The 57,671-nt window shown below is 45.5% G+C and carries 53 protein-coding genes, 1 tRNA gene and 1 other annotated feature (2 of these 55 running past the window's edge); of the genes, 46 read left to right on the forward strand and 8 right to left on the reverse strand.

Annotated features, from left to right (window positions below; translation table 11 throughout):
- Both AC58QM_RS15685 and AC58QM_RS15690 read left to right on the forward strand, forming a co-directional pair.
- On the forward strand, window positions 1-205 hold the 3' end of the coding sequence (locus AC58QM_RS15685) for a class I SAM-dependent methyltransferase (protein WP_497285482.1). Its footprint begins 527 nt before the window's first position; only the last 205 of its 732 coding nucleotides appear in the window; the start codon falls outside the window, past its left edge; it ends in the stop codon at window positions 203-205.
- Between the two features lie 10 nt (window positions 206-215).
- Window positions 216-1,190 carry an MBL fold metallo-hydrolase gene (locus AC58QM_RS15690; protein WP_497285484.1) on the forward strand — a complete coding sequence of 325 codons (975 nt, stop codon included), beginning with the start codon at window positions 216-218 and terminating at the stop codon, window positions 1,188-1,190.
- A gap of 66 nt (window positions 1,191-1,256) precedes the next feature.
- Here the strand turns inward: AC58QM_RS15690 and AC58QM_RS15695 are convergent, their stop codons facing one another.
- Window positions 1,257-2,219 carry a phosphatidylglycerophosphatase A family protein gene (locus AC58QM_RS15695; protein ID WP_497285485.1) on the reverse strand — a complete coding sequence of 321 codons (963 nt, stop codon included), beginning with the start codon at window positions 2,217-2,219 and terminating at the stop codon, window positions 1,257-1,259.
- Between the two features lie 318 nt (window positions 2,220-2,537).
- On the opposite strand from AC58QM_RS15695, the gene AC58QM_RS15700 reads away from it, so the two are divergent.
- From AC58QM_RS15700 to AC58QM_RS15710, 3 genes are all read left to right on the forward strand, one after another.
- On the forward strand, window positions 2,538-3,584 hold the full coding sequence (locus AC58QM_RS15700; RefSeq protein ID WP_497285486.1) for a GerMN domain-containing protein: 1,047 nt from the start codon (window positions 2,538-2,540) through the stop codon (window positions 3,582-3,584).
- A gap of 182 nt (window positions 3,585-3,766) precedes the next feature.
- Complete coding sequence (gene rph / locus AC58QM_RS15705; protein WP_310501448.1) at window positions 3,767-4,525, forward strand: ribonuclease PH; 759 nt, start codon at window positions 3,767-3,769, stop codon at window positions 4,523-4,525.
- Complete coding sequence (locus AC58QM_RS15710) at window positions 4,509-5,156, forward strand: XTP/dITP diphosphatase (protein ID WP_497285488.1); 648 nt, start codon at window positions 4,509-4,511, stop codon at window positions 5,154-5,156. The genes rph and AC58QM_RS15710 overlap by 17 nt, the downstream gene beginning before the upstream one ends.
- 82 nt (window positions 5,157-5,238) lie before the next feature.
- Here the strand turns inward: AC58QM_RS15710 and asnB are convergent, their stop codons facing one another.
- Window positions 5,239-7,083: an asparagine synthase (glutamine-hydrolyzing) gene (asnB, locus tag AC58QM_RS15715; RefSeq protein WP_497285490.1), complete on the reverse strand. Its 1,845-nt coding sequence runs from the start codon at window positions 7,081-7,083 to the stop codon at window positions 5,239-5,241.
- A 193-nt stretch (window positions 7,084-7,276) separates the two neighbouring features.
- Between asnB and AC58QM_RS15720 the strand changes: the two genes are divergently transcribed.
- The gene (locus AC58QM_RS15720; RefSeq protein WP_082593271.1) at window positions 7,277-7,390 is read left to right on the forward strand and encodes a DUF4023 family protein; all 114 of its coding nucleotides are present in this window, start codon (window positions 7,277-7,279) and stop codon (window positions 7,388-7,390) included.
- A 175-nt stretch (window positions 7,391-7,565) separates the two neighbouring features.
- Window positions 7,566-7,697, forward strand: a complete 132-nt coding sequence (locus tag AC58QM_RS15725; RefSeq protein WP_310501452.1) for a hypothetical protein — start codon at window positions 7,566-7,568, stop codon at window positions 7,695-7,697.
- Between the two features lie 99 nt (window positions 7,698-7,796).
- On the opposite strand, the gene AC58QM_RS15730 is transcribed toward AC58QM_RS15725, so the two are convergent.
- Window positions 7,797-8,651: a methyl-accepting chemotaxis protein gene (locus AC58QM_RS15730; RefSeq protein ID WP_497285492.1), complete on the reverse strand. Its 855-nt coding sequence runs from the start codon at window positions 8,649-8,651 to the stop codon at window positions 7,797-7,799.
- Between the two features lie 200 nt (window positions 8,652-8,851).
- Window positions 8,852-8,925 (reverse strand) — tRNA-Arg (locus AC58QM_RS15735).
- 161 nt (window positions 8,926-9,086) lie between these two features.
- Between AC58QM_RS15735 and AC58QM_RS15740 the strand changes: the two genes are divergently transcribed.
- The 6 genes from AC58QM_RS15740 (at window position 9,087) to AC58QM_RS15765 (ending at window position 15,667) form a co-directional block, all read left to right on the forward strand.
- Complete coding sequence (locus AC58QM_RS15740; protein ID WP_497285494.1) at window positions 9,087-9,998, forward strand: hypothetical protein; 912 nt, start codon at window positions 9,087-9,089, stop codon at window positions 9,996-9,998.
- Between the two features lie 110 nt (window positions 9,999-10,108).
- Complete coding sequence (gene tig / locus AC58QM_RS15745) at window positions 10,109-11,410, forward strand: trigger factor (RefSeq protein ID WP_497285496.1); 1,302 nt, start codon at window positions 10,109-10,111, stop codon at window positions 11,408-11,410.
- A gap of 204 nt (window positions 11,411-11,614) precedes the next feature.
- Window positions 11,615-12,205 (forward strand): ATP-dependent Clp endopeptidase proteolytic subunit ClpP, encoded by a 591-nt coding sequence (gene clpP / locus AC58QM_RS15750; protein WP_065851718.1) that lies wholly within the window; start codon window positions 11,615-11,617, stop codon window positions 12,203-12,205.
- 12 nt (window positions 12,206-12,217) lie between these two features.
- A complete protein-coding gene (gene clpX, locus AC58QM_RS15755; protein ID WP_497285498.1) occupies window positions 12,218-13,486 on the forward strand; it encodes an ATP-dependent protease ATP-binding subunit ClpX in 1,269 nt (422 codons plus the stop codon).
- A gap of 97 nt (window positions 13,487-13,583) precedes the next feature.
- Window positions 13,584-14,684 carry a flavodoxin-dependent (E)-4-hydroxy-3-methylbut-2-enyl-diphosphate synthase gene (gene ispG / locus AC58QM_RS15760; RefSeq protein WP_497269068.1) on the forward strand — a complete coding sequence of 367 codons (1,101 nt, stop codon included), beginning with the start codon at window positions 13,584-13,586 and terminating at the stop codon, window positions 14,682-14,684.
- 179 nt (window positions 14,685-14,863) lie between these two features.
- Window positions 14,864-15,667: a divergent polysaccharide deacetylase family protein gene (locus AC58QM_RS15765; RefSeq protein ID WP_497285500.1), complete on the forward strand. Its 804-nt coding sequence runs from the start codon at window positions 14,864-14,866 to the stop codon at window positions 15,665-15,667.
- Here AC58QM_RS15765 and AC58QM_RS15770 read toward each other — a convergent pair whose 3' ends face one another.
- Window positions 15,668-16,348 (reverse strand): N-acetylmuramoyl-L-alanine amidase family protein, encoded by a 681-nt coding sequence (locus tag AC58QM_RS15770; RefSeq protein WP_497285502.1) that lies wholly within the window; start codon window positions 16,346-16,348, stop codon window positions 15,668-15,670.
- Between the two features lie 194 nt (window positions 16,349-16,542).
- On the opposite strand from AC58QM_RS15770, the gene lonB reads away from it, so the two are divergent.
- The 15 genes from lonB (at window position 16,543) to hemG (ending at window position 34,013) form a co-directional block, all read left to right on the forward strand.
- Window positions 16,543-18,261 carry an ATP-dependent protease LonB gene (lonB, locus tag AC58QM_RS15775; RefSeq protein ID WP_497285504.1) on the forward strand — a complete coding sequence of 573 codons (1,719 nt, stop codon included), beginning with the start codon at window positions 16,543-16,545 and terminating at the stop codon, window positions 18,259-18,261.
- A 163-nt stretch (window positions 18,262-18,424) separates the two neighbouring features.
- Window positions 18,425-20,776: an endopeptidase La gene (gene lon, locus AC58QM_RS15780; RefSeq protein WP_497285506.1), complete on the forward strand. Its 2,352-nt coding sequence runs from the start codon at window positions 18,425-18,427 to the stop codon at window positions 20,774-20,776.
- 17 nt (window positions 20,777-20,793) lie between these two features.
- Window positions 20,794-21,441 (forward strand): ribosome biogenesis GTP-binding protein YihA/YsxC, encoded by a 648-nt coding sequence (gene yihA, locus AC58QM_RS15785; protein WP_497285508.1) that lies wholly within the window; start codon window positions 20,794-20,796, stop codon window positions 21,439-21,441.
- A 243-nt stretch (window positions 21,442-21,684) separates the two neighbouring features.
- On the forward strand, window positions 21,685-22,272 hold the full coding sequence (locus tag AC58QM_RS15790; protein ID WP_497285510.1) for a non-ribosomal peptide synthetase module: 588 nt from the start codon (window positions 21,685-21,687) through the stop codon (window positions 22,270-22,272).
- Window positions 22,273-22,578: 306 nt separating this feature from the next.
- On the forward strand, window positions 22,579-22,986 hold the full coding sequence (gene speD, locus AC58QM_RS15795; RefSeq protein ID WP_056610310.1) for an adenosylmethionine decarboxylase: 408 nt from the start codon (window positions 22,579-22,581) through the stop codon (window positions 22,984-22,986).
- A 118-nt stretch (window positions 22,987-23,104) separates the two neighbouring features.
- On the forward strand, window positions 23,105-23,647 hold the full coding sequence (locus tag AC58QM_RS15800) for a hypothetical protein (RefSeq protein ID WP_497285511.1): 543 nt from the start codon (window positions 23,105-23,107) through the stop codon (window positions 23,645-23,647).
- Between the two features lie 164 nt (window positions 23,648-23,811).
- A complete protein-coding gene (gene hemA, locus AC58QM_RS15805; protein WP_497285513.1) occupies window positions 23,812-25,215 on the forward strand; it encodes a glutamyl-tRNA reductase in 1,404 nt (467 codons plus the stop codon).
- Between the two features lie 90 nt (window positions 25,216-25,305).
- Window positions 25,306-26,136 carry a cytochrome C assembly family protein gene (locus AC58QM_RS15810; protein ID WP_497285515.1) on the forward strand — a complete coding sequence of 277 codons (831 nt, stop codon included), beginning with the start codon at window positions 25,306-25,308 and terminating at the stop codon, window positions 26,134-26,136.
- Entirely contained in the window at window positions 26,127-26,888 is a 762-nt protein-coding gene (locus tag AC58QM_RS15815; RefSeq protein ID WP_497285517.1) for a precorrin-2 dehydrogenase/sirohydrochlorin ferrochelatase family protein, read from the forward strand. The genes AC58QM_RS15810 and AC58QM_RS15815 overlap by 10 nt, the downstream gene beginning before the upstream one ends.
- A complete protein-coding gene (hemC, locus tag AC58QM_RS15820) occupies window positions 26,885-27,829 on the forward strand; it encodes a hydroxymethylbilane synthase (protein WP_497285519.1) in 945 nt (314 codons plus the stop codon). The genes AC58QM_RS15815 and hemC overlap by 4 nt, the downstream gene beginning before the upstream one ends.
- A 5-nt stretch (window positions 27,830-27,834) precedes the next feature.
- A complete protein-coding gene (gene cobA / locus AC58QM_RS15825) occupies window positions 27,835-29,379 on the forward strand; it encodes a uroporphyrinogen-III C-methyltransferase (RefSeq protein WP_497285521.1) in 1,545 nt (514 codons plus the stop codon).
- Window positions 29,376-30,368, forward strand: coding sequence for a porphobilinogen synthase (hemB, locus tag AC58QM_RS15830; protein WP_497285523.1), 993 nt, complete (start codon window positions 29,376-29,378; stop codon window positions 30,366-30,368). Before cobA ends, hemB begins: the two co-directional genes overlap by 4 nt.
- Window positions 30,369-30,527: 159 nt before the next feature.
- Window positions 30,528-31,592 (forward strand): uroporphyrinogen decarboxylase, encoded by a 1,065-nt coding sequence (gene hemE, locus AC58QM_RS15835; protein WP_497285525.1) that lies wholly within the window; start codon window positions 30,528-30,530, stop codon window positions 31,590-31,592.
- Between the two features lies 1 nt (window position 31,593).
- Window positions 31,594-32,541, forward strand: coding sequence for a ferrochelatase (gene hemH, locus AC58QM_RS15840; RefSeq protein WP_497285527.1), 948 nt, complete (start codon window positions 31,594-31,596; stop codon window positions 32,539-32,541).
- Window positions 32,538-34,013, forward strand: coding sequence for a protoporphyrinogen oxidase (hemG, locus tag AC58QM_RS15845; protein ID WP_497285528.1), 1,476 nt, complete (start codon window positions 32,538-32,540; stop codon window positions 34,011-34,013). Before hemH ends, hemG begins: the two co-directional genes overlap by 4 nt.
- Window positions 34,014-34,018: 5 nt before the next feature.
- On the opposite strand, the gene AC58QM_RS15850 is transcribed toward hemG, so the two are convergent.
- Window positions 34,019-34,678 (reverse strand): Crp/Fnr family transcriptional regulator, encoded by a 660-nt coding sequence (locus tag AC58QM_RS15850; RefSeq protein WP_497285530.1) that lies wholly within the window; start codon window positions 34,676-34,678, stop codon window positions 34,019-34,021.
- A gap of 81 nt (window positions 34,679-34,759) precedes the next feature.
- Here AC58QM_RS15850 and hemL point away from each other — a divergent pair, with 81 nt between their 5' ends.
- A complete protein-coding gene (gene hemL / locus AC58QM_RS15855) occupies window positions 34,760-36,058 on the forward strand; it encodes a glutamate-1-semialdehyde 2,1-aminomutase (protein ID WP_497285532.1) in 1,299 nt (432 codons plus the stop codon).
- A gap of 533 nt (window positions 36,059-36,591) precedes the next feature.
- Here the strand turns inward: hemL and AC58QM_RS15860 are convergent.
- Window positions 36,592-38,088, reverse strand: coding sequence for a phosphodiester glycosidase family protein (locus AC58QM_RS15860; RefSeq protein WP_497285534.1), 1,497 nt, complete (start codon window positions 38,086-38,088; stop codon window positions 36,592-36,594).
- Between the two features lie 265 nt (window positions 38,089-38,353).
- On the opposite strand from AC58QM_RS15860, the gene AC58QM_RS15865 reads away from it, so the two are divergent.
- The 6 genes from AC58QM_RS15865 (at window position 38,354) to AC58QM_RS15890 (ending at window position 47,942) form a co-directional block, all read left to right on the forward strand.
- Window positions 38,354-39,241, forward strand: a complete 888-nt coding sequence (locus AC58QM_RS15865; protein ID WP_497285535.1) for an RluA family pseudouridine synthase — start codon at window positions 38,354-38,356, stop codon at window positions 39,239-39,241.
- A gap of 117 nt (window positions 39,242-39,358) precedes the next feature.
- Window positions 39,359-40,435 carry a LysM peptidoglycan-binding domain-containing protein gene (locus tag AC58QM_RS15870; protein ID WP_497285537.1) on the forward strand — a complete coding sequence of 359 codons (1,077 nt, stop codon included), beginning with the start codon at window positions 39,359-39,361 and terminating at the stop codon, window positions 40,433-40,435.
- 189 nt (window positions 40,436-40,624) lie between these two features.
- Window positions 40,625-40,886: a binding site (T-box leader), on the forward strand.
- A gap of 55 nt (window positions 40,887-40,941) precedes the next feature.
- Window positions 40,942-43,602 (forward strand): valine--tRNA ligase, encoded by a 2,661-nt coding sequence (locus AC58QM_RS15875; RefSeq protein ID WP_497285539.1) that lies wholly within the window; start codon window positions 40,942-40,944, stop codon window positions 43,600-43,602.
- Between the two features lie 70 nt (window positions 43,603-43,672).
- A complete protein-coding gene (locus AC58QM_RS15880) occupies window positions 43,673-45,046 on the forward strand; it encodes a bifunctional folylpolyglutamate synthase/dihydrofolate synthase (RefSeq protein ID WP_497285540.1) in 1,374 nt (457 codons plus the stop codon).
- Between the two features lie 55 nt (window positions 45,047-45,101).
- The gene (gene murC, locus AC58QM_RS15885; RefSeq protein WP_497286029.1) at window positions 45,102-46,442 is read left to right on the forward strand and encodes a UDP-N-acetylmuramate--L-alanine ligase; all 1,341 of its coding nucleotides are present in this window, start codon (window positions 45,102-45,104) and stop codon (window positions 46,440-46,442) included.
- Between the two features lie 162 nt (window positions 46,443-46,604).
- Window positions 46,605-47,942, forward strand: a complete 1,338-nt coding sequence (locus AC58QM_RS15890; RefSeq protein WP_497285542.1) for an SPOR domain-containing protein — start codon at window positions 46,605-46,607, stop codon at window positions 47,940-47,942.
- A 53-nt stretch (window positions 47,943-47,995) separates the two neighbouring features.
- Here AC58QM_RS15890 and AC58QM_RS15895 read toward each other — a convergent pair whose 3' ends face one another.
- A complete protein-coding gene (locus AC58QM_RS15895; RefSeq protein WP_497285544.1) occupies window positions 47,996-49,231 on the reverse strand; it encodes an N-acetylmuramoyl-L-alanine amidase in 1,236 nt (411 codons plus the stop codon).
- Window positions 49,232-49,436: 205 nt separating this feature from the next.
- Between AC58QM_RS15895 and AC58QM_RS15900 the strand changes: the two genes are divergently transcribed.
- From AC58QM_RS15900 to AC58QM_RS15950, 11 genes are all read left to right on the forward strand, one after another.
- Window positions 49,437-49,679, forward strand: a complete 243-nt coding sequence (locus AC58QM_RS15900) for a DUF4321 domain-containing protein (protein ID WP_310501484.1) — start codon at window positions 49,437-49,439, stop codon at window positions 49,677-49,679.
- A gap of 43 nt (window positions 49,680-49,722) precedes the next feature.
- Window positions 49,723-50,325, forward strand: coding sequence for a Maf family protein (locus AC58QM_RS15905; protein WP_497285545.1), 603 nt, complete (start codon window positions 49,723-49,725; stop codon window positions 50,323-50,325).
- A gap of 121 nt (window positions 50,326-50,446) precedes the next feature.
- Window positions 50,447-50,896, forward strand: coding sequence for an RrF2 family transcriptional regulator (locus tag AC58QM_RS15910; protein WP_310501486.1), 450 nt, complete (start codon window positions 50,447-50,449; stop codon window positions 50,894-50,896).
- Window positions 50,897-51,007: 111 nt separating this feature from the next.
- Complete coding sequence (gene radC / locus AC58QM_RS15915) at window positions 51,008-51,697, forward strand: RadC family protein (protein WP_497285547.1); 690 nt, start codon at window positions 51,008-51,010, stop codon at window positions 51,695-51,697.
- 36 nt (window positions 51,698-51,733) lie between these two features.
- The gene (locus AC58QM_RS15920) at window positions 51,734-52,768 is read left to right on the forward strand and encodes a rod shape-determining protein (RefSeq protein ID WP_497285549.1); all 1,035 of its coding nucleotides are present in this window, start codon (window positions 51,734-51,736) and stop codon (window positions 52,766-52,768) included.
- 21 nt (window positions 52,769-52,789) lie between these two features.
- Window positions 52,790-53,653 carry a rod shape-determining protein MreC gene (mreC, locus tag AC58QM_RS15925; RefSeq protein WP_497285551.1) on the forward strand — a complete coding sequence of 288 codons (864 nt, stop codon included), beginning with the start codon at window positions 52,790-52,792 and terminating at the stop codon, window positions 53,651-53,653.
- Between the two features lie 14 nt (window positions 53,654-53,667).
- A complete protein-coding gene (gene mreD, locus AC58QM_RS15930) occupies window positions 53,668-54,195 on the forward strand; it encodes a rod shape-determining protein MreD (protein WP_497285553.1) in 528 nt (175 codons plus the stop codon).
- A 72-nt stretch (window positions 54,196-54,267) separates the two neighbouring features.
- Window positions 54,268-54,927, forward strand: a complete 660-nt coding sequence (gene minC, locus AC58QM_RS15935) for a septum site-determining protein MinC (protein ID WP_497285555.1) — start codon at window positions 54,268-54,270, stop codon at window positions 54,925-54,927.
- 42 nt (window positions 54,928-54,969) lie between these two features.
- Window positions 54,970-55,764, forward strand: coding sequence for a septum site-determining protein MinD (minD, locus tag AC58QM_RS15940; RefSeq protein WP_057311629.1), 795 nt, complete (start codon window positions 54,970-54,972; stop codon window positions 55,762-55,764).
- A gap of 7 nt (window positions 55,765-55,771) precedes the next feature.
- Complete coding sequence (locus AC58QM_RS15945) at window positions 55,772-56,920, forward strand: FtsW/RodA/SpoVE family cell cycle protein (protein ID WP_497285557.1); 1,149 nt, start codon at window positions 55,772-55,774, stop codon at window positions 56,918-56,920.
- Window positions 56,921-57,077: 157 nt separating this feature from the next.
- Window positions 57,078-57,671: the 5' portion of a peptidoglycan DD-metalloendopeptidase family protein gene (locus AC58QM_RS15950; RefSeq protein ID WP_497285559.1), read on the forward strand. 303 nt of this gene lie beyond the right edge of the window; only the first 594 of its 897 coding nucleotides appear in the window; its start codon is at window positions 57,078-57,080; its stop codon lies beyond the right edge, outside the window.

Genomic DNA, 57,671 nt, shown 5'->3' on the forward strand with positions numbered 1-57,671 from the left:
ACGCAAACGGATCGTGATTTCTCAAGATGGTGAGCCGGATCGGCATTATTTGGAGCAGGTGAAGTTGTATGAAAGACCGGTATTTGAAGCCATGTTGCAAAAAGCTGGTTTACATATCGATCATGTCTACGGGGGCTATGAAGGGCAGGATTATGCACCGGAAGCTTCGAGTCGGATGATTTTTGTTGGGCATAAGGAAGGATGACAACTCGGATATGAACGTCGTGACTGTACATACAGATGAAATTACACAAGTAAAGGTGCCGCTGCCGTTTCCTTTGCGATGGGTGAATGCTTACTTGATCCGCGGCAGCAACGGATACACCGTTATAGATCCGGGGTTGCATACGCCGGAAGCTGAGGCGCTCTGGCTGCAAGTGCTGCAGGAGCAAGGGATTGGTTTTGAGCACGTGGAACAAATCGTGCTCACTCACCATCATCCCGACCACTACGGGATGGCCGGTTGGTTCCAGGAGCGCACAGGCGCTCCGGTTCTCCTCTCGGAGACCGGATACGCGCAGGTGCAGCTCCTGTGGGGCCCCGAGCAGCCGATGTCTCCGCTGCTCCTAGAGCTTTTCGCCCGGCACGGCTTCCCCGAAGCCGGGCTGGACGAGATGACGAAGCACATGGTGAGCTTCGTCGAATTGGTTTCCCCGCAGCCGCAGGTTACCCTGCTGCGTGAAGGGCCTGTGCGCCTCGGCGACCGCGTCTATGAAGCCATCGAGACCCCCGGCCATGCCGCGGGTCATCTGGTCTTCTACGACGCTGAGGCGCAGGTGATGTTTTGCGGCGACCACGTCCTGCCGCAAATATCGCCGAACGTTTCCTTCCTCCCGCAGGTGGAAGAAAACCCGCTCGGCGCCTACCTAAGCAGCCTGCAGGAAATCAGCAGGCTGCCGGTTGTGATGGCTTACCCGGGGCACCGGGAGCCATGGCCGCTGTTCACAGCTCGCGCAGAGGAGCTCGTGCGCCATCACCATGAGCGGCTCGCGCTCATGGAAGGGCAGTTAAGCGCGCCGCTGAGCGCTTATGAGGTGTGCCGGGCGACGTTCGGCGACCGGCTGAGCATTCACCAGATGCGATTCGCGCTGTCGGAGACGATCGCACACTTGATTCTGCTGGAAGCCGAAGGCCGCATCCAGCAAGTGGATCCTTTAGCAGATCGCGTATACTACATCGCGACGAAATAAAACAAAAGCTCTAACCATGACACAACCATGGTTAGAGCTTTTTTGCGCATAAGGCTCCTAGCGCAATTACTTCAACGGCTTACTGTACGTCGGTGTATGATTATGTGCCAACCGACCACAAGCCGCCGCTACAATGCCGCATACCATATCATCGATAAAGGTATTGCATTTGCCATCCGTGTGATCACTGTCGAGCTGCTCGATAATGCCCAGTTTGGCTTTATCCAGAAAGCCAAAATTCGTCAATGCAATGGTCCCGTACATAAGAGGGACAGCAGTTGCGATACTTTCATCCACACCGAAAAGTCCTTCATCCATGCCCACGATATGATTGTATTGCGCATTGAATTCTTTGGCCTCGACAGCGGTGTCGATCTTGATCGCGAGCTGAAGCGCGTGAAAAGTTTGCTGTTTGCGAAGAACGGCGAGAATGTGCTCTTCACAGAGACTGCGAGGCATATCGGGATTGTAAGGACGCTGCAACTGATCAAGAATCTCAACCATATCTTCCAGTTGTACGCCTCGTGACTCCAGCAATTGGAGATTACGTTTGGTGTAATCCACTTTCACGCTATCCGAAATAATGACACTTGCGGTGGATGCGACAATCGCACATATTCCTTTGGAGATGAAGGATTTAGGTCTTTTGGTTGGGAAAAAGAAGCGGAATTTACAGTCGATGAAGCCAAAGAGGGATATCGCGCCGCTTCCATATAAACCGCAAATCGACATGGCGATAGTGCGGTGAACGTTATACGCAGGATCTTTCATACTAGCTAGCAATTCTGCATCATGCTTGACCTTTTTCTGAAGCTCCATCAGGGTGGACATGACATTGAAAGTTTCCGTTTTACTCAAAACACCTAATAGGGTAGTTGTAATCAATTCAGTTGGGATTTTCTTAATGCCTTTTATTTCAACGAGCAATCTTGCAACAGCTTCCTCGATAACAGCTTGTGGGTAGTGGCTGAAAACCTCTTCTCGAAATTCATTGAAAATGAGGGTCTTTTCCTTCAAAAATGTTCTCATGACAAGTACCTCCTTGTTCAAATATCAGAACGTATGTCGCACTTGGTAAATAGTCGAATTATTTCTGCATAAACGCACGCGTCCTCAGAGGACGGAATCGCCGTTTATTGGGGGTTCACACGCTGGTATTCAGTATATCATATGAGTTCGAATTGGCGAAGAACTGGTATCGGAAGTCTGAATTACTGTTTTTTTGAGTTTTTAAAAAAGGTGGACAAAAAGTAGTTATAAATCGGACAAAGCCTCGTATACATAATAATACGAAAAAGCTTCGTACAGGCCATGCGAATAGCAAAACTCGAAGGAGGAAATAAGCAAATGAAACATCAACATTGGATTCGTTCAGCCGCTTTAGCGGGGGTGATTGTTCTACTGACCACGGGATGTTCGATTTTGGGCACCGGAAAGAAGAGTGACATCGATGCACCTCCGGGAACGGGGGCAGAGGTCGACGTGAAGACGACTTCAGCTGCGGTTACAGTCGACATGTCCGAAGATGTTACTTCTCAGATGACCGTATATGTAAAAGATGGCAAAGGTTTTGTCACCCCGTTGAGCCTAGCCTTACCGAAGACAGTCTCCGTTGCTAAGACAACGTTAGAGTACATGGTGGACGGAGGCCCAGAAACAAGTCAGTTGCCTTCAGGGTTCCAAGCTCTCCTGCCTAAGGGGACTAAGGTTATTAGTCTCAATGTAAAAGCAGATAAAAGCGCTACGGTTGATTTCTCCAAGGAGTTTCTGAACTACGATGTGAAGGACGAGCGCAAGCTCCTTGAAGCCATTACGTGGAACTTAACGAACTTCCCTACGATCGATAAGGTTCAGTTGCGTGTAGATGGCAAGGATTTGAAAGAAATGCCGAAAGGCAAGACACCGCTGGATGTGCCATTAGCTCGCACCATGGGGATCAATTTGGAGAAAGCGGAGGATACTGAATTTGGTCAAGCCACACCGGTAACCCTCTATTTCTTAAATCAAAATGATCAAAATTACAAATATTATGTCCCTGTGACACGTCTAATTAAGAGAACGGATGATGTTGCTAAGGCTGTTGTGGAGCAGTTAATTAAAGGACCGGATCAGAAGAAGGGACTTGCTGCTGTACTCAACGCAACAACGGAGCTGAAAAGTATTAAGCCTGGTGAAGGTCTGATCACTGTTGACTTCTCTAACAAGCTATTAGGTACAGATCAGAAGGCTACTGCTGATGCGCTGCAATCTGTCATCTTATCCTTAACGGAGAATACAACATTTAAACAAGTGCAAATTAAAGTGGATGGTGCTGTGAAAATAACATCGACAGATAATCAAAACTACAGCAAACCTGTTCTGAGACCCACACATATTAATCCAGCGAAGCTCTAAAAACATAGGTTAGCTACGAACTACTAGGTAACGCCACTTTTTTCGAAAAAGGGGAGTGATCTAGTAGTTTTTTGGTTATTTGTCCAATCACTGACCCTAGGGTGCTTTTCCTTGGTGAGTTTGTTACAATGGGGCGTAAGGATTAGAGCTTTAGAGTGAGCTACAGGAGGAGAAAGACATTTATGAGAATTGGTGGAAGAACGGATCAAGAACTGCGACCTATGCAAATAACCCCTCATTATATAAAGCACGCAGAAGGCTCAGTCCTCATTGAGGTTGGGGATACGAAAGTCATTTGTACAGCTACAATTGAAGAGCGTGTACCTCCTTTTATGAAAGGGCAAGGAAAAGGTTGGGTCACGGCAGAGTATTCTATGCTCCCGCGAGCCACACAAGTTCGCAATCAGCGTGAAGCGGCAAAAGGTAAATTAGGTGGACGCACGATGGAGATTCAACGTCTTATCGGTCGAGCACTGCGTTCGGTTGTCAACTTGGAAGCGCTAGGCGAGAGATCGATTACGCTGGATTGCGATGTGATTCAAGCAGATGGCGGCACGCGCACAGCGTCAATCACGGGTGCATTCGTGGCGATGGCTTTTGCTATTAATAAGCTTGCTAATGACAAAAACTTAGCCAAGTTTCCGATCAATGACTTCCTTGCTGCAGTCAGCGTTGGTGTCATTGGCGATACGCCGAAGCTGGATCTGAATTATGAAGAGGATTCCAAAGCGAAGGTTGATATGAATGTGGTGATGACAGGCCAAGGTCAATTTGTTGAAGTCCAAGGAACAGGTGAGGACGCTCCTTTCTCCCGTAAAGAATTGGATGAATTATTGGCATTGGCAGAAGCCGGAATTAACACCATGATTGAAGTTCAATCCGGTGTGCTAGGACCGATTGCAGAACGTATTCGAGGTGCCCAGCATGCGGCTACAAAGTAATTTTGTCGTCATTGCAACGCGTAACGAAGGCAAGGTAAAGGAGTTTGCTGAGCTTTTTGGAGCTAAAGGTTATAAGGTTCGCAGTCTAGCGGATTACACGGATTTACCGGAAATCGTGGAGAGTGGGAAAACCTTCGCTGAGAATGCTCGAATCAAAGCGCAGATCATCTCTGCGCACCTTCATGTACCTGTATTAGCGGACGATTCTGGTCTATGCGTGACAGCTTTAGGCGGAGACCCTGGTGTGTATTCGGCTCGCTACGCGGGAGAAAACGCAACAGATGCTGATAATAACGCGAGGCTTCTCCAAGCTTTGCGTGAGCTGGACAAAAGAATCGAGCTCCCTGCAGGAGAGGAACATCCTCCATTACTAAGCGAGGCTTCCTTTGTTTGTGCGCTCACACTGATTGATCCTGTGGCGAATGAAGTGATTGAAGCTGAGGATGTCTGCCAAGGTTACATTCTTCATGAGGAGCGCGGCGCGAGTGGTTTTGGCTACGATCCTTTGTTCTATATCCCGTCACTGGGGAGAACGATGGCCGAGCTAACTATGGAAGAGAAGAATGAGCTGAGTCACCGTGCCAAAGCTTTGCGGATGTTTCTTGATCAGCTGCCTGATCAAACGAGTTGAATATAAAGAAAGACCTGCAACCACATGAAAGCGTGGAAGCAGGTCTTTTTATTTTTACTTTTTAGTTCCATTAGCCATACGATTAACGAATCGATATTTTATAAGTCCGAAGCCAAGTATCTACTTGCGCTAAGTAAGCGAATAGCTGAGGACCCGTCATTAACTGACCGAACCATGGAAGATCGAAATCATTAGAGTCTGAGCTTGCGAGTGCGCGGATCTTTTTGACGTCGATGAAGGGCAAGAGTGGGGATGAAGGATCATCTAGAATTTCCAATACCCATTTTCGGACGGCTGTTAAATAATTCGGGTTGTGTGTTTTCGGGTAGGGACTCTTTTTCCGTGTGAGGACATCTTCGGGCAGTACGCCACGTAAGGCTTGACGCAAAATGCCTTTTTCTCGATCCCCAGAAGTTTTGATTTCCCAAGGAATGTTCCACACATACTCGACTAGGCGGTGATCACAGAACGGAACGCGCACTTCGAGCCCGACGGCCATACTCATGCGGTCTTTGCGATCGAGCAACGTAGGCATGAACCGCGTTATGTTCAAATAAGACATTTCCCGCATCCGGTTCTGCTGCTGAGTTTCCCCAGCTAGGCGAGGGACCTCGCTTAAAGCTTGTTGGTACCGATTGCTGACATACTCGACGGGCTTAATCCAATCTACAAAGTCCTGTGCCAGCAGATCAACCCGATTTGCCAACTTGAGAGACCAAGGGAACGTGTTCGCTTCAAGTGCTTCAGTATTGTGAAACCAAGGATATCCACCGAATATTTCGTCAGCGGCTTCTCCAGAGATGGCAACGGTAGCTTCTTTTTTAATTTCTCGGCAAAATAAATACAAGGATCCATCGACGTCGGCCATCCCAGGTGTATCGCGAGCGAGTACCGCTGTCTTCAGGGATTCCACAAGCTCTGGCGTATCAAATTCGATGTAATGATGCTGGGTGCCTAGGTGGTCGGTCATCCTTTTGATCCAAGGTGCATCAGAGTTTGGTTGGAATAGATTTGCTTTGAAATGCTTATCGTTATCTTTGTAATCCACGGAGAAGGTGTGGAGGGATCCTTTCCCGCTTTCTTTGTAATGTGTCGCAGCGAGTGCGGTGAGCGCGCTAGAATCAAGTCCGCCGGAAAGAAGCGTACAGATCGGAACATCCGATACGAGTTGACGTTCGGAAGTATCGCTTAACAATTGCCCAACCTTGGCGGCTGTTCCCGCGATATCGTCGGGGTGCTGGTGACTTTCGAGCTTCCAGTACGTGCGAATGGATAATCCATTTCGATCAAAAATAGCAAATTGACCTGGCTTCAGCTCTGACATGTTGCGATAAATCCCATGTCCTGGCGTTCTGGCCGGTCCGACTGCGAATATTTCAGCAAAGCCTTCCGCGCCGACTTCCGCTTTGAAATCAGGGTGGGCTAGAATCGCTTTGGGTTCAGAACCGAACAATAACACACTGTCCTGATGGGAATAAAAGAGAGGCTTAACGCCGAGTCTATCCCGTACTAGGGTCAGTGATTGCTCTTGGTCATTCCAAGCCGCAAAAGCAAAGATGCCATTCAGACGGTCAATACATGCTTTTCCCCACTCAATAAAGGCAACCAGAAGGACTTCAGTATCACAGTTTGTGCGAAAGTGATGGCCGCGGAGTTCAAGCTCCTTTTTTAACTCAGGGGCATTATAGAGTTCGCCGTTATATACGATGGTATACGTATAGTCGCCTTGTTTGCGTACCATAGGCTGAGCGCCGTTCTCAGGATCCATGACACTAAGACGTCGATGTCCAAGGGCACAGTGCTGTGAAATCCAGGTACCTGTTGCATCAGGTCCACGCAGGTGGAGCGTTTCCGTCATATTTTCTAGAATGGACGGGTACCCGGTCAAGTCTTTCCGCCAATCTATCCAACCCGTTATTCCGCACATAGACGTTCCTTCCTTTCTTTTTAAAGAGAGCATAATGATAAAGGGTATGCAAATGGAAGGTATTAAATGTCTGTCCAGAAAACCGGGGGAGCAAGCCGGGACGTGGTTTTTGTATAGATTGGGTGTTTAAATTTCGAGCCGCCGTGACATTCTAAAGGGGTAATGCCATTCTTTCTTCAGGAGGCGAGTGCTCATGGATAGTCATTTCATTAGCAAGCTGCACGAGAAGCAGAGGAAAGCCGAGAAGAATAAAAGGACACAAGGTGACGGTCAGACAGGCAAGAATTTGCCTCATAAGATGCACTAACGTCGTTTGGCATGAGCAAGAGCCTGCAGGGAGAGATCTCTGCAGGCTCTTTGTATCTGATTTGTTGTATCTGGTATTTCTTCTTGTATTCCCTATAAATTAGAAGGCATAATCGTAAATGAATTCTTCCATACTATTGAGGCTTTCATTCTATGAATTGAAGGAGTTGCTTAGCATGGGTAAAAAGAAAAGTATGTCACAGAAAATACAAAGCACAATCGACAACTCGAAGCAATCCTCACGGATTCAATCGAATTTGGACTCGACAGAACCAGGACACCATCAACCTAATCGACCATCGGTTTAATCAGTTACTTCATACGCCCTTGCTGCTAACCGCAGCGAGGGTGTTTTTCATTCATGTAGGCGGTTATTGGCTAAGCTGGGGTTGGGTTATGTATATCATTTATATAGAGGATGCCAAGTGTTCCGTAGTCGAAGCAATATGGTCATATGCTTTCTTTAATTGTTCAATCGAATTGGAGTTGACGGAAATTTGCTTTGTAGTATCCTCAATACTTTGAATCATCGATGATACCGATGTCGATATATTAATTAACTGATCGGATATTTCTTCGGCAGATTGTTTGCTAGAACTAGCCATTTTCCTAATTTCATTGGCAACCACCTCAAACCCTCGTCCAAGCTCGCCTGCACGAGCAGCTTCAAGTGCGGCATTCAGGCCCAATAGATGGGACTGAGAAGCGATTTCTTTGACAATCGTGGTTACAGACTGGATAGTCTTCACTTGCTTCTCAACTGTAGAAGACTCTCTGCTCATCTCTGACATATGCGTAACGATCACTTTGGAAGCTTCTAATACTTCCTCTGTGCTGGCGGTAATCTTCTCTACCATAGCTTTCAAATCGGCAGTACTCTGTTGTAGGACGGTTTCACGACTCGTAACATCAGTGGCGATCTTAATGATCGCATTCACGCGGCCTTCGTTATAGACCGGCATGTAAGTTGCTTCTAATGTAAGTTTTCGTCCACCATTTGCAATCCGGATAATTTTATCTTGAAAGGCCTTACCACTACGTAGGTCTTTCCAGAGATTATCATAGGCTGAACTGGAAGCAAATTCAGGCAAACAAAACTTGCTATGATGGAAGCCGATAATTTCTTCCACCGTATATCCCATAGCAGAAGTGAAGAGCGAATTTGCCCATGTTACATATCCGCTCGTGTCAAACGTAATCATAGCTAGATGGCTTTGTATAGAAGATAAAATTTCTAATTGGTGTTTCGTTGTGTCTTGCATTCGTTTCACTCCTCTAAGTATAGTAACTTAGCTAATTCTGAGTTGTTAACATGTACTAATAATATTTTACCCTAAAAAAGGAGAGGATTCGACAAAATTTGCGGCGGAATTACAACATATTCTAATCAGCCGATGTTAGGGATTCTAAAGTCTATAACAAAAAGGCCGCGCAATTGCGCGGCCTTTTTGTTTAAAATTGACGTCCCAGGAGGGATTCGAACCCCCGACCGCACGCTTAGAAGGCGTGTGCTCTATCCAGCTGAGCTACTGAGACCTATGACACTTCTTACCGCCTGGACATGATCCGTTTGGCGAAGCAAGAGTTAATATATCACAACGTATAATGCGAGTCAACTTCATTTTTAAATATTTTTGCAATCATTTGGATGATAGAGTAAACTGGCACAAGCGAGACCACGAACAGAGGTGATCCTAATGTCAGACCCATCTTTAGAGAATGTTATCCTTTTTCCTAAAACAGAGCAGTTCTATGAGGACGAGTTAACCAAGTTGTTAAGGTCCGAGCAATATAAAGAAGCACTTGATATGCTTACTTTTCTTCTGCAGTTTCCCAATGTTGATGCGAATAAGTCTGACCAATGGGAAGCCCTGCGGCACTGGCTGCTCACTATGTTTCCGGAAACGATGTTTTCAACATCAGAGACAGAGGATGAAGTTTCGGAGGCAGAATCCGACTTATTGCGGCAATATATCCACGACAAAGCAGCATCAGATGATGGCGCTTTTGTGAACAAGCTTCAAACTATGCTTCAAGAAGGAACGCTAGAGGAGCAAGTCAGTGCCTTGGAGCAGCTTGCTTTTATCGAGCAACCTGAAGTGAGTCATTTCGTAAGAAACTGGCTTTGCGAGAGACCGCGGCACCCGCACTTACAATTCAAGGCTCTTCAGACGCTTAAACAAATGGGGGAGCATGGGCTTATTGAGTTCCCCAAGAATGGTAAAACGGTTCTCGTGGAAATTGATGAAACACCGCTAACCGCGGAAGATTTTCCATTACGAATTCGTGATATGATTCGCAGAGTCGGGGACATTAGTGAAATAAGCCAACCTGACTTTGTTTACTTCGCAACGCAGACTTGGCAGGAGTTTCTTGCCTATGCATATGGCACCTCGATTTATACGGAGCTGCTAAGGGCAGAAGAAAGTGCGGTAGACGTATGGGCCTCAGCTCTGCATGCAATTTTGCAAGACAAATTGTTCGGTACCGTTGATCGAGAAGAGTTGTTAGAAACTTATGGCATCGTGGATGCAATGACCTTGCAATGGAAGCGGGCACACAATGTGTTAACGGCGTTTGTTAAGCAATTTAGCCCTGATCCTAGTTAAGAACAAAGCTTGCTTGAAATGAAAATGTTATATGGTATAATAGAATGGTTATAATGAGCTTAACGTGAAAAATATATGTCATGGTACATTTTTGGAGGGGAAGGCATAAAATGAAAGCAAGTTGGGAAAAAATAGAGAAGAACGTTGGCGTTCTTGAAGTTGAAGTTGGGGCAGAACGTGTAGCAGATGCTTTGGATAAAGCATTTAAAAAGGTAGCAGCGAAAGTGAATGTTCCAGGATTCCGTAAAGGGAAAGTGCCTCGTTCGATCTTTGAAGCTAAATTTGGCGTTGAGAGCTTGTACCAAGATGCTATCGATATCATCTTACCAGAAGTTTACGTTGAAGCGATTGAAGAGGTTAAAATCGAGCCTGTTGATCGCCCTGAAGTAGACGTTGAGCAATTTGGTAAAGGTCAAGTTATGAAATTCAAAGCTAAAGTAACAGTTAAGCCTGAAGTAACGCTTGGCGATTACAAAGGTATTGAAGTAGACGCGGTTGACGCTACTGTTTCTGAGCAAGAATTGAATGATGAGCTTACACGTTTGCAACAACGTCATGCTGAACTGGTTGTTCTTGAAGAAGGACAAGCTGCTAACGGCGATGTTGTTATCATCGATTTCGAAGGATTTGTTGATGAAGTAGCATTCGAAGGCGGCACAGCGGAGAAGTATTCCCTTGAGCTTGGATCGAACTCCTTCATCCCAGGTTTCGAAGAGCAACTCGTAGGTCTTGGTAAAGGCGAAGAGAAAGACGTTAACGTTAGCTTCCCTGAAAACTACCATTCCGAAGATTTGAAAGGCAAAGCAGCTGTGTTTAAAGTGAAACTTCACGATATCAAACGCAAAAACCTGCCTGAGCTTGACGATGAGTTCGCAAAAGACGTAAGTGAATTCGATACGCTTGTTGAGTACAAAGAAGAGCTTCAAAAACGTATGCAAGAGCGTAAAGAAAAAGATTCCGAAGCTGCAATTGAAACTGCAGTTGTTGAAAAAGCTGCTGCTAACGCAGAAGTTGAAATTCCAGGTTCGATGGTTGAAGCTGAACTTGACATCATGGTGAAAGAATTCGAAAGACGTCTTCGCTCCCAAGGCATGACGCTTGAGATCTACTACCAATTCTCCGGTCAAAACGAGAGCGCATTGAAAGAACAAATGAAAGAAGATGCTGAGAAGCGTGTTCGTAACAACCTTGTTCTTGAAGCTATCGCAGCTGCAGAAAAAATCACAGTTTCCACAGAAGAAGTTGATGCGGAACTTGAGAAGTATGCACCGTCTTACCAAAAATCAACAGCTGAACTTCGTGAGCTGTTTGCTTCCAACGGATCTCTTGAAGGTCTTAGCAATGATCTAGTTATCAGAAAAACGGTTGATTTCTTGCTTCAAAATAGCAAGCATGTTTCCGCAGCCGTGTAAATAAGGTAAGTAAAGGCACGTACGCAAGCAACGTGCCTTTCTTTTACCCTAATTTACGTCTAAATGCTTTAGTACATACGTATTACCGCTTACATAGCTGATTTCAGAAAAATGACATTGTTGTTCAATCGTGTTAAACTGTAAATGAATCTCAGTACACTCAATTGAGAGAACATGGCGCTTGCCGCAAAAGGAGTTGGTACAATGAGTCTTATTCCTATGGTTGTAGAACAAGAGGCTCGTGGGGAGCGTTCCTACGATATCTACTCGCGTTTACTTAAGGACCGCATAATCTTCATCGGGACCGCTATTGATGACGATGTGGCTAATTTGGTCATTGCCCAGCTGCTCTTTTTATCCGCCCAGGACCCTGAAAAAGATATTCACCTATATATCAACTCACCTGGTGGGTCTGTTACGGCTGGAATGGGTATCTTCGATACCATGCAGTTTATTAAACCGGATGTATCTACGATTTGTGTAGGTATGGCCGCAAGTATGGGTTCTTTGCTTTTGACTGCAGGAGCCAAAGGTAAGCGATACGCGCTGCCGAATGCAGAAGTAATGATTCACCAACCGCTCGGCGGTGTTAGAGGTCAAGCAACCGATATCAAAATCCATGCGGATTGGATTATCAAGACCAAGCATAAACTCAACCAGATTTACGTGGACCGAACGGGACAGCCGCTTGAAAAGATCGAAAGAGACACCGACCGAGATAACTTTATGAGCGCTGATGAGGCGAAGGCATACGGGTTAATCGACGAGGTTATCACTCGAAACGACTTGAAATAAAGGAGTGATCCCATGTTTAAATTTAACGATGAAAAAGGCCAACTCAAATGTTCCTTTTGTGGAAAATCCCAGGACCAAGTTCGAAAACTTGTTGCCGGACCGGGAGTTTACATTTGTGATGAATGTATAGAGCTTTGCACGGAGATTGTGGAAGAAGAATTAGGGCATGAAGAAGAGCTAGATCTGAAGGATGTTCCGAAACCAAAGGAAATTCGCAATATTTTGGACCAATATGTCATTGGTCAAGAACAAGCGAAGAAATCATTGGCTGTTGCTGTGTATAACCACTACAAACGGATCAATTCCCAGAACAAGCTTGAAGATGTTGAACTACAAAAAAGTAATATCGTCCTTCTAGGACCAACAGGTAGTGGTAAAACACTTCTTGCGCAAACTCTTGCGAAAATTTTGAATGTGCCATTTGCGATTGCCGATGCAACTTCTTTAACAGAAGCTGGTTATGTAGGTGAAGATGTTGAGAACATCTTGCTCAAACTGATCCAAGCCGCTGATTATGATGTTGAAAAAGCAGAGCGCGGCATCATCTATATTGATGAGATTGATAAAGTTGCACGTAAATCCGAGAACCCATCCATTACACGTGATGTTTCCGGTGAAGGTGTACAACAAGCTCTTCTCAAAATTCTTGAAGGCACAGTAGCTTCCGTACCTCCACAAGGTGGTCGTAAGCATCCGCATCAAGAATTCATTCAAATCGACACGACGAATATCCTATTTATTTGTGGTGGAGCATTTGACGGATTAGAGCAAATTATCAAACGCAGAATCGGTAAAAAAGTCATTGGCTTTAGCACAGATGGCGCGAAAGTTGATTTGAAACCAGGTGAATACCTATCCATGGTTCTTCCGGAAGATCTTTTGAGATTCGGATTAATCCCGGAATTCGTAGGTCGTTTACCGGTCATTTCGACGCTAGAGCCGCTTGATGAAGCAGCGCTTGTGCGTATTCTTTCCGAGCCTAAGAATGCGCTCGTGAAGCAATACCAGAAGATGCTCGAGATGGATAACGTTTCGCTTGAATTTGATGCAGAAGCACTTGATGCGATTGCCAAAGAAGCGATTAAACGGAATACCGGTGCTCGTGGCTTGAGAGCCATCATTGAGAGCATTATGCTTGATGTGATGTTTGAAGTTCCTTCAAGAACGGATGTTTCTACTTGCGTCGTTTCCAAAGAAACGGTACAAAACAAGATCACGCCTGTTCTGACGACCAAAGAAGGCGCACAGCCATCTGGTAAGAAGAAGGAAGAAAGTGCATAACCGATTAATTCATAAATGAACACACAGCCTCCAATCCAATTTCCATTTCTGGGAATTGGAGCGGAGGACTTTTGGTGTCATGGGGAGAGAAACCAAAATGTTCCATAGAAGAGATACCAGAGCCGTTCGGGTAGGTGATTTAACGATCGGTGGCAGTAACGAAGTGATTATGCAAAGCATGTGCACAACGAAAACAGCTGACGTCAAAGCGACTGTAGCAGAAATTCTTCGTTTAGAAGAAGCAGGCTGCCAACTTGTACGCGTGACGGTGAACAATAAAGAAGCCGCTGAAGCGATCAAGGAAATTAAGAAGCAAATTCATATTCCGTTAGTCTCTGACATCCATTTCGATCACCGTTTAGCGCTTGCTGCGATTGAGAATGGGATCGATAAAGTCCGTATTAATCCGGGCAATATTGGTCGCCGTGAGAAAGTCGAAGCGGTTGTTAAAGCTTGTAAAGAACGTGGTATTCCGATTCGTATTGGCGTTAACGCAGGATCCCTTGAGAATCATCTTCTTGAAAAGTATGGATATCCAACGCCTGAAGCTATGGTCGAGAGCGCTTTGTTCCATATTAATATTTTGGAAGAACTCGATTTCCATGATATCATCGTATCCTTGAAAGCGTCTGATGTACCAATGGCTATTGCGGCATATTCGCAAGCTGCGAAGGCATTTAACTATCCACTTCATTTAGGGATCACAGAGGCTGGGACGCTCTTTACAGGGGCTGTGAAAAGCGCTGCTGGGATTGGGACTTTGCTTAATATGGGGATTGGTAATACGCTTCGTATTTCTTTGAGTGCTGACCCCGTCGAAGAGATCAAGGTTGCAAGAGAACTGCTCAAGACATTTGGTTTGATTACGAACGCCGCGACATTAGTTTCCTGTCCGACTTGCGGTCGCTTAGATATCGATTTGTTCTCTATTGCTAATGAAGTTGAGGACTACATTGCCAAAATCAAAGTACCTATTAAGGTATCTGTGCTAGGTTGTGCCGTAAATGGCCCTGGTGAGGCAAGAGAAGCCGATATTGGCATTGCAGGGGCACGTGGCGAAGGGATGCTATTCCGTTACGGAGAAATGATCCGGAAGGTGCCTGAAGCTGAATTACTTAGTGAGTTGAAAAAGGAAATTGATATCATTGTGGCTTCTTATGAACAGACTGGGGTTATTCCTGGACGCAAGCAGCACTAAGTAAATAGGATTTGAACAAACCGTTAGAGAACTCTTGTGAGAGTCTTTAACGGTTTTTTTGTATGCCCATGATCGCATATCTTACGCATATTTGATAAGCAAGAGAAGCATAATGAGTAAAACTGGAAAGCATACTCTATTGACAGTAAGTCTTTCCAAAGCACTAGGAGGAGAAAAGGATGAAGAAGTATCCAACATTTGCATTATGTCGACAGGTGGCTCTTACTCTTATTGCGGGAGCTATTCTGACGGTTAATCCAGGATTTGCAAAGGCCGATCCTATTTTGAACCCCCAGCAGCCTACGGCAGCAGTGACGAAGAAGGTCGCTATCGTCATTGACGATTTTGGCAACAACATGGAAGGGACAGCGGAGATGCTGAAGCTGCCCATTCCATTTACAGTGGCTGTTATGCCTTTCTTGCCCTCAACGAAGCAAGATGCGCAGTTAGCCCATGACAGAGGACTTGAGGTCATCCTACACCTGCCGATGGAGCCTGTGAGAGGGAAGAAGAGTTGGCTCGGTCCTGGTGCCATCACAACAGACTTGTCCAGTGAAGAAATCCACAAACGTATCGTAGCGGCGATTGATGACGTTCCATATGCCATAGGAATTAATAATCATATGGGGTCCAAAGCGACCGCTGATGAAAGAGTGATGAAAATTCTCATTGAGATTTGCAAAGAACGAAATCTCATCCTACTGGATAGTCGAACAACACCGAAGAGTTTGATTGGCAAGATAGCAGATTCACGCGGTGTGCCGCATGCAGACAATCAGCTTTTTTTCGACGACTTGTATACTTATAGTCATATTAACAAGCAAATGGTCAGACTGAAGAAACTCATCCATGAAAAAGACGAAGTGATTGCGATTGGTCATGTGGGGCCTCCAGGAAAGAAAACGGCTCATGTCATTCATGAGGCAATTCCGGCTATTCAAAAGGAAGCTACCTTTGTCCCCATTTCACAAATGGTCAAATAACTAGTTCGCATGCGTCATTGAAAAATATTGATCGACAGCCTGTGTAATCGCTTTGGCAAGTTTTGCTTGATGGTGATTGTCGTTCAATAGCTTGCGATCCGTCTTGTTTGATAAAAAGCCGAGCTCTACAATAACGGAAGGGCATTTTGTAAACTTGAGTACATAATACTTTTTGCCAAGTACAGGGAGCTCTTCCATCCCGTAAACGTTATTCAATGTACCTTGCAGTAAGCTTGCCAACAAGATACTGTCTGATTGATTTTGGTAAATCACAAGGGGACCGCGCGTGTTTGATTTTTTGGACCAATTGATGTGCAAGCTGAGCATGATTTTCGGTTTAATGGTATTGGCAAGACCAGAACGTTGTGCCAGGTCCTTTCTGTGTCTACCTCCGTATGACCATCTATTATCATCACTTAATGCGTAATCTTCGGTGCGATTTATGATAACACGATAACCTCTTTTAACTAGTGCTTTATACGTCTTTTTGGCGATAGCTAAGTTCATATCTTTTTCTTCGTATTTGCCAACCATGGTCCCGCTATCGATGCCGCCATGCCCTACGTCGAGAATAATGTCTGCGGTCGGAAGAAGAGGATCGTTACTAGCAGCCGCAGATATCTGCGAGTTAGGCGCACAAACAACTAACGCAAGTACGATAATCAACAGGTATTGCTTCAAATCCCGCCACATCCTTTTTGCAAGAATAACTACCCTTATCCTTCTTCCACAAGGAGGGTATCATACGTGATGCAAAAGTTTGCATAGATTGGATTAACCTTCTTTTACACGGGAATAATGGAAATTAGCAAAGGTAGATAGGCAAGGTATGTACGTAACTAATCGAAGATGACGTGTTTAAGGAGGTTCAACACATGAGTTTAAGTATCATTCTAATGGTCATTCAAGTGTTTTTTGCAGTTGTAATCGGGTTGTATTTCTGGAATTTGCTGCGAAATCAACAGACGAACAAGTCTGCAGTGGATAGAGAGTCTAGGAAAGAATTGGAAAAGCTACGCAAGTTGAGATCCATTTCGTTAACCAAACCTTTATCTGAGAAAACAAGACCTTCTTCTATGCAAGATATCGTTGGCCAAATTGAAGGGCTGAAAGCTCTGAAGGCAGCACTATGTGGTCCTAATCCTCAACATGTGCTTATTTATGGCCCTCCCGGAGTGGGGAAAACAGCTGCTGCACGCGTCATACTAGAGGAAGCGAAGAAGAATCAAGAGTCACCATTTCGGCCTGACTCTAAGTTTACTGAGATTGATGCGACGACGGCTCGTTTTGATGAGCGTGGTATCGCAGACCCGTTGATTGGTTCTGTTCATGATCCTATCTATCAAGGTGCAGGTGCGATGGGGGTTGCTGGGATTCCGCAGCCTAAGCCAGGTGCTGTAACGAAAGCGCATGGTGGGATTTTGTTCATCGACGAAATCGGTGAATTGCATCCGACGCAAATGAACAAATTATTAAAGGTGCTTGAGGACCGTAAAGTATTCTTGGAGAGTGCTTATTACAGCTCTGAGGATGCGAATATTCCTGGGTATATTCACGATATATTTCAGAATGGACTACCGGCAGATTTCCGTTTAGTTGGAGCGACAACGCGCACACCGAGCGAGATTCCTCCGGCCATTCGTTCGCGTTGTTTAGAAATATTTTTCCGTCCGTTACTACCTGATGAGGTGGGTGAAATTGCTCGGAAAGCTCTTGATAAAATTGGTTTTAAAAAATGTGAAGATGCCGTAAATGTAGTGACGAGATATGCAACGAACGGTCGTGAGGCTGTGAATGTCATTCAGCTAGCCGCGGGTATCGCTTTAACCGACAAGCGGGATGCGATTACCGCAGCCGACATTGAATGGGTGGTGAACTCCTCACAAATCCCACCGAGACCAGAGCGGAAGGTGCCAGCTCAACCACAAATCGGTTTCGTAAATGGCTTGGCTGTCTACGGTCCTAATTTGGGTACACTACTCGAGATTGAAGTTACGGCTATTCCGATTGCTGTTGCTGGTACAGGGAAATTTAATATTACGGGCGTTGTTGATGAAGAAGAGATGGGTGGAGGATCCAGAACGATTCGTCGTAAAAGCATGGCTCGCGGATCGGTTGAAAATGTATTAACCGTGCTTCGGAAATTAGGTTTTAATACGTCGGATTATGATCTGCATATTAATTTTCCTGGTGGTGTGCCGATCGACGGACCCTCCGCAGGTATTTCGATGGCTACGGCAATTGCCTCAGCTATACATAAAATACCTGTAGATAATAAACTAGCGATGACGGGTGAAATGAGTATCCATGGCAAAGTGAAGCCTGTTGGCGGTGTTGTTGCTAAAGTGGAGGCGGCTTTCCAAGCTGGAGCTACGCGTGTCATCATTCCGAAGGAAAATTGGCAAGCGCTGTTTGTTGATTTACCGGGTGTCGAGGTTGTCGCGGCCGAAACCATCGAGGAAGTACTTTCAGCTGCACTTGGCATTGAGCTTCACGATAATGTGATCCCACTACCTTTAACTATGGAGAGAACGATTCCGGCTACAACTTTACCCATTCTACATGCCAATTCACAGCATACAATTGACTCTTAAAGGGAGGCTTTCCGTTATCTAACATGACGCGTTAGCTCTCAATTGGTGTTTTGTTTAGAGTTTTGTTAAAATGTAAAGGGCAACGTAGGGAGAAAATCCCACATAGACAAGGTGAGACTTTGGACGTAAGGTTCAAGGATCCCTATTATTGGAGGTGCAGAGGATGGGGCCTGGAAAAATGAAGGTGCGCAGATTACCGTTATTGCCTCTTAGGGGACTGCTGGTCTATCCGAGCATGGTTCTACACCTGGATGTAGGGCGAGAAAAATCGGTGAAAGCACTCGAGCGGGCGATGGTGGATGACAGCATGATTCTCCTCTGCTCTCAATCAGAGATCAACATAGAAGAACCAACAAAAGAGGATATTTATCGCATCGGAACCATTGCTAAAGTGCGGCAAATGCTTAAATTACCGAATGGTACAATTCGTGTTCTAGTAGAAGGCGTATTACGTGCTGAAATCGTAGAGTATTTGACGAATGACGAGTATTATGAGGTCACAGTTAAGGAATTACCGGAGCAAGAAATATCAGATCCTGAGATAGATGCTTTGATGCGAAGTGTGCTAAGTCAATTTGAGCATTATATCAATTTATCTAAAAAAGTAACGCCTGAAACGCTTGCCGCGGTGTCCGATATTGATGAGCCTGGGCGCTTGGCGGATGTCATTTGTAGTCATTTATCGCTGAAAATCAAAGATAAACAAGATATTCTCGAGACCGTTGATGTACGTGAACGGCTCGAGAAAATGCTTAATATTTTGAATAATGAGCGAGAAGTACTCGAACTTGAACGCAAGATCAGCCAACGAGTTAAGAAGCAAATGGAGAAAACACAGAAAGAATATTATCTCCGTGAGCAGATGAAAGCCATTCAGAAAGAGCTCGGGGATAAAGAAGGCCGTGCGGGCGAGGTTGATGAATTACGCAATCAGCTAGCTGAAGCAGAGCTCCCTGAGAAGGTTCGCGAGAAGGTCGAAAAAGAAATTGATCGGCTCGAGAAAATGCCTGCAACTTCTGCGGAAGGCGGCATTATCCGCAATTACATCGATTGGTTGCTAGGTCTTCCTTGGAACAAGCAAACAGACGATGATTTGGACCTAGACAAAGCTGAAGAAATTCTGAATGAAGATCACTTTGGTCTTGAAAAGCCGAAGGAGCGCGTTCTGGAATATTTAGCTGTACAGAAGCTCGTTAAGAAGCTTAAAGGGCCAATCCTTTGTCTAGTAGGTCCTCCTGGGGTAGGTAAAACCTCGATTGCTCGTTCTATAGCACGATCTATGGGTAGACAATTTATACGTATTTCGCTCGGCGGCGTTAGAGACGAAGCAGAGATTCGCGGTCATCGTCGTACTTACGTGGGAGCGATGCCTGGTAGAATCATTCAAGGGATGAAGAATGCAGGTACGAACAATCCCGTCTTCTTATTAGACGAAATCGACAAGATGGCGATGGATTTCCGTGGAGACCCTGCATCTGCCCTACTTGAAGTATTAGATCCCGAACAAAATAGCACTTTTAGCGATCATTTCATTGAAGTTCCTTATGATTTATCCAACGTGATGTTTGTGACCACGGCGAATGCTGTGCATAATATTCCTCGTCCTCTGTTAGATCGGATGGAGGTTCTATATATTCCAGGGTATACGGAGATTGAGAAACTCCAAATTGCCAAGAAATATTTACTTCCGAAGCAGAAGCGTGATCACGGTCTTGAAGAAGAACAGCTTGTTGTTGATGAGGCTGCTTTGATGAAGATTGTGCGTGAATATACGCGAGAAGCAGGCGTGCGTAATCTAGAGCAACAAGTTGCAGGTATGAATCGTAAAGCGGCCAAAAAGATTGTATCGAACCCTGAGACACCTGTTCATGTAACCGTAGAGAACTTAAGTGACTATTTAGGTCCCGTTAAGTTTAAATACAATGTTGCAGAAGAAAAGGATCAGATTGGGGCTGTTACAGGTCTTGCTTGGACCGAAGTAGGTGGAGATACACTCGTCATTGAGGTATCTGTATTGCCTGGTACTGGCAAGTTAACCTTGACGGGTAAGCTCGGTGATGTGATGAAGGAATCTGCGCAAGCGGCTTTCAGTTACACGCGTTCGCGTGCTGACGTGCTTGGCATTGCTCCAGATTTCCATGAGAAGAATGATGTGCATATTCACATTCCTGAAGGAGCTATTCCGAAGGATGGTCCGTCCGCAGGGATTACGATGGCTACTGCATTAATCTCTGCCTTAACGAATATTCCAGTTTCACGCTTAGTGGCAATGACGGGTGAAGTAACGCTTCGCGGCCGCGTGCTCCCAATCGGCGGCTTGAAGGAAAAAGCACTAGCTGCACATCGTGCAGGGATTCGTACAATCCTGTTACCTCAAGACAACGAGAAAGACATTATCGAAATTCCAGAAAGTGTTCGTGCAGAGATGACATTCATCCCTGTCAGCCACATGGATCAAGTGCTGGAACATGCACTTATCAAAAATAAGCCGACGGCTAACGTCGGATCGACTTAGAAAGTAGTTGAACATTCATGAAAGTCAATCAAGCTGAGTTTATCATCAGTGCGGTTGGACCTAGCCAATATCCAGAGGATGCCTTGCCAGAGATTGCGCTGGCAGGGCGTTCTAATGTCGGGAAATCATCACTCATTAACTGTTTGATTTCTCGTAAAAACTTAGCTAGAACCAGTTCTCAACCGGGCAAAACGCAAACCCTTAACTATTATAAAGTGAATCAGGACTTATATTTCGTTGATCTTCCCGGCTACGGCTACGCGAAGGTATCCAAAACCAAGCGTGAGCAGTGGGGCAAATTCATTGAAAGCTATTTATTAAATCGTGAGCCTTTACGCCTTGTGATGCAGCTAGTCGATCTGAGACATCCGCCATCTAAAGATGATCAAGCGATGTACGAATGGCTACGCCACATGGATGTGCCTGTGCTTGTCGTTGCGACCAAAGCGGACAAGATTCCTAAGAGCAAATGGCCAAAACATTTAAAGATAGTACGTGAAACACTAGGGATGGATAAAGGAGTTCAGCCACTCATGTTCTCTTCCGAGCTAGGGCTTGGCAAAGATGAGCTGTGGGGAATTCTAGAGCAAGCGATTGCTTACGGCGAGCCGGAGCCACAAACCGAAGAAGTGCTTACCGCTGTAACTAATCCTGAGCCGTCCTAATTATAGGGCGGTTTTTTGCGTATTTTTGAGCAGAACGTTCAAAGACAGAGGAAATCAAAAAGAAGTATACGGGAAAGCGAGGTAATCTGGGGGAAATTTAATGGCATTCCAGTTTATCAAGCTTTTTTCAGAATATTTGGCTGATTATCATGAATTGCTGGCAGGAATAATCGCGACTCTTGTAGTATAATAATAAACAAGGTAATAGTTAATGGCTTGAAAACAAAGAATCGAGGGATTTTTATGGCACAAAGGTTAGCGACTGAATATGTCAAAACCTGCCTCCAGTTAACAGAAGCCGATATGTTGAAGTTTTTTCAAATGTTTGTGGACCACCAAGTGACACTGCAAGTCAAAGTTTTGGAAAACGGGAATCAAGAAGTTGTTTTTCAAGATGGCGCAGGTCAAGAAATTGTCCTCTCATTTGAAAAGAAATCGGGCCTATATGAATGCACAGGATCCTGCAGATTAAGTAATACCTTACTAGCTAATTTAATGCGTAAAGCAGTATCGGAATTCAAAGGCAGCGCTAAAGTCAACCGAATTTATCCTAGTTACACAATGGTTTATTATTATGAACGCGGAACCGTTGTGAAGATCGAAGAAATCAAAGGTCAACTCTTAACGATTGTTTATGAGCACAAAGATACTATTGGTCTTATGCAGCAAATGTTCCAAAAGAGAGAAGTTGAGCAAGAAATTGAAATGATCTATGATCAAATCAATCATCTTCTTGATATGCGTAACATGCTGCAGGCAAGGGATGAACACCAACAGATCGACATTCGCCTCAATGAGCTGACACATCGTTTGTTCGTTTTGGAGGCATAATCACCCATACATGACATATTTGTGGGGACCCATTTTTGGGTCTCTTTTTGTTTTGAAGCACATGTGATGGCTTTGTAACATAATTTAGATATGGCGTCGATGTGACAGTTAGCGTTTAACAAAAAAAACTATTGCATTTCTCGTCGATAGATGTTATTTTTATTCTCGTTGAAACAATATAGGAACCAGGATTCACTCAGGACATTGAATGTTGCGAGAGATTATACCCTCGGGAAGTGAATGACGTAGGTCCTAGCGGATGAAATTTTTTAACACATTTTATTCCTAGGAAGGGGGAACCGAAAGATGGAAACAGAATACTCAACTTTCGGAAGACACGTTGCTGTTGATACTTGGGGGGTAGATTTTGAACTTCTGAACAATGCAGAATGGCTGCAAGCTCAGATGGTTGAAGCTGCCGAGGTATGTGGAGCGACTGTTTTATCTGTACAATCGAAGCAATTTGAACCACAAGGTGCAACAGTGCTTGTTATGTTGTCCGAGAGTCATCTCTCCATTCATACTTATCCTGAGAGAGGTTTTGCCGCGCTTGATTGTTATACTTGCGGTGAGACAGTCGACCCTCAATTAGCAATCGACTTTATGGTGTCCGTACTAAAACCAGAAACGTTCTATGCGAAGAAACTTGTTCGCGGAATGGGTGAATTACAAGTAGAAACTCCTGAAATAAAGCAAGCAGAGCTTGTTAAATAAAATTCTGCATTTTTCATAACGATAACCACGGAGAAATCCGTGGTTATTTGTTTGTTCAGATACCCATACAATGATATTGGTGATACATGTCCAGTTCATTGGGAGTGGGGGATGAGGTTTGAAACAGAAATTAATTAGGAAAACAGTGCTCTATGTTTTTGTTCTCTTTCTAATCATTTGGCCTATTTATCAGCTTAGCCAAATGTTGGGTCAACATAAGGATAAAGAAGATCATGATGCAACGCATTTACTTTTTCAGGTATCTTTATTTCAAATGGAAATCGTGAAGAGCAGCTTGGAAGAAGCCTCATTAAGTAAAAGCACGAAAGAGTTGGATCCAGTGAAACAAGCGTTGTATTCAGCCGAGTATACACATGAGCGACTTATTTTAGCTGCTGGGGGAAGTGAGGAGTTGGGCTCGCTCAATTTCATAACCCAATTAAGCCAATACATACAAAGGTTACAGCTTGGGGGCGTCAGAGCTTTGAAGCCGGATGAAACGTTAACTTTGAAAGAGATCCATAAGCAGCTCAGTGAAATGTATGAGATTTATGAGAAAATGATGGCATCCAACGGCGATATCATCTCCTCTCAGAATGAAGAGTTATCCAAACTCGATCGGGAAATGACCACCTTTTTAAGAAAAAAAGGGCTGCAATAGGGGATTCTGCCTAGATTCTGTCTAGCTGAGGTATAGAGGAGCAAAGAGCTGTTAAAACTAACGAACAGACCCAAAGCATTCATAATTTATTCAAATATTTTGTCGGAATGTCGGTATTGCTGTGCTATAATGATTCTAAATAAAACGAAAGGCAGGTGGTAACGTTGCATATTATCGCAGTTGGTTTGAATTATCGGACAGCCCCGGTAGAAATTCGTGAAAAGTTTGCGTTCTCAGATCAAGATTTACCCAGGGCAATCGCTGAATTGAAAGAGACGAAAAGTATTCTAGAATGTGTTATTGTTGCCACCTGCAATCGCACCGAAATTTATGCCGTCGTGGATCGACCTCAATTGTGCAGTCATTACTTGACGCATTTCCTTGAGCGTTGGTTCCATGTGAAGAAGGATGAATTCCAGAAGCATTTATATACGTATGAGAATGACGAAGCAAATGAGCATTTGTTCCGTGTAACAACGGGGCTTGATTCGATGGTCATTGGGGAAACTCAGATTCTCGGTCAAGTGAGGGATGCTTTTTTAGCATCTCAACAATTGAAAGCAACAGGGTCTTATTTCAATACGCTGTTTAAACAAGCAATCACACTTGCTAAGAAAGCACATTCAGAAACGGGGATCAGTAATAACCCTGTCTCGATCAGCTATGCAGCCGTAGAACTCGGTAAACGGATATTTGGAAGCTATGTGAACAAGACGATTATGATCATTGGTGCAGGTAAGATGAGTGAGTTGACCGTGAAGCATCTCTATGCGAATGGGGCCAACAAGGTTATCGTTGTGAATCGTACGTTGGAGAGAGCTATGGATTTAGCGGGCAAATTCAACGGTGTGGCCAGCACATTAGAGGAAATGCCCAAATATTTACCCGAAGTAGATATTATCATTAGCTCAACGGGTGCGCCAGGCTATGTTTTGACGAAGAAAGATATTCAGACTTATGTACAAAAAAGAAAATCCCGGCCTCTCTTTATGATGGATATTGCTGTACCGCGGGATCTGGATCCTGAGATTAGTGGCTTGCCGAACGTGTTCCTTTATGATATTGATGATTTGGAACATATTGTGGATAAACATTTGCAGGAGCGCAAGAAAGAAGCGGCTAAGATTGAGGTTATGATCAATTCAGAAATTGCTGCCTTTGACCAATGGACGAAGACACTTGGCGTAAGCCCATTGATTAGTGCGCTACAAACGAAAGCGAACCAAATTCACGAAGAAACCATGGAGAATATGCTGAACAAGCTGACAGATCTGGATGAACGTGAAATTAAGGTGATTCGTAAATTAACCAAAAGTATTGTGAATCAAGTATTGCGCGATCCGATTCTGCGGATCAAAGAAATGGCTGGCGAGCGTCATGGCGATGATGCCCTCGAAATTTTCACCAAGCTTTTTGCATTAGAAGATACGCTAAAACAACAAGAACAGGCAGATCAAATAGCACAAGAGCTAGAGTCCGGATTTAACAAAGTGGAAAATAAACAAACAATGGACGAGAAACTGTCCGTTCGTGGTTTACAGAATGCGGATATTCTAGCCCCATCTTGATATATAAGATCGTAAACGAACTTGCCCTAAGGGGCGAATTAGAAGTCGTTTATCTCAATTAAAAGGCGCTAACCGCCTAGGAGAGGTGCCATGGTTACAAGCAGCTGGTTGTTTGATGCGATGATTTATATGTATGCCCTGAGCCTACTGTTTTACTTTTCGGATTTCGCGAATGCGAGCCGGAGCGCGAAACGGATGGGGACGGGGCTGCTTTTGTTTGTATGGGTTTTGCAAACCGCTTACTTTGCTATTAGTTTATATGGTCATCTAACGGAATGGGCTTTCGTTCGGTCAGATGTGTTGTTCATGTTTTCATGGCTTCTAGTCACGATATCACTCATAATTAACCGCTTTTTCCGAATTGAATTGTTCGTGTTCTTTGTAAATGTACTTGGTTTTGCAATTCTGGCACTGAATATCTTTGGAAATCCAAATGTTATGCCGATTAAATCCAATTGGGACATCAATGATGAGCTATTATTCATTCATATTTCATTAGCCATTGGCAGTTATGCCGCATTTTCGATTGCCGCTATTTTTTCAGGGATGTACATATTCTTACATGCAAGGTTAAAGAGCAAAAATTTCTCTCAGGCTGTCATGAGGCTGCCGTCACTGGAGAAAATTGAGCATTACACGTATTTATCGGTCATTATTGGAGGGCCGCTGCTCCTGATGGCTTTGAGTCTTGGCGTGGTGTGGGTCGTGCTCGAAGGTAATCAAAATCTTCTCTATGATCCTAAAGTAATCAATTCCTTCTTCGTATTGGCCGCCTATACCTTTTATTTATTTCAACATAAATCCATGCGGATTTCGGGTAACAAGCTAGCGGTTTGGAATTTGGCTGCTTTCTGTATCGTTGTGTTGAATTTCGTTGTATCGAACCTTGTCTCTGATTTTCATGGGTGGATATGGAGTTAACTAGTTGGCAGCATCCTTATCCGATTATGATGAATTTAGTGGGAAGCAAGTGTCTGATCGTCGGAGGTGGGCCGATTGCCGAACGGAAGCTGCGCTCATTGCTGCAAGCTGGAGCAGAAGTGACCCTAGTCAGTCCAACTTTCACCGCCGGTATTCTAGCTCTTGCGCTTCAACCAAATGTGATTGTAAAAAGGCAACCCTATGATCCATCGATATGGACAACTTATGGCGAGGCACGTTATGTCTTAGTCATCGCGGCAACGAATGATGCACAAGTGAATAGGCAGATCGCACTAGATGCGAATGGATCTGGGAGCCTAGTCAATATAGTGGATCAACCAGAGCTTAGTTCCTTTATTTTACCCTCCGTTGTTCGTCGAGGTAAGTTGGTCATTACGGTGTCTACAGGAGGAGCAAGTCCTTCAGCAGCTCGTAAAATTGCCAAAGAACTCGACAATGCCTATGGGAATGAGTATGAAATCTATTTGGGTTTCCTCACCGATACGCGTCTGTTGATTCAGAATCACGTGAAAGATAAAGAAGCAAGACAACGATTATTTAAAGAAATGCTGGCTTGGGATCTCATGCGTTATATCCGTGAAGGGACGTTTGAAGCCTGGAAACAGCAGTTTACAATAGCATTACATAATACCGTTTGGATGCAAACGCAAGTGCAGGGAGAGAGTGAACTGCCTTCTTGGTCTTTCATCAATGAGATTGGGCAGCAACGTATAGGAGGCGGAGACGAATGAAAACGATTATTGTAGGAACAAGACAGAGTGCCTTGGCACTGACTCAAACAGGACAAGCCGTAGAGCTTTTGAAACAGCTGGCAAAAGAGCATGGCATCGAATGTCAATTTGAAATTAAGAAAATTGTAACGAAGGGCGATCGTATTCTGGATGTCACGCTATCCAAAGTCGGAGGCAAGGGCCTGTTCGTAAAGGAAATTGAACAGGCACTAACAGATGGCGAGATCGATATCGCTGTTCACAGCATGAAGGACATGCCCTTCGAGTTGCCGGAAGGCCTCATTGTAGGCGCGATTCCTAAGCGTGAAGATCCGCGCGATGCGCTGATCACGCGCGAGGCTGGATCGCTCGACGAGCTGCCGCAAGGCGCGCTTGTCGGCACAAGCTCGCTGCGCCGTGCGAGCCAGCTGCAGCACTACCGCCCGGATCTCCGGATCGAGTCGATCCGGGGTAACATTGATTCGAGGCTGCGCAAGCTCGAAGAAGAGAACTTCGATGCGATTATGCTTGCCGCCGCCGGTCTGCACCGGATCGGCTGGCAAGATCGCATCTCCAGCTACTTGCCGCCCGAGGTATGCCTCCCTGCCGTAGGGCAGGGAGCGCTGTGCATCGAGTGCCGCGGCAACGACGCTTTCGTGCTGGACTTGCTGGGCAAGTTCCAGCATGAGCCAACGGCGCTCGCGGTGCGGGCGGAGCGGGCTTTCCTTGGCAGACTCAATGGAGGCTGCCAGGTGCCGCTCGGCGCTTACGCGAGCGTGAACGAGACAGGCAGCGGGGATGCGCCGCTGCTGACCCTGACAGGCATGGTCGGGACGCCGGATGGCGTGACCATGCTCAAGGAAACGGCTTCCGGGAACGATCCGGAAGCCTTGGGTTCACTCGTTGCGGATATGCTCATCGCACAAGGAGCTGAAAAGATTCTAGCTGAGGTGAGGGAGTGATTGCTATGAACAAAGGAAGAGTTTTTCTTGTTGGAGCGGGTCCTGGCGACCCTAAGCTCATCTCGGTACGTGGGATGGAAGCGATCCAAAGAGCTGATGTCATCGTATATGACCGACTGGCAAATCCACGCTTATTGAAGCATCGTAGACCGGAAGCAGAACTCATCTTTGTTGGCAAGCTGCCAGATAAACATATATTAAAGCAAGAAGAAATCAATCAGTTGCTTGTGGATCTAGCCTTACAAGGGAAAATAGTTACACGCCTTAAGGGTGGAGATCCAAGTGTATTTGGTCGCGTGGGGGAAGAAGCGGAGCTTCTGGTTGATAATGGGATTACCTATGATATTATCCCAGGCATCACATCCTCTATTGCCGTTCCAGCTTATGCGGGCATTCCTGTTACTCATCGCGATTTCACTTCGTCTGTTGCGATTGTAACCGGCCATGAGTACCCGAACAAAACCTACTCCAGCCTGAATTGGGAGCATCTCGCCAAAGCGATTGGTACGATGGTATTCCTGATGGGTGTTGCGAATCTGGAGCAAATATGCCGTGAATTGATTCGCTGTGGGAAACCGCCTGAAATGCCAGTTGCGCTAGTGAGATGGGGAACATGGGCGGATCAAGCGACGATTACAGGCACACTTGCAGATATCACAGAAAAAGTGAGAGAAGCAAACTTCAAATCTCCAGCCGTCATCATTGTAGGCGAAGTCGTAAAGCTTCGTGAGAAATTGGCTTGGATGGAGAAGAAACCGCTGTTTGGTAAACGAGTGCTCGTTACAAGAGCGCGCAGCCAAGCAAGTGAGCTCGTAGATCTCATTGATGATTTGGGTGGAGAACCTGTCGAGTTCCCTGTGATTCGATTACAGCCGCCAAGTCGTCCAGAAGCACAGCAAGCACTGGATCAAGCTTTAGCGAGACTGTCCGATTTTGATTGGATTGTATTAACAAGTGTGAATGGTGTTGAATTCTTCTTCCGTAGAATGCGAGAACTTCGCATCGACGTTCGTAGAATGGGGAATGCCCGTATTGCGGCTGTGGGTCCTAAGACCGCTGAAGCGCTCGCAGAGCGTGGTATCATGGCAGACGTCTTACCCTCTAAGTTTCAAGGGGAAGGTATCTTAGATGCCATTCAAGGGGATTTGAACGCTGGTCAGAAGGTATTGCTGCCAACTGCCGACCTCGCACGTGATTACTTACCTTCCAAACTAACAGCGCTAGGGCTTGAAGTCACAGAAGTGGATGTGTACGAGAACGTACTGACCACTGATGATGGCGAAGAGATTATTCATTTGCTGCAAAATCAAAGCATTCATATCATAACTTTTACTAGCTCATCTACCGTCACAAATTTACTTGAAGCGTTGAAGCAACTCGGTATGGAAGATCCGTTATCGCTCTTGCAAGGCGTGGAAATTGCAGTTATAGGTCCCAAAACGGCAGAAACCGCCATTGAGGCGGGTCTGTCTATCACATATACGGCTGAAGAAGCGACCGTCGCTTCTTTGGTACAAAGCATGATTCAAGGAGGCGGAAACCCATCATGAGTTTTCCAATAGTTCGTAACCGCCGCTTACGCGGAAATGCAGCCATTCGTAATCTGGTTCGTGAGAATCAGGTAACGGTCAATGATGTTGTTCAACCGATATTTGTTACGCATGGTACAAATGTCAAATCAGAGATTGCCTCGATGCCTGGAGTGTATCATTTCTCACTAGATCGCGTGAAAGAAGAAATTGATGAAATCACGCAATTGGGCATTCAAGCCATTCTTTTATTCGGCGTACCTGATTATAAAGATGCTACTGGCACATCCGCATTTATGGATGACGGAATCGTGCAGCAAGCTACCCGTTATATCAAAGAGCTTAACCCCAATTTGTTGATTATCGCAGATACTTGCTTATGTCAGTTTACGGATACGGGGCACTGCGGAGTCATTCATCACCACCCGATTACAGGACAAGCGGATGTCGCGAACGATCCATCTCTGGAACTGCTCGTTCGTACAGCCGTGTCACAGGCGAAAGCAGGCGCTGATATTATCGCACCATCCAATATGATGGACGGCTATGTGCAAGCTATTCGCGCTGGTTTAGATGAAGCGGGTTACGAAAGCACGCCAATCATGGCTTATTCGGTTAAATATGCATCTGCCTATTATGGACCTTTCCGTGATGCTGCGCATTCTACACCGCAATTCGGTGATCGGAAAACGTATCAGATGGATCCGGCGAACAGCCGTGAAGCGATGCGTGAGGCGGCAAGCGATGTGGCAGAAGGCGCTGATTTCCTTATGGTAAAGCCGGCACTCGCTTATATGGATATTATCCGCATGCTGAAGGATAACTTTGATCTGCCTGTTGTCGCTTACAATGTGAGTGCGGAGTACGCAATGGTCAAAGCTGCAGCTCAGCAAGGCTGGGTGAATGAAGAAGCGATTGTCATGGAAACGATGACAAGCTTCAAACGTGCGGGAGCCGATATTATCTTGACATATTTCGCCAAAGATATCGCTCGCTACTTGCAAAAGTAAGGCGTATATGAACCATTTGTTCTCTGTGTACTATCACAGAGTTCGGGTGGTTCTTTTTGTCATACTTTTGTCGCAATAGGTAAGCTTACCTTGGTTGTGAGAGGGGTATAATTAGGGCATAATGGATGAGAATAGATGGAAACAAGAGGAAGGTGCCTCATGAGTTATAACGATAATTTTATTAAAGCATGCCGGAAAGAACAGGTTGATACGCTGCCCGTATGGTATATGCGTCAAGCAGGTCGCTACGATCCTGACTACCGTAAAATCAAGGAAAAGTACTCTTTGCTCGAAATTTGTCAACAACCAGAACTAGCTGCTGAAGTGACGATGATGCCGATCAAAAAGCTTGGCGTTGATGCCGCTATTTTGTACTCGGATATCATGAATCCCGTAGCTTCGCTTGGTGTTGATTTTGATATTGTCAAAGATATCGGTCCCGTGATTCATACACCGGTTCGTACCGCACAAGACGTTGAACGACTTCGTCCGATTGATGTGGAGAAGGACTTGTCCCATATCCTTCAAACGATTCGTATTCTAGATAAAGAATTAGAAGTTCCGCTAATTTCCTTTGCAGGAGCTCCGTTTACGATTGCTAGCTATTTGATCGAAGGTAGACCTTCCAAGAGCTATATCCGCACGAAGCAAATGATGTATTCCGAGCCAACAGTCTGGTTCGCGTTAATGGATAAGCTTGGTGATATGGTTATCACGTATCTCCGTGCGCATATCGCCAATGGGGCCAAGGCAGTTCAAGTATTCGACAGCTGGGTGGGTGCACTCTCTCCAGCCGATTTCGACGTCTATGTACGGCCTACAATGATGCGCATCTTCAAAGAGTTGTCCGATTTGAAAGAGCCGAAAATTTATTTCCCAGGCGTTAGCTCGGGTGAATTACTTCCGTATCTGACGACAATTCAAGCTGATGTGATTGGTCTGGATTGGCGGGTACCGATATCGGTGGGTCGCGAACGACTTCAGAACCGATATGCCGTGCAAGGCAATCTAGACCCTTATATTCTAACAGCGCCAATGTCTGTGATCGAAGCGCAAGCGAAAGCGATTATGGATGATGGTATGAAGCAGCCAGGGTTTATTTTCAACCTTGGGCACGGTCTATTCCCTGAAGCATCGCTCGAGAAATTGAAGGAATTAACGACGTTTATTCATACCTATTCTAATTCCGTTTTAACACAGCAAGCAGGAAAGAGTGGTGTTTAACATGAGCAAAACGCGTATTGGCGTATTAGTCATGTCGTATGGTACGCCAGAAAGCTTAGATCAAGTTGAAGCGTATTATACACATATTAGACGTGGTCATCCGCCGACTCCTGAGCAATTACATGAATTAACAGCGCGCTATGAGGCCATTGTGGGTGGCTTCTTCCCGCTGCGTGAAAATACGAATAAACAAGTAAAAGGACTTGAAGCTACGCTGCGTCAAGAGCATCCCGAGCTTGAATTCGTCTGCTACCAAGGCCTTAAGCATGCTCAGCCTTACGTAGAAGACGGCGTTGAGCAAATGGTTAAAGACGGCATCACAGAGGCTGTAGGGATCGTACTAGCGCCTCACTATTCGACGATGAGTGTCGGTGGCTATGTTAAGCGTGCGAAGGATAAAGCGGAAGCGTTAGGTCTTCAGATGACCTTCGTTCTGGATTATCACCTCCATGGGAAACTACTGGATGCTTTACAGACTCGGGTAGAGGACGCTTTGGGGAAATTTGCTGAAGCTGAACGCAATCAAGTGAGGGTTATCTTTACAGCTCACAGCTTGCCTGAGAAAATTTTGGAGATGAAGGACCCGTATCCCGATCAATTGCTAGCTACCTCCAAAGCCTTAGCTGAGCGTGTGGGGCTTACGAACTGGCAGTTCGGCTGGCAAAGTGCTGGTCAGACAGCAATGCCTTGGTTAGGTCCGGATATTTTGGACGTTATGCGCACGATTAAGCAAGAAGAAGGCGTGGACAAGATTCTACTTTGTCCTATTGGATTTGTTTCCGACCATTTAGAGGTACTGTACGATATTGATATTGAAGCACAAGCTCTCGCGAAAGAGCTGGGTGTACACTTGGAACGGACCGCATCGCTTAATACCGATCCTCTCTATATGGAAACCTTAAGTGATGTTGTGTACAAGAAATGGCAAGAGGCAGTGAGTTCGAAATGAGCAACCAAGTGCCTCATTATATGATTATAGGTGGGGGTATTACGGGGCTGAGTGCTGCTTTTTATTTAAAAAAGCGGTTAGAGACGGAAGGTGCCCCCTTTCGAATATCTGTCGTCGAGAAATCATCGTCATTTGGTGGGAAGATTCATACTGTTGTGCGTGACGGATTCGTCATTGAAAAGGGGCCGGATTCCTTCCTTGCACGTAAACGTCCCATGATTGATTTGGCCTACGATCTTGGCTTAGAGCATGAATTGACAGGCACGAATCCGAAAGCCAAGAAAACCTATATTGTTCGTGGGAGAAAGCTGCATCGCATGCCCCCAGGCTTAGTTCTAGGCATTCCGACGCAAATGACTCCTTTTATGAAGACGGGTCTAATTTCACCGCTAGGCAAGCTTCGCGCGGCAATGGACTTGATCTTGCCGAAACGGGATGGCGCAGCTGATGAATCGCTTGGGCATTTTCTTGAGCGCCGACTAGGCAAAGAAGTGCTAGAGCGCATTGTGGAGCCGCTGCTTGCAGGGATTTATGCGGGGGATACGTACAAGCTGAGCTTGAAGTCTACGTTCCCGCAGTTCAGGGCTATGGAGCTGAAAAACCGCAGCTTGATTCTGGGAATGATGGCGAGTCGCAAAAATGTGACCGAAGAAAGCGCGCATTTGCCTGCGGCTGTTCGCAGTTCGGTCTTTGTAACGTTCAAGCGAGGGCTGGAATCGCTTGTGAATGCTTTAATAGACGCGTTAAGTACAGTGGATTTACGTGCGGGTGTTGGTGTTGTATCCGTGCGTCGTATAGAGGATGGACAAACAGAGGTTGTCTTTGAGGACGGTCAGCGTGAAGTCGTACACGGGGTCATTGTAACGACGCCAACTTATCAGGCGGCGAAGCTGCTTTCGGAGCTCCCGGCTGCGAGCAAACTAGCTAAGATTGATTATATCTCGGTAGCCAATGTGATTATGTCGTTTGATCGTAAAGATATTCCCTTTGAGCTGGATGCCTCGGGTTTCCTGGTTCCTAAGCATGAGGGCTATACGATTACAGCCTGTACGTTAACCTCAGCGAAGTGGCTGCATGCTGCCCCTGAAGGCAAGGTGCTGCTGCGTTGTTATATCGGTCGTTCCGGTGAACAAGAATGGCCTGCATGGTCCGATGAGCAATTAATTAGCAAAGCGCGACAAGATATTAAAGATCTCCTTGGAATCACGGCCGAACCGGGATTCGCAGAAGTGACCAGGTTGATGCATTCCATGCCGCAATACCCTGTTGACCATTTGGAGGAGATCGCGGAGTTCCGGAAAGCACTTCTGACAGCTATGCCGCGCGTGTTGGTGACGGGGGCAGGCTTTCATGGTGTCGGTCTGCCCGACTGCATACGCCAAGGCAAAGAGGTGGCAAATCAGCTAGCCGAGATGGTTCTTGCTGCAGAGCGCCAAGATGCTGCTTCAACTGCTGCTGTAAAGGCCCTTTAGCGCAATTAACGAAGCTTGGATAACTCTAAGGTGAAGTCAGAAGCAGAGATGGTCAGGATTTTCTTTTCCTCGAGATCGCGAATGACTTGCAGGAGGGTTGATTTCTGAACACCGGCTAACTGAGAGATTTCGTCATAGTTCAGAACAAGTTTAATCACGACAGTGGTGCCTTTACGTAGTCCGTGTGAATTGGCCATTTTTATTAGGGTTTTGATTACTCGTGTTCTTGCATCCAGGAAGGTTAGATCAAAGACTTGTTGATTCGTATCGCGCAGTCGGCTACTGAGCTCTTGCATGATACCTAGGCTAATGTCAAAATGATTACGTAGCAATTCCAGAAAGCTTTGGCCAGTTATCGTAAGCAGTATGCATTCTTCTAAGGTTTGAGCAGAGGCAGACCGTGGTTTGCCATCGATTAGGGACAACTCGCCGAAGCTTTCACCGGATTTGCAAATCGATAATATTTTCTCTTCGCCTGTTTGGCTAGTTGTATAGATTTTAACAGAACCGCTAAGCACCATATAGAAGACAGAGCCGATTTCTTTTTCTTGAAATAATATTGTACCTGTCTTATAAGTACGTCTTGTACATATTTCGGCAAGGGTGTTCAATTGATGTTCGTTTAGCTGAGTAAATAAAGGAACTTTCTTGATAAGCTCTAGCATAAGTTGTACCGCCTTTGTAGGTAGTTATTGGTAGGTTATGACCTCATTTTATCACAAGATCACGTAATAGGGGGCTAAATAATGGGAAATTCGAGCAGAATCGACAAACGATCAGCAGCCGCATTTCAAGAATCTAGAAAGCTGATTCCAGGAGGTGTGAATAGTCCAGTTCGTGCTTTTAAATCGGTGGGCTTAACACCTTTATTCATGGAGAGCGGATCAGGCTCACGAGTAACGGATATTGATGGGAATACATTTATTGATTACGTAGGTTCATGGGGACCTCTCATTGTTGGGCATGCGCATCCGAAGGTTTTGGAGGCCATTCAGGCTACAGCTATGAAAGGGACAAGCTTTGGAGCACCAACATTGCTCGAAACCGAGATGGCAAAGCTTGTTATTGAACGTGTACCTTCGATCGATATGGTTCGTATGGTTAATTCGGGGACTGAAGCAACCATGAGTGCGTTGCGACTAGCACGTGGATTCACGAAGCGCGATAAAATCGTGAAATTCGAAGGCAGCTATCACGGGCATGCTGATGCATTGCTGATCAAGGCTGGATCTGGCGTTGCTACGCTAGGATTACCAGACAGTCCTGGTGTGCCAAGCAGCGTGGCTTCTAACACAATCACCGTTCCTTATAATGATTTGGATTCTGTGAAGCTTGTTTTTGAAAAGTTTGGTGAAGAAATCGCTGCGCTAATTGTTGAGCCTATTGCCGGCAATATGGGAGTTGTACCTCCCGCGGCGGGCTTCTTACAAGGTCTTCGCGACATAACAAAGCAATACGGCTCATTGTTGATTTTCGATGAGGTGATGACCGGCTTCCGCGTACATAAGAACTGTGCGCAAGGGCTATATGGTGTAACACCGGATTTAACTTGTTTGGGTAAAGTAATCGGCGGTGGGCTTCCTGTAGGTGCCTACGGCGGTCGTTTAGACATCATGGAACAGATGGCGCCTGCGGGTCCGATTTACCAAGCGGGAACGCTATCAGGTAACCCTTTGGCTATGGCGGCAGGTTATGCAACGCTATCCTTACTAGGCGAGCCGAATGTGTATGAGGAGCTTGAGCGCAAGTCAGCGAGACTTGAAGCAGGCTTTACTGCGAATGCGGCTGAGTTCGGTATCGCTAGCACCATCAATCGCGTTGGTTCGATGGTATGCCCGTTCTTTACAGAAACGTCAGTGACGAATTATGATTCCGCTAAAACATCAGATCTTGGCCGATTCAATGCGTACTTCGGTCACCTCTTGGATCTGGGTGTATCCGTAGCACCTTCGCAGTTTGAAGGGATGTTTGTATCAACCGCGCACTCGGATGCGGATATTGAAGCGACGATAGAGGCTCATCGCGAAGCCTTGAAACGCTTATAAAAAGTAAGAAGAGGCAGCCCTCCGTAGCGTATTCTACGTGAGGGCTGCCTCTTTGTTTGTGATCTTTGGGTAAGTGGAACCGCAAGTCTCTTATCTCCTGTGCTCCACTCGAATAGATGGATTTAATACTGTTATATTTTGCGATTTTCTGAACAAACGAAGAATAAATGGAGAACCTACAGCTAATTTTATCCACTTTGCCTGATCCGAACGAATGAGGCAGTTTTACCTACATATTTTACAGTTAAATCGAATTTTCGAGCCAATTTCTCAAAAATAACTGTACATTTTCCAGTTAGCACAAAAGTGGTGCTCCTCGACATGGATGCGCGGAGCACGGGTGCGAAAACCAAATGCACACACGCGAAGCGTGCACGTCAGACATAACTCTCCGACGATGGTAGTTCGTAGCCTTCCCTGGGGCTACCCTAAATTGTGAACGATCCGTTGCCCGTAACTACTCGCGGCAAAGGGATGCACCTGCAAAAAAAAAAACAGTCAGCCTCCGTAGAATCGGATGCTAACTGCTTTAATTAATTCGGCTTAACAGTTGGTGAAGTTGTTGTTGATTGGGTATTAGGTGCAGTCGGTGCACCGTTACCCGTTCCAGTCGGCGTCCCACCGCCTGCTGGATTAGTGGACGGCTTAGGTGTCGCACTTGGTGTTGGCGATGGTGTTGCTGAATTAGTCGGCTTAGGACTGCCTGTATTTGTATTCCCGTTGCCAGGAGTTGGTGTAGGTGTAGGTGTTACAGTTGCATTAGGGTTTGGTGATGGTGTCGGTGAACCAGTTGATGGTTTATCTGTCCCACTCGGTTTTGGTGATTCCGTATTCGCTGGAGAAGTAGATCCGCCAACTTTACCAGGTTCCGACGAATTTTCTGGTTTTGGTGTAGGTGTTGCTTTTGGTGTAGGTGTAGGTAGTTTACCTTGCGCCTTCAGTTCTGCTTGTTCTTTCAAGAATTCAGGGTGAGTTGAAGCACCGCCTGCATCAATCGATGTCAATCCAGCCCAAATGTTCTTCACTTCGACTTTCTCCGGATGATCGAATACTAAGAAAGCTGAAGGTAAGCGACGCTCACCATAACGGCTAGATGGTTTTGTAATAAGTGCATTATTATAAACCATTTCAGAAGATGCTCCGCCATCAAGGAATCCAGCGTTGATGACATCGTCTTCTAGGAAAAGATCTTGAACTTCTTTCAGTGTAGCTCCAACACTTGACGTTTGACGGCCATCAATAACGATAAAGATAACGGTACCGTCTGCTTTTTGTCCGACAGCTGTACGCGGTGCACGTCCCCATCCGCCATCACCGCTTGTGATTAGCGGTTTACCGTTCGCGATAACACGCGGGTAGAAGGAAACAGCTTCCGTGACACCAAGCTCTAATAAGGCATTAATCGTATATTTTCCAATAATTAGCGTACCTTCTTTGGTAAAACCAACAATTTGTTGCGGGTTGCTTCCCTCTTGGTCGGTATAAAGGATTTCACCACCGGACATAATAGCACCGATTGGGGCAAATCCGTTTCCAAGTCCGTCAGGATCATTAAAGCCACCACCGTTGACTCCGGCAACAGCACCTGTACGTTGTACCATGGCTGTAATTCGTTCACCTTCACCTACTTTGGAAGGGACGACAACACGGATAGAACGTGGATCATATACATACATTCGCTTACCCTTCCACAGGGTACCTGAAATATCTTCCACTTTGACGAGACTCTCGATAGGGCGATTCGTATTAAATTGGACAGCTTCAATATCTTGTTTCTCGATGGAGTTAACTTCGGTTAAATTTTGCATCTCAAGAACCATTTGGTCCCTACGTTGCGCGCCAACAAAGATCCAAGCCCAGTCACGATGCTGGGTTGTAATCACGGTTTTGGCCAAATACTCACGAATGTAAGTCCCTGGTGGGGTTAAAAATAAAAAGGTCGAACTCAAAAATGTACACGCTGCTATAACAAGTAAAGTCCGCTTCAGCCAACTATAATTTCGAAAATGATTTGCAATTGAACTACCCAAGGTAAACCTCTCCTGCTCTATTAATAAATTGATAGAAAATGTCGAAAAAAAACAATACAAGATTAATAATATCATATTTTTGCATGCAAATGGTAATGGTAATTGTTAAAATAAAGTGTACATAATCCCTCTTTCTTAAGGAGCTCGTTCTAATTATGAAGCGTTATTACTTTTTTGATTTTCCGATCGACCTTATGGCGATAGTCTTTGTGTTTCTACTAATCCTGCTAGCAATCTTTCTATCATTTCGCAAAGGCACACGTTCATGATCGATTGGTCGCGTGATGGAGAATGGATGCTGCTGCCACTTCCTAATGAACAGTGGAAACCGCTTAAACCGGGTGCTGTTGAAGAATTAGCGGCCTATCTGCCGGTGCCTCGCAGATACTTTTTGCGCTTAGCCTCCCAGGGGCTTATTCGCATAGAAAATAATAAGATTCGGCTGAAGGCGTTTCCTCAGGAAAAAGCAGTATTTAAACCTGAGTCTTATGCATTAGACGTTTTATTTGAGGATGAGTTCACTTTAGTCGTTAATAAGCCAGCGGGGATGTCAGTTCATCCGGCGGAAGTTGGTCAAGGAGGAACGTTGGCTTCGGCCGTAGCTTATTATTATGAGACGACTGGACAAGCGTGTAGTATTCGTCATATACACCGTCTAGATCAAGATACGACGGGCGTTATACTTTATGCCAAAAATGAGTGGGCGCATGTCCTATTGGATGAAGCTATGCGGGAAAAGCAGATTGATAGGCGCTATGCTGCGATAGCTCAGGGGATTTTCGAAGAGAAGGAAGGATGGATTGATGAACCGATCGGCAAGGATCGTCATCAGCCAGGGAAACGTAGAGTCACTCCTAATGGCGATCAGGCGTTGACGCATTATCGTGTCCTTCAACAAATGAAAGCAGGAGCACTCGTTGAAGTGGAGTTGGAAACGGGCAGAACACATCAAATTCGGGTTCATCTCAGCCATTTAGGGCACCCGCTAGTAGGTGACACTCTATATGGAGGTTCTTCACGTTTATTCCAGCGACAAGCGCTTCATGGAGAAAGACTTCTATTTAAGCATCCGATTACACAAAATGAGATCGTGTGTCACGCGCCGTATCCACTAGATTTCAAGTCATTATTGGAACAGATGTCCGTGAATTGAAAAATGTAGTCATGCCTGGCCTCCTTGACCCATATACTTTTAGAGACAATCAAGTATATCACCCAACAATTCGGAGCTGATTCATGTTTCGAGTTAACGGAAGGGAGGATTCATTCGGTGTCTGAACAACAACCTGGGTTACGATTTGATATTTATGAACGTGTGCATTTGCAGGAGAATTTGGCGGCCATACAAGAATTGAATGAAGTAGAATTACTTCCGCATATTCAAGTATTAACGCTGGATGATCAAGCGATTTTAAAGGGGAATCTACTACTTACAGGTAACTACTTTAGTGAAGAAGGCGGGAGCCCTCGCACACTTGAGCATTTGATTCCTGTCGAAATTACGCTGCCTTTGAATCGCATTCATCGTGTTGAGGATATTCAGGTAGAGATCGAGAATTTTGATATCGACCTATTATCGGCACGCAGCTTGAATGTAACAGGCGTTCTGTCCTTGCAGGGAGTAGAAATGGTCTCTGTGCCACAGGAAAGCTGGCGGGAGGAAGAAGAGGTTACTTTTGTTCATCAAATTGAGTATCCGCGCTCCGAGCCCGTTATGCCGTATGTACCGATGCCCATAGCTGAACCTGCACCGGTTGCCCAAGAACCGCAGATTCAACAAGTGATCCAACCACCGCCTGCGCCTGTCCTTCCTACACCATTACCGACGCCAGCACCAACGTTGATTGCAGCTGCACCTGAACCAGCAGTCATTTCATCACAGCCTACCTCTCATGGCGATGATACGTTTGGCGTAGATGTGGAACAAATCGAGCTGAAAGTAACTCCGCATGCCGATAGTACCGTTGTAACGGAGGAGAAAAAGGAGCTTAAAGTTGCCTTTGGCAAGAAGGCAACGGACGCTGTGGAGGTTAACCCTTATGGCATCAAATCGCTATTATCTAAGGCAGGCTCGTATCTTTCCGACAAGCGGATTGCGGAAGCAGAGGCGCAAGCGGCTCTTGAGGCGGAATCGCGGATAGACCCGGTAGAATGGAGACGATTATTTCTGCAGAGCCGATCGGAGTCGCAAGAGTTCCGCAAGCTCAAACTCTGTATTGTTCAGAAAGATGATACGTTAGAATCCATTGCGAAGCGTTATCAACTGACAACGCGTGAGCTTCAATTGATGAATCGTCTTAGCGATCAGGATATTGTCGTGGGTCAAGTTATTTATTTGCCCAAATAAATAACCGATACATAAGCAAGAGCCTCTGGCTGCTGATAGCAGCCGGCTGCTCTTTATGTTTGTTAAGACGTATATAGAGCCTAATTTTAACCAATACTAAAAAATAAACGTTTACACCGGTTCGAAAATATTGACTGTTTAGCAAATATTCGTTATCATATAGTGTAAATCATTTTCAAACCAACATATGGAATTGCAAAGATAGGGAGTAGTAGTCGGAACGCCCTTCAGAGAGTGGAACTGCAGCGCTGAGAGGTTCCTCAGGATACATCCGATCGAAGTCGCCCTGGAGCAGTAAATGTGAGTGCAATCGCCGAGTAATCGTTTCTCGCCTGCATTAGCATTTTCCGGTCGCAGCCGTTATCTGTTTTAAGTGTCATGTTATTTGCCAATGGGGCAAGTATCATGAAATGAAGGTGGTACCACGGAAGCTATACCTTTCGTCCTTTTTGGGGCGAAAGGTTTTTTTGTGTTTATAACAACTAGCCAGATATGGAGGTACTCTTATGACCGAAACGAAATTACAAACAGAAATGCCTACCACGTATGACCCGAAAGAAGCGGAACGTAAATGGTACGACTACTGGATCAAGAATGAATTTTTCAAAGCAGGCAACCGTCCTGATGCGGAAACGTACACGATTGTAATACCGCCTCCGAACGTAACAGGTATGCTGCACATTGGGCATGCTCTAGATTTCACACTGCAAGATATTCTCATCCGTACGAAGCGTATGCAGGGCTTTGACACGCTATGGCTGCCGGGTTCTGACCATGCAGGTATTGCGACACAAACCCGCGTAGAGCAGAAGCTTCGCGAACAAGGGCAAACGCGCTATGATCTTGGGCGTGAGAAATTCTTGGAGAAGGTCTGGGAGTGGAAAGAATTATATGCCGATACGATTCGTGAACAATGGGCTAAAATGGGCTTTTCTCTTGATTATTCGCGGGAACGCTTCACACTGGACGAAGGGCTTTCGCAAGCGGTTCGTGAAGTTTTCGTAAGCTTGTTCGAAAAAGGTTTGATCTATCGCGGAAACTATATCATTAACTGGGATCCAGCGGCACGTACGGCTCTTTCAGATATTGAAGTAGAGTATAAAGAAGTTCAAGGTGCACTCTACCATTTGAAATATGAAACAACAGACGGTTCAGGCTCCATTGTAGTTGCTACGACACGACCTGAGACGATGCTGGGTGATACGGCGGTTGCTGTTCATCCGAAGGATGAGCGTTACAAGCATTTGATTGGCAAGTCATTGCTGCTTCCGATTGTGAACCGTGAGATTCCGATTATTGCAGACGACTATGTTGAGAAAGAGTTCGGCAGCGGCGCGGTCAAAATTACACCTGCGCATGATCCAAACGATTTCGAAGTAGGAAAGCGTCATAACCTGCCACAAATTCTCGTTATGGATGAATCCGGAACGATGAACGCTAATGCAGGCCCTTACCAAGGCCAAGACCGTTTCGAGTGTCGTAAAAACATCGTGGCAGATTTGAAAGAACAAGGTGTTCTAATCAAAATTGAAGAACATGTTCACCAAGTTGGACACAGTGAGCGTAGTGGTGCAGTTATCGAGCCGTACCTATCGACACAATGGTTCGTTAAAATGCAGCCGCTTGCTGATCAAGCGATTGAAGCGCAAAAATCAGGCAAGGGTGTTAATTTTGTACCAGATCGCTTCGAGAAAACTTACCTGAACTGGATTGAAAATGTTCGCGACTGGTGTATTTCCCGTCAGCTATGGTGGGGACACCGAATTCCTGCATGGCACTGTGCGGATTGCGGTCAAGTTACTGTAACTCGCGAAGATGCGACAGCGTGCTCCCATTGTCAAAGCGCGAATCTTAACCAAGATAACGATGTTCTGGACACATGGTTCAGCTCAGCGCTATGGCCTTTCTCCACATTAGGCTGGCCAAATGATTCCGAAGATATGAAGCGTTTCTACCCGACGAGTGTACTCGTTACGGGGTACGATATCATTTACTTCTGGGTAGCTCGTATGATTTTCCAAGGACTTGAATTTACGGGTCAAATTCCGTTCAAAGATGTGCTGATGCATGGTCTTGTTCGTGATTCCGAAGGCCGCAAAATGTCCAAATCCCTTGGCAATGGTGTTGATCCGCTTGAAGTGATCGAGAAATACGGCGCAGATGCCATGCGTTATATGATTTCTACGAGCTCCACGCCAGGTCAAGATTTGCGCTTCCGCTGGGAGCGGGTAGAGCAAGCTCGTAATTTTGCCAATAAAATATGGAACGCATCCCGATTCGCCCTGATGAATTTGGAAGGCGTAACTGCAGCAGATATTGATTTAACGGGTAAATTAGGTACCGCAGATCGTTGGATATTGCATCGTTTGAATGAGACGGTTCGTGATGTTACGCGTTTGATCGACAGCTACGAATTCGGTGAAACGGGACGTCTACTCTATAACTTCATCTGGGATGATCTCTGTGACTGGTATATTGAGTTCAGCAAACTGAGCTTATATGGGACGGATGCAGCGGCAAAGAAACAGACACAATCCGTTCTTGCTTACGTACTAGATCAAACGCAACGTTTGATTCATCCGTTCATGCCGTTCATCTCGGAAGAGATCTGGCAGCATCTGCCGCATGTTGGCGATACCATTACGCTGGCGGCTTGGCCGACAGAGAACGCAGCCTTCGAAGCGCCTGATGCGATTCGTGAGATGGAACTTTTGATGGAAGCGATTCGTTCCGTACGTAATATCCGCGCAGAAGTGAATGTGCCGATGAGTAAGAAAGTAGAGCTTCTCATTAAGCCAGCTAGTGCAGAGACGCAGGACATTCTTAGCAAAAATGAGGAATACCTGAAGCGCTTCTGCAACACATCACTGCTTGAAATTGATCTGACTATGGCAGCGCCAGACAAAGCAATGACAGCCATTATTACAGGTGCCGAATTGTATTTGCCTCTAGCAGGTTTGATTGATATCACACAAGAGCTTGCACGTTTGGATAAAGAACTGCAATCCCTACACGGTGAGGTTGAGCGTATTGAGAAAAAGCTGGGCAATGAAGGCTTTGTAGCTAAGGCACCAGCGAAGGTTATCGAAGAAGAGAAAGCCAAGCTTGCTGATTATGCCGATAAACGGGATAAAGTTATCGCTCGATTAGCGGAGTTAAAGTCATAAAGAACGAAAATTATACGAATGCCTATGTTCGTCTACAAGGTGATTCATATAGTAAAAGAGGATGAGAACAATGGATGTAAGCAAGAACTCGGCGGGTGAATTCCAAACCGCACAAGAAGCCATTGATTGGATCGTTGGACGCATGGAGAAGCTCGGCATGAAACCGGGCCTCCAGCGTATGCATCTGCTGATGGAGAAGCTGGGTAACCCAGAACGCAGGCTAAAGTTCATTCATGTGGCCGGTACGAATGGAAAGGGCTCAACATGTGCTTACTTAGCTTCCGTACTTCAAGCATGCGGTTATGATGTAGGTACGTTTACATCGCCGTATTTGGTGCGGTATACCAACCGCATTCAAGTCAATGGCGCTGACATTGAAGATGAGGTTCTACTTCGATTAGTGAATGACATGAAGCCAATTGTCGATGAGATTGCCGCAACAGAAGTTGGTGCTCCAACGATGTTCGAAATCTCGACTGCGCTAGCTATCCTTTACTTTGGAAAAGTGGCGTATCCTGATTATGTAGTATGGGAAACCGGACTCGGGGGAAGGCTGGATAGCACGAATATCGTGAATCCAATCGTTACCGTGATTACGAATGTGGGTCACGACCACATGGATATCCTAGGCGATACACTTGAGCTTGTAGCAGCTGAAAAAGCAGGGATCATCAAAGCGGGAGTGCCTGTCATTACAGCAGTTGAACCTGAGGCGATCTGGAGCGTTATTGAACAAACAGCGAAGGCGAAGAAAGCTACGCTTTATACCCTTGGTGATCAATTTCATTTGACCGATGTGACAAGTGAGCTGGATCGTCAAAGTTTTCAGTTTAACGGTCCTTTTAGGCCGATCCCAGAGCTGGCTATCACCCTGAACGGTGAACATCAGTTGAAGAACGCGGCTGTAGCGGTCATGACGCTAGAAGTGCTTCGTCAATATTACGCGACCATCGTGGAAGACGTTGATTTGCAAAAGGGTCTCTCGGGTACGAGATGGCCCGGTCGTCTGGAAATGGTTTCGACGGAGCCGCGCATACTGATCGATGGTGCTCACAACCCTGAGGGGGCAGCAACATTGGCTGCAGCACTTCAGAATGTGTATAAGTATAAGAAGCTTCATATGATGGTCGGAATGCTAGCCACGAAGAATCATACAGGCTACTTAAGGCATATACTACCATTGGTGGATACGCTCATTATTACAGAAGCAAATTTTCATAAAAAAGGGGATGCTTACCTTCTCGCTGAAATTGCAAATGGTCTGCTTCGAGAGATGAATCTTGAGGTAGAAGTTGCCGTAGAGCGCGATTGGAAGCAAGCTCTAACTTTATTAACAAATAGAACTGAGCAGGATGATCTGGCGGTCGTATCCGGCACGCTGTATTTAATCTCTGATGTTCGTTCTTGGATAACCTATCAAACCGATTCTGAAAAAGGATGGTGAGAACGGCGTGAGTCAAGCAGAACACGTACATTTTATAGGAATCGGCGGATACGGCATGAGTGCCATTGCCAAAGTCATGCTCGAAATGGGGTATCGCATTTCGGGGTCAGATCTTGCACAGCAGGAGCTTACAGATAAACTGAAAGCTAAGGGCGCCCAGGTCTTTATCGGCCATGAGGCAACGAACGTATCAGGAGCCGATTTGGTTGTATATTCAACGGCGTTAGCCAAAGACAATGTAGAGATACAAGCAGCTGAGCAAATGAACATTCCTATCATTCATCGTTCACAAATGCTGGGAAGGCTGATGAACGAACGCAAAGGAATTGCCGTAGCAGGTGCTCACGGTAAGACAACCACTTCCTCCATGATCGCTTTAGTGATGGAGATTTGCGGGATTGATCCAACGTACATTATCGGTGGAGAAATCATGAATGTGGGCAGCAATGCCAAAGCTGGCAAAGGGGAGTATGTGGTTGCGGAAGCCGATGAGAGCGATGGAACTTTTCTGCAATATCACCCAACTCTAGCGTTAGTGAACAATATCGAAGCCGATCATTTGGAGAATTATAATGGCGATTTCGAAAACTTGAAAAAAGCATACAAACAATTCTTAAGCCAAGTAAGACCTGGCGGCAAAGCGATTGTATGTCAAGATGATGAATTCCTGCGTGAAATGATACCGGAGATTCAAAGCCAAGTGATTACGTACGGGATTGAGACACAAGCGGATTATATCGCAAGTGACATCTCCCTTGGTGATCGCAAAGTAACCTTCTCGGTAGCGTTCAAAGGATCGTCATTAGGCCAAATAAGCTTATCTGTGCCAGGTAAACATAATGTTTACAATGCGCTAGCTACGTTAATTACTTGCTTAGAAGCAGGTCTTTCTTTCGAGCAAATCGCGGTAGCTATTCAAGAGTTTCGGGGAGCTAAGCGTAGATTTCAAGTGCTTGGTGAAGTGGAAAATATCCTAGTCATCGATGATTATGCCCATCACCCAACGGAAATTCAAGCAACGATTTCCGCTGCAAAAGCGACGAGAAAGCGTATTATCGCTGTGTTCCAACCGCAACGCTATACACGAACGTACTACCTCTTTGAGCAGTTTAGCCGTTCCTTCTTGGAAGCGGATGAAGTGATCATTACTGATATTTATTCACCTGCAGGCGAACAACGGATTGAAGGTGTTGACTCCGCTAAGCTAGTAGAGCTTATTCGCAGCAACAGCAATCCGAATGTTCAGCACATTGCTACACGTGAAGAAGTGCTGACGTACTTGGTTGACCACGTTCAACCAGGTGACCTCGTTCTGACAATGGGCGCGGGCGACATCTGGAAAGCAGCGGATGGTTTAGCTAAATCACTTCGCAAGAAATACGAATCTCATACGTAAAGAAAAGATCGCTTACGCCATTGGGCTGGAGGCGGTCTTTTTTTCTTGAATAATCATATTAAGGTTCTCTCTCTCATACTCTAGTAACAGAAGATTAGGACAAGATGATACGGCATTGTGCCCGGTTCGGGGCATACTTTTGATGAGGAGTGTGGGAAGAGAATGAAAAAAGCTAGAATCACATATCGCTTTGACCCTAAAGAAAGCGCAGAATCAACACGTAGAGTTGAGAGGGTTCATGAACAAGAGCAGAATGTAATTCCTCTCTATCAAGAAGAATATAAAGTAGTAGAGGCGAAGATAGATCGTAGTCCGAAGGACGTGACGCCATATGAGCAAGCAGAACGAGAGCAAGTGGAATCACTGTTTGAACCTCATGCACTGAATACATTTACTACGGATTTCGGAAACTGGCATAGCCAGATCGAATCGGAGGGAGAACGCGTAGAACGAATCATTCGTGAAACGCAAATATCTCGCGAGCCGCAACAGAATGCTCCAATCCCTTCAGTCGTCCGTAATGAACGAGAGCCAGAACCTGTGAATCCTCGGGATGAATGGACTAACTGGTCAGGCAAGGAGCCTTACATAGAGCAGGGGGCAGAAACGCGCTATGCGAAATCGTCGTCGAGCACGCCATGGATGCGTATTGCGACATCAGTTGCTGGTGCTGTTGTTACGGGCATCGCTTTCGGTTTCTTCGTACTATCGATGTTCTCATCTGACCCTGATACGACTACGAGTTTAGCTACATCGAATCCTTCCAAAATAACCGTACCTTCACCGAATACACAAGTAGGCGCAACTACCACCAAACCACAAGGGGATGCCGCCGTACTTCCTGCAACATCAGTAGCAGTCACACCTGTGCAAATTCCTGCTAAGTCCTATACCTTCTTGCAAAACGGGGTGTTTAGCTCTTTGCAGGGTGCTCAAGCTGTTCAGGATTCCCTTAGTAAGAAGGGGCTTGCATCTGCGATGGATAATTCCGATAAACTTACTGTATTTGTTGGGTTTGCAAAAACGAAAGACGATGCCATTGCCTTGAGACAAGGCGTACAGGCGACGGATAAAACGATAGAAGTTTTTATGAAAAATGTGGATCTTCCAGCGGTAACGGGCATTCGGTGGTCTGGCGCGAAGGCAGCGACGCTGCCTACCTACCTTGCAGAGGGCGATAAACTTGTAAATACAATAAGTGGATTGACACTTGTTCATTTGGCTGAGACGAAGCCTACGGCACTTACGGATGCCTCAATACAGACGATTCGTACTTCGCATCAAGCCCTCATCACGCTGGGTACAGGGCTGACCGAAGGAGCGGGCGACGATGTTAAGCAGTCGTTAGCTAAGATGACAACAGCGGTTAATCGTGCTGTTCAATCGATGGATGAATACAAAAAAACGCCGTCTCAAGCCTTAATGTGGCAAGCACAATCCGCCATGATGCAGTACATCATTGCTCAAAAAGAGCTGATTAAGACAGTAAGCGTAGTGTAATAGAAAAGCCGTGTAACCTGACTCATTCCTGAGTGGGCTACACGGCTTTCTTGTTATTTGGTGATATAGCGATCAAGCAGGGCAGCAATCTCTGCTCTTGTCATTGTTTGATCGGGTTTAAATGATGTGTCCGAGATACCATTGATAATACCTTTATCTTTCAATGTGATGATGGCAGAAGCGCTCCACATTGACTTGGGCACATCATCGAATGCTCCTGTATACGTGGATTGTGAGGAAGGTGTTGTCATCTGCAGAAGCTGATTGAATAAGAAAGCAACTTCTCCGCGTGTTATCGCTTGATTCGGACGAATCGTCCTGTCGGCATAGCCTTGGAGTAAGTTTAATTTCGCCGCTTTGGCGAAAACAGCACTTGCCCAGTGGGAAGCCGATAAATCGGAATAACTTTTCGTTGCTCCAGTTCCGCAGCCATAAACATTGGAAGTCACACTTCCGTTCGTACTGCAGACGTCTGGCAGCTTACTGAATGTGAATACGCGGTCCATCAGCGTGAGAAACTCCGCTCTCGTTAGCGCGCGGTTGGGTTCGTAGTTGTTCCCCATACCTTCGACGATGCCTTTATTCTTCATGCGAAGAACGGCGGCTCTAGACCAATGAACAAGCACATCCGTGAAGAGTGGCGGCTCATAGGCACTGATCCCATTGGCGATTCCAATCGCCATCTTCGAACGCATTGCATCACTAGCAAGCAAGGCTGCATCGCTTTTATTCGTAAGAAAGGCAGTCTCTACGAGAATGCTGGGAATCGTTCCCATGCGCGCCACATAGACAGCACTTGGGGTTAGTCCTAAGTCTTTAGTGCCGGCTTGTGCGAGTAAAGCATCCTGTACAAGTTGTGCCAAATCTTTACTGTAAGGCGTTAATTGCGTCATTGTGCTGCTAGCTGGGTAATCTTCTTGTGGGTACGCGTTGTCATAATAGAGCACCATGGTGCCGTTCGCTTTGCTGCTTGAATGTGCATTAGCATGAATGGATACGAATAAGTCAGCTTGCTGTTCGTCCGTAAATGCAACTCGCTGAGCAAGCGAGAGAAAGGTGTCGTTGGTTCTTGTTAAGACAACTTCGTAACCGCGATCAAGCAGTGCTTGCTTTACTTTTAACGTGATGTCCAGATTGACATCTGTTTCACGGAGACCGCCAACGCCTATGGCGCCAGGATCACTTCCACCATGCCCAGGATCAAGCACAACCTTGTAAGCGAATGCATGATAGGGAAACGCGACGGTGAGTAATAAAGTGAACAGAATAAGTCTTTTCAGTAGAGTCATAGTTGAATTTACCTCCGGTAACTATTTTACCACATTAGAATCTATCAGTTTTCAATTCCCATAAACTTCTAATAGGGTTGGTTTAAGCTGTAAGCAGATAAGAATCTTCATCGTTGATTCCACGTGCCAGCTGTTTATTTGACATGGAAAAAAGAGGTGATTCCTCGTATAATAGGCTTGTACATACATAGAGAGGATGACAGGGATGAAAAAAAATACTTTTACATTAATCATTTTTCTAATCGTCGGGTTAATTACTGGGATTATTATCGGCCAGCTGCTGGCGCCCGTTCCTGCTCTCGCATTTCTAACTAAATCAGTTCAAATTTCTTGGGAACCCAAAGCAGATCTACAAGTAGTGAAATATGAATTCAGCCTTTTGGTGAAGCTAAACCTATGCAGTATTATAGGATTAGTAGGAGCATATCTCCTTTATCGGAAACTGTAGTGAGAAACGTAACGCGTAGAATTTAATTTAGGAGTTGTTGATCGTGCCATCGAAAGAAAACCAAAGACTTATTCTAGCTTCTTCGTCACCGCGGAGGCAGGAGCTTATCCAATCGTTCGGACTACCTTATATAATTCGGGTGAGTGACGCGGATGAGACCGTCGAACAAAAAATAACACCATCGGAGCTCGTTGAGCTGCTTTCCTTGCGTAAAGCCTCGACAGTACGGGATATGTTGGAAGACCAAGAGAAGTTGGGTATTATCATCGGATCTGACACGGTTGTTGTGTATAACGAGGAGATTCTCGGCAAGCCGGTTAATGAACAAGATGCTTTCCGCATGCTAAAGAATCTGCAAGGAAATACGCACCAGGTGTATAGTGGTGTTGCCTGCGTGGATGCGGCTACAGACCGCCAAGTTGTCTCACATAGCGTGACGAATGTAGTGATGAAGCCTATGTCTGACGAACAAATCCTACGGTATATAGCTACTGGAGAACCCAAAGATAAAGCAGGCTCATATGCCATTCAAGGGATTGGGGCAACGATCATCAGTGGGATCGAAGGGGATTATTTCACGGTTGTAGGACTGCCGCTTTCGTTGCTGAGTGATTTATTGCTAACGTTTGACATTCAAGTGCTATAGCCTCATTTCCAGACCTATCCATTCTAGTCCAAAATAGGGTAATAAGATTGACTGAGCAATCTGTAACGGTTACAATGACAGTAAGCGACAAGACTTCGCATTCTTCTGGGAGGTATCTTTCATGAACAGCGAATTTACAATTGCCGTCCACAGTCTCGTTCTGTTAGCTCATTTACCGGACCATATGGCTACTAGCGAAGAAATTGCAGCGAATGTATCTACACATTCTGCACGAATTCGTAAAGTCATGGGGTTTCTTCGAAAAGCAGGGTATGTGTCAACGAAGGAAGGCATCGGTGGCGGTTTTATACTAAGCTGTAAGCCTGAGGAAGTCACCCTTGGGGAGATTTACCGGTTAACTTGCCAAGGTACTTTGAAGCCTAGTTGGTGCTCTGGTGATGAATCGAAGCCCTGTATGATTTCTTCTAAAATGGATAGATTGATGGGTAAGGTTTTTATTGATGCTGAGAAGCAAATGGAAAATTACTTTGAAGGTCATACAATCGGCAGCATGCTTGAACAAATAAGGGCATTAGAATGTCCGCAATTGAATACAGAATCTCTATCCTAGAAGCCCTCGGATCTTATAATCCGGGGGTTTTATGTTGTTTTTAGGGGCTTTTGCCTGTATGCATGGGATCGCAATAAGTAACATAACCTACATTACGGAAGAGGGGAAAACATGGAAAGCTCAAGCCTGATGCTGCGAGAAATACCGAACGATGAAAGACCGCGGGAGCGAATGCTTCAACTAGGAGCAGGGGCGTTAAGTCATGCCGAACTGCTTGCTATCTTATTAAGGACAGGAACCGTATCGGAATCGGCGATCCATTTGGCAAGCCGGATTCTTAGCGAAAGCCGCGGGCTGCGCAACCTAGTTGATATGAGCAGGGATCAGCTCAAGCAAATCAAAGGCATTGGAGATGCGAAGGCGCTTCAAATTCTTGCAGGAATTGAATTAGGTCGCAGGCTGGCTAAGAGCTCCTATGAGGAGCGGATAACGATTCGTTCTCCGAAAGATATCGCTAATCTGATGAGCGAGGAGCTTCGCTATTTACAGAAGGAGCATTTCGTCTGTTTGTTTCTGAATACCAAAAATCATGTCATTGCACAAGAAACCTTATCGATGGGCAGCTTGAATGCGTCTATTGTTCACCCAAGGGAAGTATTTCGTGCGGCTATTAAACGAAGCAGTGCCTCCATCATTTGTGTACATAATCATCCAAGTGGAGATCCCACACCAAGTCCGGAAGATATTAGTTTGACAGGTCGATTAGTAGAAGCTGGTACAATAATTGGTATTGAAGTGTTGGATCATGTTATCATTGGAGATCAGAGATTTATAAGTTTGAAGGAACAAGGCTTTATGTAATATAATAGAACACGCAACAGGAAAGGAGCCGTTTGTATGTTTGGTGGTTTTACGAAAGATCTGGGAATTGATTTAGGTACTGCGAATACATTGGTTTATGTGAAAGGCAGAGGAATTATCGTTAGGGAGCCTTCAGTGGTCGCCCTTCGTACCGATACAAAAACAATTGAAGCCGTAGGCGAATCCGCCAAAAAGATGATTGGTCGTACACCTGGGAACATCCGGGCTGTTCGTCCGATGAAAGATGGCGTTATTGCCGATTTCGACACGACAGCAACGATGATTCGCTACTTTATTCGACAAGCGCAGAAGCAACGATGGTTATTTCCGCGTCATCCGAATGTGATGGTGTGTGTGCCTTCTGGGATTACGGCTGTCGAGAAACGTGCCGTTGAAGATGCAACCAAGCAAGCGGGGGCAAGAGAGGCTTATACGATCGAGGAGCCGTTTGCTGCTGCGATTGGTGCGGATCTTCCTGTATGGGAACCAACGGGGAGTATGGTTGTTGATATTGGCGGAGGTACGACAGAAGTGGCTGTTATCTCGCTTGGCGGTATTGTTACTAGCCGATCAATTCGTATCGCTGGTGACGAAATGGATGAAGCTATTATTCAATATATTAAACGTACGTACAATCTCATGATCGGGGAGCGTACAGCAGAAACATTGAAGATCGAAATTGGTTCCGCACTTAACACAGATAACACGGAATCATTGGAAATTCGCGGTCGTGATCTTGTCAGCGGTTTACCCAAAACGATCAGTGTAACATCTGTCGAAATTACAGAATCATTGTCAGATACGGTAAGTGCAATCGTTGATGCGGTGAAAGTCACGTTGGAGAAATGTCCTCCAGAGTTATCTGCGGATATTATGGATCGCGGTATTGTTTTGACTGGCGGCGGCGGATTACTTCGTAATCTGGATCGACTTCTAGCTAAAGAAACGGGAATGCCGGTCATGGTTGCCGAAAATCCGTTGGATTGCGTAGCGATCGGAACGGGACGTGCCTTAGAGAATATTCACTTATTCAAAAATAAATCAGGATCTGGTTCGAGATACAAGGGTTAATATTCGTTAGAAGGTGCTAATTTGTTTAAATTCATGGGAAACAAACGACTTATTTTTCTTATGTCCGGTTTAGTCTGTTTCTTTATCTTAATGGGACTAACACTTGGAAATCGAGGGCCGATGACTTGGCCCGAGAAATTTGTCAAAGACTCCGTATCTTGGACGCAAGGACTCTTGTACAAGCCCGCTGCGCAGGTAGCGGGCTTCTTCGAAGACATCAGACATCTGCGAGTCATTTATGAAGAAAACAAGACATTAAAGCTGACGCTTACGCAGTATGCGCGAGATACACAGCGATTGAATGAGCTTGAGTCGCAAAACAAACGTCTGATGGAATCGCTTGGTTTCACAGAGCGTCAGCGAGAAGCGAACAATTATACATATCGGATCGCAGAGGTCGTCACCATTGATCCAGACCCGTACAACAGCACCGTAACGATTAATTTAGGTGATAAAGATGGGATCAAGGAGAATATGGCGGTCATGACAGTGGACGGCTTAGTAGGAAGAGTGAGTAAAGTATTCGGCTTCCACTCCAATGTGCAGCTGCTGTCTGAGACGAATGATACAGATAACAACTCGAAAGCAATTGCCGTTACGGTTAAGGGGAATGAGACCCAGCCATTCGGGATGATTGAATCGTATGATCCCAAAGTAGGCGAGCTGGTAATGAATAAAGTTGAACATGCGGATGACATGAAGGTTGGCGATACGATTATTACTTCTGGATTGGGACAGGTGTTTCCTAAGGGGATAGAAGTAGGAACAATCTCATCGATTGGACCTGGGGAGTTCGGCATTACTTACAAAGTAATGGTGAAGCCAAAAGCTTCCTTTAACCGCATCCGTGAAGTGTTCGTCGTTGAAGTTCCGGAAGTGAAATGAGGTGAGCCGACAAAATGAATAGACATGTTTTATGGCTCATCCTTCTCGGTTTGTTTATCCTTCAAGGAAGTTTAGTCGTATGGCTGCTGCCGTCTTCGTGGCAATCGATTGTCGTAGTAACACCGCACTTAACCTTGGTATTTATCATGTTTATTGGACTTTTTCATCATCGTCATGCGGCTTTAGTTTACGGATTGTTGTTTGGATTATTACACGATTTCACCTACTATGGTGCGATGTTAGGCGTTTATTCGTTCAGCATGGGGCTTGTAGGCTATTTGGCTGGGCTTGCGCAGCGTAAACAGCCTAATCTGATTTTTTACAACTTGCTGATTACGAGCTTAGGTTTGTTAATATTTGAGTTTCTCAACTATGGGATCAATCGTCTATTCAAACTGATTGCTATCGATTTGAATTTTGCTCTCACCCATTACATGCTCCCAAGTGTTCTTTTCAATTTACTTGCAGCCTTAATTTGCTACGTTCCCATCCGCAAACTGCTTGAAGGCAAGCGACTTGCAGCTTCTGCAAAGGAAGATTAATTTTCCAGTCGAGAAGCAGGAGAATTTAGAACAGGGGCCGAAATGTATAGGTTGGGAGGTCGTCATGCCATTATGTCTGTAGCGAAGCACCATGTGATGATAAAAGGGGTCAAAGATGGCCTTGTATTTTTACTAAATGACGCATGCGATTGGCAAGAGCTGTTGCAAGAGCTGCAACATAAGCTTGAGAAAACGCATCAACAAATATTAACGGGTCCTATTATTCATGTGAATGTCAAATTGGGCAACCGTGAGGCCACCGATGAGCAGAAAGAAGAGATTCGAGCTGTCATTAAGCAGAAAGGAAATCTCTTAATTCAATCAATCGAAAGTGAACCGCCTAAGGTGGAGGTTCCACCCGAGCCCAAGGTTACTATGACTACGCTAAGAGGTATGATTCGTTCGGGACAAACCCTTCACAATGAAGGTGATTTACTTTATTTAGGTGATGTTAACCCAGGTGGAATTATCACCTCTACAGGGAACATTTACATAATGGGTTCACTTCGCGGTATGGCTCACGCGGGGGCAGAAGGGGATGAGACGGCAATCATTGCTGCCTCTCATATGCGTCCTACGCAATTACGTATTGCCGGAGTGATTAGCCGTTCACCTGATGAGTGGGGAATTGACGAGGCTTTCATGGAATTTGCATATGTCAAGGATGGTAAAATGGAAATCGATAAGCTGCATCAGCTTCATCGGATTTGGCCAGAGGCTCCGTTCAAATAACATTTTCAACATGTAGAAAAAATTGTGTCTGGGGTGAGGAATATGGGAGAGGCTATCGTTGTCACCTCTGGTAAAGGTGGCGTTGGTAAAACGACGACTTCCGCTAACTTGGGAACTGCACTTGCACTTCTGGGGAAGAAAGTATGCATGGTAGATACGGATATTGGTTTGCGTAATCTGGATGTTGTAATGGGATTAGAAAATCGGATTATCTATGATCTTGTGGACGTTGCGGAAGGTCGTTGCCGATTACCGCAGGCGTTAATTAAAGATAAGCGATTTGACGAGTTGTATTTATTGCCGGCCGCTCAAACGAAAGACAAGCATGCTGTATCTCCGGAACAGGTAAGGACCATTATTTTAGAGCTCAAAAATGATTTCGAATATGTGATCATTGACTGTCCAGCAGGGATTGAACAGGGCTTTAAGAATGCGGTTGCTGGCGCGGATAAAGCCATTGTTGTTACAACACCTGAAAATGCGGCTGTTCGCGATGCTGATCGCATTATTGGTCTTTTGGAGAATGAGAAAATATCTTCACCGAAGCTTGTCATTAATCGCATACGCCCGCAAATGGTGAAAAAAGGCGAAATGCTGGATATCGATGAAATTTGCTCTGTGCTTGCTATAGATTTGTTAGGGATTGTGCCCGATGACGAGCATGTCATTAAGGCAGCTAACTTAGGTGAACCAACAGTGATGAATCCTTCATCTCGCGCAGCGATCGCGTATCGGAATATTGCAAGACGTATTGTCGGCGATACCGTTCCGCTTATGCAGCTAGAGGACAAAACCGGTTGGGTAAAACGAATGAAAAAGTTTATTGGAATAGGATGATTGTTCTGTGTTTGCCAAGCTGAAAAACATTGATATTCCAATAGTTGTCATTCTATTTGCTTTTATGGTGATAAGCACGATGATGGTCTATAGTTCATCGATTGATCATCCGACGATTAACATCAGCATTACGAAGATTTTGGTCTTATATGCAGTGGGATTAGTGGCTTTTCTCGCTTGTAGTTTATTCGATTATCGCGTACTTATTCGAATAGCCCCGTACTTGTATGGGATTGGCATTATCTCCCTGATTGCTGTATATTTCTTCGGTAAAAAAATTCATGGTGCGCGCGGCTGGTTCGAACTGCCTGGGGGTTTGACTTTCCAACCTGCTGAGCTCGTCAAACTCATTCTCATTATTTGTATTACGGCGCTTTTAGCCAAACGCGGTGGGGATCTGTTACTTGTTAAGAATGATATTATCCCTGTAGGGTTAGCTGTACTAGTGCCGTTTGCTCTTGTGCTCATTCAACCGGATCTCGGGAACGCGATTATTTTTATCATTATATTGCTCGGGATGCTCTGGATTGGGAATATCAAATATTCGCAGGTCTTAATAAGCATCCTAGTGGTAGTCGGTGTTGGCTTCCTCACGCTAACCCTATATAAACATTTTCATGATAGCTTGTTTGAGATGCTCAAAGGCTATGGATTCAGTCACTGGATGGATCGGATTGATACGTTCCTATATCCGACGGAGGTGTCTGATGATGATAATTATCAGGTGCGCAATGCGGTAAGAGCTATTGGCTCAGGTGGCCTGGAAGGTGAAGGCTTCCTGAAGGGAACTTCGGTGCATAGTAACTTTATCCCCTTTGCTTATTCGGATTCGATCTTCGTCGTCGTTGGAGAAGAGTTCGGTTTCCGCGGTTCAGCGGTACTGTTGCTTATTTATTTCTTGCTTATCTACCGTATGATCTTGATTTCGATTCAAAGTTCTCAACTCGGCGGCGCATATATTGTTGTTGGCGTCGTGTCCATGTTCGTATTTCAGATATTTGAAAACGTCGGTATGATGATTGGTATCATGCCATTGACGGGGATTACACTTCCATTCGTGAGTTATGGTGGTACCTCGCTATTGATCAACATGCTCTCACTAGGCCTAGTTATGAGTGTGAAGCTGCATCAAGAACGTGCGCCAGAATTGTTTTAATGGATGAAATGACCCTCTGTTTGCTAAGTCCGTGACCCTGTGGGGGCTGCGGGCTTTTTTGTTATGGCGGAAGCCAAACGAAGTACTTTACGTATTACATAATCTTGTCCCTCTGCTCATAGGCTGTACTAATGAATGTTTATAAGGAGGGGATTCTATGGTTATAAAAGATAAAGTCAAGCAACGCCGATTAGAACGACTTCGCCATTTGCGAGAATCGTCGTCAGAAGTATCAAGCGGGAATGGTAGTTCACTACGATCCTCTCCGTCGGCCGATTTCCTGTTGCCCCCACATCCTCCACATCCCTCACATCAGAGGGGCGATGTACCGCTTTATGTGGATTCTGACTGGAAACGGCGGATGGAGGACCCCGAATACGCATGGAGACAGAAGCTCATGATGGATACGGCAAATGATGACTCCGAACGAAATATGTTCACACCGCCATCTGCTCGAAAGATCGCAATGAAACTGCTTATCAGCGGTGTGATATTTGTTTCTGTCTATGGTTTGTTTCAGATAGACAAGCCTTGGGCTAATCAAGGAAAGCTATATATAACGGCAGCTCTTACACAGTCCTATGACTTTACGGCATTCTCTGCTTGGTATTCCGATAAGTTCGGAGGAGCACCTTCCTTTATTCCGAGTTTTAACCGAGCAGGCAATGAAGCTGTAATTGTAAGTACATCGAAACGTACCTTATTTGCACCAGCCAAAGGTACGGTGATGATTAGATACGATGGGACACTT

Source organism: Paenibacillus sp. J22P165 (assembly GCF_059692015.1).

What these genes read in the sequence shown, in the direction of transcription:
- AC58QM_RS15690 (WP_497285484.1), top strand. Translation starts at nt 216, where the DNA reads ATGAACGTCGTGACTGTACATACAGATGAAATTACACAAGTAAAGGTG.
- AC58QM_RS15695 (WP_497285485.1), bottom strand. Translation starts at nt 2,219, where the DNA reads ATGAGAACATTTTTGAAGGAAAAGACCCTCATTTTCAATGAATTTCGA.
- AC58QM_RS15700 (WP_497285486.1), top strand. Translation starts at nt 2,538, where the DNA reads ATGAAACATCAACATTGGATTCGTTCAGCCGCTTTAGCGGGGGTGATT.
- rph (WP_310501448.1), top strand. Translation starts at nt 3,767, where the DNA reads ATGAGAATTGGTGGAAGAACGGATCAAGAACTGCGACCTATGCAAATA.
- AC58QM_RS15710 (WP_497285488.1), top strand. Translation starts at nt 4,509, where the DNA reads ATGCGGCTACAAAGTAATTTTGTCGTCATTGCAACGCGTAACGAAGGC.
- asnB (WP_497285490.1), bottom strand. Translation starts at nt 7,083, where the DNA reads ATGTGCGGAATAACGGGTTGGATAGATTGGCGGAAAGACTTGACCGGG.
- AC58QM_RS15720 (WP_082593271.1), top strand. Translation starts at nt 7,277, where the DNA reads ATGGATAGTCATTTCATTAGCAAGCTGCACGAGAAGCAGAGGAAAGCC.
- AC58QM_RS15725 (WP_310501452.1), top strand. Translation starts at nt 7,566, where the DNA reads ATGGGTAAAAAGAAAAGTATGTCACAGAAAATACAAAGCACAATCGAC.
- AC58QM_RS15730 (WP_497285492.1), bottom strand. Translation starts at nt 8,651, where the DNA reads ATGCAAGACACAACGAAACACCAATTAGAAATTTTATCTTCTATACAA.
- AC58QM_RS15740 (WP_497285494.1), top strand. Translation starts at nt 9,087, where the DNA reads ATGTCAGACCCATCTTTAGAGAATGTTATCCTTTTTCCTAAAACAGAG.
- tig (WP_497285496.1), top strand. Translation starts at nt 10,109, where the DNA reads ATGAAAGCAAGTTGGGAAAAAATAGAGAAGAACGTTGGCGTTCTTGAA.
- clpP (WP_065851718.1), top strand. Translation starts at nt 11,615, where the DNA reads ATGAGTCTTATTCCTATGGTTGTAGAACAAGAGGCTCGTGGGGAGCGT.
- clpX (WP_497285498.1), top strand. Translation starts at nt 12,218, where the DNA reads ATGTTTAAATTTAACGATGAAAAAGGCCAACTCAAATGTTCCTTTTGT.
- ispG (WP_497269068.1), top strand. Translation starts at nt 13,584, where the DNA reads ATGTTCCATAGAAGAGATACCAGAGCCGTTCGGGTAGGTGATTTAACG.
- AC58QM_RS15765 (WP_497285500.1), top strand. Translation starts at nt 14,864, where the DNA reads ATGAAGAAGTATCCAACATTTGCATTATGTCGACAGGTGGCTCTTACT.
- lonB (WP_497285504.1), top strand. Translation starts at nt 16,543, where the DNA reads ATGAGTTTAAGTATCATTCTAATGGTCATTCAAGTGTTTTTTGCAGTT.
- lon (WP_497285506.1), top strand. Translation starts at nt 18,425, where the DNA reads ATGGGGCCTGGAAAAATGAAGGTGCGCAGATTACCGTTATTGCCTCTT.
- yihA (WP_497285508.1), top strand. Translation starts at nt 20,794, where the DNA reads ATGAAAGTCAATCAAGCTGAGTTTATCATCAGTGCGGTTGGACCTAGC.
- AC58QM_RS15790 (WP_497285510.1), top strand. Translation starts at nt 21,685, where the DNA reads ATGGCACAAAGGTTAGCGACTGAATATGTCAAAACCTGCCTCCAGTTA.
- speD (WP_056610310.1), top strand. Translation starts at nt 22,579, where the DNA reads ATGGAAACAGAATACTCAACTTTCGGAAGACACGTTGCTGTTGATACT.
- AC58QM_RS15810 (WP_497285515.1), top strand. Translation starts at nt 25,306, where the DNA reads ATGGTTACAAGCAGCTGGTTGTTTGATGCGATGATTTATATGTATGCC.
- AC58QM_RS15815 (WP_497285517.1), top strand. Translation starts at nt 26,127, where the DNA reads ATGGAGTTAACTAGTTGGCAGCATCCTTATCCGATTATGATGAATTTA.
- hemC (WP_497285519.1), top strand. Translation starts at nt 26,885, where the DNA reads ATGAAAACGATTATTGTAGGAACAAGACAGAGTGCCTTGGCACTGACT.
- cobA (WP_497285521.1), top strand. Translation starts at nt 27,835, where the DNA reads ATGAACAAAGGAAGAGTTTTTCTTGTTGGAGCGGGTCCTGGCGACCCT.
- hemB (WP_497285523.1), top strand. Translation starts at nt 29,376, where the DNA reads ATGAGTTTTCCAATAGTTCGTAACCGCCGCTTACGCGGAAATGCAGCC.
- hemE (WP_497285525.1), top strand. Translation starts at nt 30,528, where the DNA reads ATGAGTTATAACGATAATTTTATTAAAGCATGCCGGAAAGAACAGGTT.
- hemH (WP_497285527.1), top strand. Translation starts at nt 31,594, where the DNA reads ATGAGCAAAACGCGTATTGGCGTATTAGTCATGTCGTATGGTACGCCA.
- hemG (WP_497285528.1), top strand. Translation starts at nt 32,538, where the DNA reads ATGAGCAACCAAGTGCCTCATTATATGATTATAGGTGGGGGTATTACG.
- AC58QM_RS15850 (WP_497285530.1), bottom strand. Translation starts at nt 34,678, where the DNA reads ATGCTAGAGCTTATCAAGAAAGTTCCTTTATTTACTCAGCTAAACGAA.
- hemL (WP_497285532.1), top strand. Translation starts at nt 34,760, where the DNA reads ATGGGAAATTCGAGCAGAATCGACAAACGATCAGCAGCCGCATTTCAA.
- AC58QM_RS15865 (WP_497285535.1), top strand. Translation starts at nt 38,354, where the DNA reads ATGATCGATTGGTCGCGTGATGGAGAATGGATGCTGCTGCCACTTCCT.
- AC58QM_RS15875 (WP_497285539.1), top strand. Translation starts at nt 40,942, where the DNA reads ATGACCGAAACGAAATTACAAACAGAAATGCCTACCACGTATGACCCG.
- AC58QM_RS15880 (WP_497285540.1), top strand. Translation starts at nt 43,673, where the DNA reads ATGGATGTAAGCAAGAACTCGGCGGGTGAATTCCAAACCGCACAAGAA.
- murC (WP_497286029.1), top strand. Translation starts at nt 45,102, where the DNA reads ATGAGTGCCATTGCCAAAGTCATGCTCGAAATGGGGTATCGCATTTCG.
- AC58QM_RS15890 (WP_497285542.1), top strand. Translation starts at nt 46,605, where the DNA reads ATGAAAAAAGCTAGAATCACATATCGCTTTGACCCTAAAGAAAGCGCA.
- AC58QM_RS15895 (WP_497285544.1), bottom strand. Translation starts at nt 49,231, where the DNA reads ATGACTCTACTGAAAAGACTTATTCTGTTCACTTTATTACTCACCGTC.
- AC58QM_RS15900 (WP_310501484.1), top strand. Translation starts at nt 49,437, where the DNA reads ATGAAAAAAAATACTTTTACATTAATCATTTTTCTAATCGTCGGGTTA.
- AC58QM_RS15910 (WP_310501486.1), top strand. Translation starts at nt 50,447, where the DNA reads ATGAACAGCGAATTTACAATTGCCGTCCACAGTCTCGTTCTGTTAGCT.
- radC (WP_497285547.1), top strand. Translation starts at nt 51,008, where the DNA reads ATGGAAAGCTCAAGCCTGATGCTGCGAGAAATACCGAACGATGAAAGA.
- AC58QM_RS15920 (WP_497285549.1), top strand. Translation starts at nt 51,734, where the DNA reads ATGTTTGGTGGTTTTACGAAAGATCTGGGAATTGATTTAGGTACTGCG.
- mreD (WP_497285553.1), top strand. Translation starts at nt 53,668, where the DNA reads ATGAATAGACATGTTTTATGGCTCATCCTTCTCGGTTTGTTTATCCTT.
- minC (WP_497285555.1), top strand. Translation starts at nt 54,268, where the DNA reads ATGTCTGTAGCGAAGCACCATGTGATGATAAAAGGGGTCAAAGATGGC.
- minD (WP_057311629.1), top strand. Translation starts at nt 54,970, where the DNA reads ATGGGAGAGGCTATCGTTGTCACCTCTGGTAAAGGTGGCGTTGGTAAA.